Raw genomic sequence first — 57,671 nt, 5'->3', positions numbered from 1 at the left:
GCAGGAAATTATGGCATTGGTCTTCCACAGACTGAAATTATTATTCCAAAGGTATTGAAAAGCAGTCCTCATGGATATCAGACAGGTGCTTTTGGAAAATGGAACATTGGCTTTGCCCCGGGCTCCAGGCCTACAGAAAGAGGTTTCGATGAATTTCTTGGGATTGCATCGGGAAATGTTGACCACTTTTCACATGTATATGCCGGTAGACATGATCTTTATCACAATACCACCTCCATCAATAGACATGGCGAATACAGTACCGACTTGTTTGCCAATGCAGCCATAGATTTCATTAATGAGAAAACTTCAGAGAATAAGCCATGGATGGTTTATTTACCCTTCGACGCACCCCATCATCCGGGAGACAGGAATATTGCACCGGGGGAAGAGAATATTTGGAAAGCGCCGGATTATGCTTTTAAACCTTACGGTTTGAGCCCTGATGAAAGAGATCCCAAAAAGAGATTCAATGCCATTGTTACTGCAATTGATATGGCTGTAGGCAGGTTAATGGATTCATTGGACGAATTGGGTATAGCTGACAATACCTTTGTATTTTTCTACTCCGACAACGGCGCATTTTATCCCTACTTGGATATTCAATCCAACGCGCCTTTAAACGGTGCAGGGGTAACCCTTTGGGAAGGCGGAATCCGTGTTCCTGCCTTGGTGAGATGGCCCGGTAAGGTGAAAGCAAATGAAACCATTGATACCAGACTTTGGTCCTTGGACCTGATGCAGGCTGCCGCTAATTTGGCTGAGGCAGAGTTGCCACAAGACAGGTATTACGATGGAAGAAATCCACTGCCAGTATTAACAGGAGCAACTAAACATTCTCCCCATGCCTCCATGTTTTTTAAATACAAGGGGCAGGAAGCATTGATTTGGGGAGATTATAAGATCTTCAGAGAAAGTAATGAAGAGCCTTGGAAGCTTTTTAACCTTCAGGAAGATATTGGAGAAACCAATGATCTTGCTGAGAAAAGGCCCGATTTGGTGAAAAAATTAGAAGAACCATTTAAATTAACAGAAGCGGAGATTAAGAGTGATTTGGAACGTGAGCGATTGACACCCTATTCCTCCAATAAAAATTAAATTAAATTCATGAATACCCAGCTAAGACGAATAGCATTATTTGCGACCTACCTTTTGTGTTTGTCGCTATCAGTGGAAACGATGGCTCAAAAGTCAAAGAAGCCGAATATTCTTTTTATAATTTCAGATGACCTTACAACTACAGCCGTTTCTTCCTATGAAAATTCGGCCGGTTGTACCCCAAATATCGATCAGTTAGCTAGGGAAGGAACAAGGTTTACAAGGGCGTATTGTCAGTATCCCGTATGTGGTCCTTCAAGGGCATCTATGATGTCAGGATATTATCCTCATGCTACAGGGACTTTCGGATATGTGAGTGGAAGAGAGAATATTGGTCCGGATAAAAAAATGTGGCCACAATTGTTCAAAGAGAATGGTTGGTTTACAGCCAGGGTAAGCAAGATTTATCACATGGGCGTTCCTATAGATATTGAGAAAGGGTCTAATGGGACTGATGATGAAGCCTCATGGAATGAAAGGTACAATAGCCAGGGTCCGGAGTGGACAGCTGATGGTGAAGCGGAATTGGTACAAAACAATCCCTATGGCCTTTTGCCAAGAAAAGGAGGAAATGTGATGACGATCGTCAAAGCTGAAGGTGATGACTTGGTACACTCGGATGGTAAAACAGCTGAAAAAGCTTCAGAATTGATTCGTTCTCACAAAAACGAGCCTTTCTTTTTAGCCGTAGGTCTGGTAAGGCCCCATGTGCCCTTTGTTGCCCCCAAGCCTTACTTTGAGAGGTTTCCCTATGAGCAGGTAGTCCTTCCTCCCAAAGTAGATGGTGATTGGGATGATATTCCTGTCCGAGGGATAAATTATGTTACCACAAAAAATGCTAAAATGACTGAGGAGCAGCAAAAGAAAGCCATTGCTGCTTATTATGCTTCTGTAAGCTATATGGATGCTCAGGTAGGTAAAATTCTTACCACATTAAAAGAAGAAGGCCTTGAAGACAATACCATAGTAATCTTTACTTCTGACCATGGTTTTCATTTGGGAGAACATGATTTTTGGATGAAAGTAAGCTTGAAAGAGGAATCTGTAAGGGTGCCTTTGATCGTGAAAATCCCCGGTCAAAAAGCCCAGGTTTCCAATAGTTTTGTGGAGTTAATTGACTTGTATCCAACCATAGCTGAGTTGGCAGGAGTGGATGTGAAAGATCAAATTCAAGGAATAAGTTTTGTGCCTACCTTAGATGACCCAGATTTTAAAACCAGAGACATGGCATTTTCTGTCAATAGGTGGGGAGGGAAGCATGCCTTTTTACTAAGGAATGACAAGTGGGCCTTTACCCTTTACAATGAAGATGGAAGCGATGGCATTGAATTATTTGACATGGAACATGATCCCAAACAATTTAATAATCTGGCAAGCTTTCCAGCCTACCAAGATATTGTTACTCAGTTAAAGGAGGAAGTTAATAGGAAGTTAGTGGCCATTAGAAACAATGATTTGCCGGCAAAACCGGCTAAATAAAAATGATAATTAATGACAAACCCAATGAATGACCTGACTTCTAAATACTTGAAACATTATCTTCTTTTGGTTCTTACATTAGGGCTTTTAGCCTCATGTAATGAAAAGGCTGAAACTCAAGAAAGCCTACCCAATGTAGTACTTCTGCTTGGCGATGACCATGGCTGGGATGAAACCGGATACAATGGACATCCATTTCTCCACACGCCTGTATTGGATGAAATGGCTAAATCCGGTGTGCGAATGGATCGATTTTATTCGGCATCTCCGGTTTGCTCCCCTACCAGGGGTAGTATCATTACCGGGAGACATCCCAATAGGTATGGCACTTTTACCCCGGGGTATTCCATACGTCCGGAAGAAATTAGTATAGCAGAACTCATGAAAAATGCAGGTTATGTTACTTCTCACTTGGGGAAATGGCACCTGGGCCCTGTCAAAGAGGCTTCACCTACCAATCCAAAGCATTTTGGGTTTGATGAATATCTTTCTCACGATAATTTCTTTGAAATGAATCCTCATTTGTCAAGAAATGGAGCCGAACCGGTTGTTTTTGAAGGGAGAGTTCTGAAATTTTGATTGCAGAGGCCATCGATTTTATCGAACGTTCCAAAGAAAAAAATCAACCCTTTTTTATTATGGTCTGGTATGGCTCTCCTCATGAGCCCTATAGTGCAAAACCCGAAGACTTGGCCTTGTATGACAATTTACCGGAGGATTTCGGAAATCGGATGGTTAGGTTGACTTCCAACGAAACTGGTGGACCGGTAGAACGGCTGCAACGTGAAGTCTTAAGGGAACGATTCGCTGAAATCACAGCCATGGATAGGTCTATAGGGCAATTAAGAACCTATCTTGACGGGGAGGGAATTCGAGACAATACCTTGCTATGGTACTTTGGCGACAATGGAACACCTCAGGAGGGAAATGCAACAGTTCCTTTCAGAGGTCAAAAAGGACGGGTATATGAAGGGGGTGCGAGTTCCTTCAGTTTTGGAATGGCCTGAAAAAATAAAGAATCCTTTTATTACCGAGGTTCATGGTGTTTCCAGTGATGTATTTCCTACCCTTTGTGAAATTACAGGTCAAGCACTTCCTGACCGACCCATTGATGGCATCAGTCTCTTGCCTATGCTGGAAGGAAAAATGGATAAAAGACCAGAGCCTATCGCCTTCTGGAATGGTAGACCAAGAAACAATGGCGAAGGTTTGGCCGATTATATAGACCCGGAATTACAAAAAGGTACCTCACCTCTAGTAAAGTTGATGAATGGGATACCCACCAGAAACTTTAAAAATTTCAAGCAAACCGATATCCAAGAAGAGGATTTTTCCGGTCCTCGGACTTTATTGGGTAATCAATACAAGTTGGTGATCCATGGAAGTACTGGTGATGCAGCCGAAAAAGAACTCTTTGATATCAATGCAGATCCGGCAGAGGAAAATAACATACTATCAGATCACCCGGAAATTGCTGAGAAAATGGAAAATACTTTACATGATTGGCAACAATCCGTCTTAGAGAGTTTGATCGGAAAGGATTATCAATAAATAAATGGATCAAGGAGTGGAGCAATCAATGGTGGTTGCTCCATTCTTTTTTATGGGAAATTATTCTCGTTTGCCCATCAATGGTTATTTGGTATTCCCCATAAAATGCATCGGCTGAAAATTGACCTTCAGCATCTGCTGTACCGGTCCTCTCCGTCCACCAAGTGTCAAAAATCAATTTTTGGTAAGCTTTAGCTGTAGGTTTGGGTTGCCAGTCTCTGGTATATAAGGAGGAGGCCGGAATCCAATTGGCACCTTCCCAAAAACCCCACATTAAGATACCTTCCACTGCCGGGTGGGCAAAGCAAATGCTATAATAATCCACCAATTCCATGGCATTTTGTTTTTCTTCTTCAGGACTCATGACCAATTGCGTGTCTTTATGGAATTTGGATCGTTGGCCGGGCATATTGAATTCGGTGATACGAATGGGTAAACCAAATTGAGCCAGGGAGTCAAGGCTACGTTTCAGTTCCTTTCTGTCAAAGGTACTGCCATGCAAGTGACCTTGCACGCCTATTCCGGCAATCGGAACATTATGGGCCATTAGATCCCTAATTTGGGCCAAATAGTCTGCCAATCTGTTTCCTGTTAGGATATCGTAATCGTTGAGATAAAGTTGAGCGTCAGGATCCCCTTCAAGCACCCATTTGGCCATTTTCGCGGTTATGTCCGGCCCCAGCCGATCTTCATAATAATTGCCATGGATCATTTCATTGTTCAGATCGTATTCTACAAAGCGCCCTTTGTACTTTCGAGCAATGCTAATGGCACGATCTTTTATGGTTGCCTCCAGTTCTTCATCACTCAATTCCATGATCCAAGGCTGCACAAATTTTTCTATACCCCAGAATAAATTATGTCCCCTGAGAGGGATGTCGTTTTCATCTGTCCAATTCAAAATGCCTTCTACGGTTAAGTGATTGACTTTACCTTTTTCCCTTTCCATATTGGCCCACTTGAGCGCATTTTCGGTGACGGCACTGTTGAAGTTTTTAAGAAAATGAGCCTTGTATTGGTTGAGGTCCTCCGGAGACATATTCCCGGATCCCAGTCCATTGGCAATGGCTGCCCCAAACCAGAATTCATGAGAAAGCTGCTCGATGGAGACCTTGGTTCCGGGTTTTGCCTTGACAATCAGCTTGCCTTTTCTATGCTTTGCAATAGCTTGATCAGTAGGGTTGGTTTGGGCAATGGTCTGCGCACTCGTACAAATCAGGACAACTAGACTAAATAGGATAGAGGATATTTGACGAAGGTGATGGGGTGATTTGGTGATAGGGTGATGTGGTGATTGGGTGATCGAGTGAGTTTGGGATGTGTTTTTCATTGGGTTTAACATTTTGGGTTTCATTGATGTAGAACGAAATTAACAATTAACCATTAATATTTAACCATTTTACGAGAAGGATGGGGTGATGTGGTGAGCTCGTGATGTAGTGATCGGGAGATGTAGTGATCGGGTGAGCAGGTGATTTGGTGATGGGGTGGTGTAGTGATTTGTTTTTTCTCGTTCTATTATTTGGATTTTGCTGATATAGAATGAAATTAACAGTTAACATTTACCCATTAACAATTAATAACTAGCAATTAACCATTAATAATTAACAAATATTGCATATTGCTGTTATTTTTGAATTCGGTAAATTGTTATCGGAATTGCTTTAAACCAATAAATACCTTTTGCATGAAAAAGTTCTTGCTTTCTTCCTCACTTTTATTTTGCTTTTTGGGCCTTGGCCTGGCACAAACAAGTGAATCACCAAATATAATATATATTCTTGCAGATGATATGGGGATTGGTGATGCCTCCTGCTACAATCCTGATGGTAAAATTAAAACCATTCATCTCGATAAAATGGCCGAAAATGGGATGAAGTTTACAGATGCACATACCAGCTCTTCAGTGTGCACACCTACTCGATATGGAATCCTAACAGGTAGATACAATTGGCGGTCTACACTTAAGAATGGCGTTTTAGGAGGGTATTCAGCACCATTGATCAGCAACGATCGATTTACTGTTGGAAAGCTTTTGCAAAAGGCCGGATACCATACCGGATTTATTGGCAAATGGCACCTGGGATGGGACTGGGCATTCAAAGAGAAGTATGAAAATATTGACAATTTAAATACCATTTTAGAGGTTGACTATACTCAGTCAATAAAAAATGGTCCCAATCAAGTAGGTTTTACTTATGCGTATGGTTTCAGCAGTTCCCTGGATATTCCGCCATATGTTTACATTGAAAATGATAAGGTTACAGCGCTTCCTGAAAAGATGACAGTTAATGTGGACGATAAGGGATTTTGGAGAAAAGGTCCTACAGGAGCTGATTTTAAACATGTGGAGGTGATGTCCAACTTAACACAAAAAGCAGTTGAGTTTATCGACCAAAATGCCAACCAAAAAGAGCCTTTTTCTTATATTTCCCCCTTCCTGCACCTCATACCCCTATTTTGCCCACTACGGAGTTTATGGGTAAAAGCAATACCAATATGTATGGAGATTTTGTTTTGCAAGTGGATGACCTGGTGGGGCAAATTGTAGCTGAACTTGAAAGAAAGGGAATTATCGACAATACCCTTTTGATTTTTACCTCAGACAATGGCTGCTCCCCAAAAGCCAATTTCTCCGAATTGGCCAAAGTAGGTCATGATCCAAGCATGGGTTTTAGAGGGCACAAAGCAGATATTTATGAAGGAGGCCATCGCGTCCCTTTTATTGTTCAATGGCCGGATAAAATAAAAGGAGGAGAAACAGCTGACCAAGTGATCTGTACCACTGATTTTATGGCCACTGTAGCAGATATTCTGAATGAAAAAATGCCTGAAAATGCCGGAGAAGACAGTTTCAGCTTTCTGAAGGTGCTTAATGGATCCATGGATAGCGAAGTAAGACCTTCCATAATTCACCATTCCATTGAAGGAAGATTTGCCATAAGAAAGGACAATTGGAAACTGGTTGCCTGGCCGGGGTCTGGTGGTTGGACGGCCCCACGGTCTGCAAAGGAACTTGCCGGTTTACCGGCCATGCAACTTTTTGATCTTTCAAAGGATCCGGGAGAACAAATCAATTTGATCAATGATTTTCCACAAGTAGCCTTAAACTTGAAAAAGGAAATGATAAGCTTAATTAAAGAAGGAAGAAGTACTCCCGGTCCAGCACTTGTCAATGATGGGCCTAAAGTTTGGGAGCAAGTCAAATGGGCTTATGAAGCGCAATAAAGTAAATTGGCACATTACCTTTTTGGTGACTTAATTAGTAAGCTAAACAGTTGATTTACAGGTCGGTAAATTAAGGGATTGATTTAGGTGAAATGATTGGTTCTGAAGCGTGTTTTGGCAAACCTATGATTGGTACTTTAAATAGAATTTGTAAAACAAGCTTATTGTTTACCTTACTTGGTCTGGCATCAATTCCTTTGTTTGGTCAAGGGATTAAAGGTTTTGTATCAGGGGAATATGGTAAACCCTTGGCTTTTGCCACTGTTTTTGCCAGAAACCTAAATGATGGTATCCCGACCAATCAAAACGGTTATTTTGAATGGAAACTTCCTAAAGGTAATTATAATTTGCTTTTTCAGCATTTGGGGTATACTACACAGCTAAAGGCGGTAGAAGTTAAAGAGGATTGGGTAGAAGTCAACATTTCCTTGGAAATGCAAACCTATGGATTGACTGAAGTAGAGGTAAAAGAAGGTGCTGAGGATCCCGCATTAACAGTTATCAGGAAAGCCATCGCTAAAGCCAAATACCATAAACTTCAAGTAGAAGCTTATACCATGATGGTATACATCAAGGGTACCGGAGAGCTAAGCGATGCTCCTTTTTCCTTAAGAAGAAGTTAGCGAAAGAAGGTGTTAGCTTAAATGAAGCCTATACTTCAGAATCGGTTTCTAGGGTTAGTTTTACACAACCGAATCAAATCAAAGAAGAGGTCATAAGCATACGGACAAGTGGAGACAATAACCAAACTTCTCCTGCTCCATATATTGGGGCGAGTTTTTATGATGACAAGGTAAATGAAATCATAAGCCCCTTATCAAGGTCAGCTTTTGCCTATTATAGGTTTCGCTTGGAGGGTACCTTTCTGGAAGATGAGGTACTTGTGAACAAAATAAGGGTCATTCCTCGGTCTAAAGGGGAAAAGGTCTTTGATGGTTATATTTACATTGTAGAAGATTTATGGTCTATTCATAGTTTGGATCTTAATACTTCTCTTTTAGGTTTTGAGATTAGTGTTCGCCAACAATATGCTCCCATAGAAAAAAGTATGGATGCCCATCACCCATACCTATATTTTTGGAGGGAAATTTTTCGGTTTTGAAGGGCAGTTTCAGTATTTGGCTTCCACGAGAGATTACGAGCTAACCCTCAACCCGGAGCTACAGTTTGATACTGAAATTCTAAATGAAAAAGTCACAGATATTCCTGAAGAAGTGAAAAGTTTAACCAATAAGGAAGCCCCACTTTTGCAATTGGAGGAAGCTGAACAGTTGAGTAGAAAACAATTCCGGAAACTAATCACTGCCTATGAAAAAGAGCAAGTTAAAGCACGAGAAGAGCAAGAAATAGTGTCAGTAAGAAGTCAAGTGATTGATTCGCTGGCGACCCAAAGAAGCATGGCTTACTGGGACAGTATCCGACCGACACCTCTAACTAAAAAAGAGATTTTAGGTTATGCTAGAGACGATAGTTTGGCGCTTGTAGCCAAAGCTAAAAACAGTGAGGTTGATAGTATCGCTCAAAAAGCAAAAAGAAAGTTTAATCCTTTTGATCTACTTACCTGAGGGAGGTACAATTTTGGAAAAGGTAAGTCTGCTGGGTTTTATACCAATTGGACAAAAATGTCCTTTAATACTGTAGAAGGCTTTAAATTGGGTTTTTCCGGATTTTATAGGAAGGAGAAAATCACCAAAATGGCTGATAGTGTGACCAATGAGGTAAGATCATGGAACTTTAAGCCGGAGTTTAGGTATGGATTTGCGAGCAAAAAGGCCTACATGACTTTAAATTTCCGTAGGTCTGTAACCAAAGGAAGGGAAGGGTATTCTTGGGGAATGGATGGTGGAAAATTTATTTACCAATACAATGAGGAAGCTCCTATAAGTGAACAAGTAAATGCCTTGTATTCCCTATTTTTTAGAGAAAATTATATGAAGCTTTATGAAAAGTACTTTGCCAAACTTTATTGGGCTCAAAGGTTGGGAGATCAATTTACTTATAGGGCAAGCTTTAGTTTGGAAGATAGAAGTCCATTATCCAACCAAAGTTATTATAGCTTGTTTTATAAAGATAGCAAAGAATACACTTCAAATAAGCCATTTCAAAAAGGCTTTAACGAAAGTTATTTTGATTCAAATCAAGCAGCCATAATTGATTTAAGCCTTGATTGGAGGCCGGGGTTAAAATACCATATGAGGAATAATCGAAAAATTCCACTAATGACTACTGCTCCTCTAATAATGTTCAGGTACAAGCAAGCAGCTCCAATTGTTTTTAAAGGGGCTGAAGTGAGTGAATATCAACATGCGGAATTGGGATTGAAACATTCTGTTCCCTTTGGCGTGAGTGGAAGGTTGGCATTTAATTTATTTGCGGGTGATTTTTTTGATGGAGCGAATGCCTATTTTATGGATTTTAAACATTTGGGAGGCAATAGAACGGTCTTTAGCAATATGGGGGCAGCCAGTAACTATAGGTTTTTGGATTATTATTCCTTTAGTACCTTGGATCGCTATTTTGGAGGTTTGATTCATTACCAATTCAGAAAATTTATTTTCACTCAGTTACCGGGATTGAGATTTTCAGGAATTAGGGAAAATCTTTTCTTTAATTATTTGAAAACAGAAAACTCCCTCACTATTGGGAGCTGGGTTATTCTTTGGATAACCTGTTTAGGTTGTTTAGGCTGGAGATGGGGGCAGGATTTGAAAATGAGAAATACAGCTCAGGTGGCTTTAGGTTTGGGATTGCAACCTTTATTTCAATAAATATAGCCGAGTAAAGGGTTTTAGTTTACTTTTGTATCATCCTAAATGCATACTCTTTGAAAGATTTACTTTTAATTACTCCTCCATTTACCCAGTTGAATACGCCTTATCCCGGCACAGCCTATTTAAAAGGCTTTTTGAACACCAAAGGGATCAGTAGTTTTCAAATGGATTTGGGCATGGATGTTATTCTGGCCATGTTTTCTAAAAAAGGATTGGAAGAGATTTTTTTATTTGCGGAGCATAACCAGACCATTAAAAGTGAAAACGCAGGTAGAATATATGCGCTAAAAGAGGTATACCTCCTTTCAATTGAACCTGTAATCCTTTTCCTGAAAGGGAGCAACGCGACCCTGGCCAGAAAGATTTGTGCAGATAATTTTTTGCCAAAGGCTGCTAGATTCGAACATTTGGATGACTTGGATTATGCTTTTGGAAATATGGGAATGCAGGATAGGGCCAAACATTTGGCTACCCTCTATTTGGAAGACTTGTCTGACTTTATTATTGAATGTGTAGATTCAAATTTTGGCTTCAGTAGGTATGCAGAGTCGCTAGGAAAAAGTGCCAACAGTTTTGACGAACTTTATGGTAAGTTAAACAGAGAACTTACTTATATCGATCGAATAAGTATTAAGTTGCTGGATATTCAAATGAAAACCATCCAACCTAAAATGGTTGGTTTATCTGTTCCTTTTCCCGGGAATTTGTACAGTGCCTTTCGCTGTGGGCAGTTTATTAAACACAATTACCCAGAGGTTAAAATTGTAATGGGAGGAGGGTTCCCAAATACTGAATTGAGAAGTGTTTCTGACCAAAGGGTATTTGATTTTGTTGATTTTATTTGCCTGGATGATGGCGAAAAACCCATAGAGATTCTATTGAGACTAATAGAAAAAAGCAATTTCCATTTGATTCAAATACGAAATTGAAGCGTACTTTTTTTCGGTATGGTGAGAATGTTATTTATAAGAATGATTCCGAAGAGAAGGATTATAAACAAAATGAATTAGGCACTCCCGATTATTCGGATTTGGATCTGAATAAATACATTTCTGTCATAGAAATTGCCAACCCCATGCATAGTTTATGGAGTGATGGAAGGTGGAATAAATTAACCATGGCCCATGGCTGTTATTGGGGAAAATGTACATTTTGTGACATATCTCTGGATTATATAAAAATCTACGAACCTCTAACTGCAGGGATTTTGGTTGATAGGATGGAGCAATTGATAAAAGAAACCGGTGAGGGCGGTTTTCATTTTGTCGATGAAGCTGCACCACCATCCCTTATGCGTGCTGTTGCTCTGGAAATTATTAAACGAAAACTTAGCCTCACTTGGTGGACAAATATTCGTTTTGAAAAAGTTTTTCACTTGACTTATGCTTATTATTGGCAGCTTCCGGTTGTATCGCAGTATCCGGTGGGTTAGAAGTAGCTTCGGATAGATTGCTTAAGCTTATTGATAAAGGTGTGACTGTGGAGCAAGTGGCTCAAGTTACCAGAAACTTTACAGAGGCAGGTATTATGGTTCATGCCTACCTTATGTATGGTTATCCTACCCAAACAATTCAAGAGACCATTGATAGCCTTGAAATGGTTCGTCAGTTGTTTGAGCAAGGTGTGTTACGTTCGGGTTTTTGGCATCAATTTGCCCTTACAGCTCATAGCCCTATTGGTTTGGCACCAGAAGAATTTCATATTATTTCCAAGCAGAATACAGTCACTTTTGCAAACAATGACATTGCATTCTCAGATCCAACCGGGGTAGATCATTCCCAATTTAGCTTTGGTTTAAAGAAGTCACTTTTTAATTTTATGCATGGCATAGGTTTCGACTTTCCCTTGCAAGAATGGTTTGAATTTAAAATTCCAAGGCCTACCATAGGTCCGGATTACATTGCTTCCTGTCTTGAAAATGCAGACCATAAAACGCCAAAGGATACCGCCAAGGTGGTTTGGATAGGAAACGCCCCAATTGTGGAAGAAAAAATCGTTCGCAAAAAAAGAAATCTTTCCCAAGGGTATTATTGACCTTTCACACTCCTTCAGCCATAGTGGACCTAAGCCTAACAAAAAATCAGACGGATTGGTTGTTGGATATACTGGAGGAGATGAAAACATCATCAAGACCTCTTTCCTATATTGCTTTTAAGGATAGCTTTGAAGAGTCTTGTGGGAATTTTGATGCTTTTTTTACACCCTCAATGAAAGAAGAATTAAATGCTTGTGGATTATTAATCCTATAAAAGGTTAATGTAACTTATTGATTAAGTTATACCATGGCTTTTTCAGTCTTAAAAAAATTGTATATTTAGCTTTTAATAAGTCCCAAAATAAACTAAATCCGATACAATTTATGAAGCGTAGAGCTTTCATCAAAAAAATGGAACATTAACCCTCCTTGCTCCATTTTCTAGTTTGCCAATTGCCTCTTTCGAACCTTCAAATAATAAAATAGAAATCAACAAACCAGAATGGTTAAAACAAATGATTTCTAATAATGATTTGTCCCTTCATAATATCCTTCTCAGGTTTGTGGGAGACAAGAGTGCGATCACTTATGGGGCTGTTTTAGATGGAAACGAAATGGCAACGGCACATTCTATCACTTCTTTTTTGAAGACGGGCATTTGTGCCTTGGTAAGTCCAGAATCAGAGTTTTATAATGACGAAAAGTTAAGAGAGAAATTAGCGTTATCCTGTCATTTTTTTCTAGGCCTTCAAAATGAGGATGGCACCATAGATTTGGTGTCTACCAATTTTCATTCCACTCCTGATACTGGTTTTATTGTAAAATGGTTGGCTCCGGTTTGGAGGCTTTTAGCTCACTCAGAGGTGTCTCAAAAACAACTGATTTTGGATCCTCTCAAAAATTCCTTATCCATGCAGGAGAAGCCTTAAAAATTGGAGGTATTCATACACCCAACCACCGATGGGTGGTAAGCTCGGCCCTTGCTGAACTCTATAAAATTAAGCCGGATGAAGCTTATCGATTAAGAGCTGAAGAATGGTTATCAGAACAAATTGATTTGGATGAAGATGGGCAATTTGAAGAAAAAGTAGCTATATCTACTCTTCTTTAAGTGATAGGGTGCTGATTAGTATTGCAAGAGGATTCAATAAGCCGGAATTGCTGGATTATGTAGCAAAAAATCTTAAAATGAACCTTTATTACCTGCATCCCAATGGGGAAATTGTAACGGAAGCCTCCGGAAGACAGGATAACTCCAGAATAGGGACCTTAGAAAACTATTATTATCCATTCCGCTACATGGCCCTAAAAACTGGAGATGGGCAATTTGCTACTGCTTGTAAGTTAATTGAAGAAACTTGTTTCAGGAAGACAACTGGTTTTCTATATTATTTCCTAGAGGATCCCTCACTTTGGGAGGAATTGCCTGCTTCAAAAGCATTGCCGGTCAATTATGCCAAAGAGTTTCGGAACTCAAATTTAATTAGGGTGAGAAGAGGGGATTATGATGCTTCAATACTTTCCGGAAGTACTGTTTTTTTTACTTTTCATAAAAAAGAATTGGCCCTACAAGGAATGAGGTTTGCCAGTGCTTTTTTTGGGAAAGGTCAATTCTCCGCTGATTCCTATAAGGTAGAAAATGGCAAATACATTCTCTTTAGAGAGTTGACAGGCCCTTATTACCAGCCCTTTCCAAAAGAAAACATTCCCGGTGATGGGGTATGGTCTAAAATGCCAAGAAGCCAGCGAAACCAATCAGAAGTTCAAAAGCTTTACAGTACTGTTACCATTCAGGAGGTGGCGGAAGGATTTTCGATTGATATTGCTATCACAGGGACAGACAATGTTCCGGTTGCGCTTGAGTTAATATTTAGGCCCGGAGGATCTTTTTCCGGTACTGTTCCCCATGAAGGAATGAAAGAGACCGTATTTTTAAAAGATGGAATGGGAAAGTATTTAGGGAATGGGGCTTCTATAATGTTTGGGCCGGGTTTGTACCAACACAAATGGGTAAACATAAGGGGGCTTTGCCTAAAATGGATGCACCTACGGCCTTTTTGACAGGTACAACCCCTTTTCACCATTCCATAAAAATCTCTTAATACGAACATGATGATTATATTGAATTGTTTAAAGAAGAACACTGTAAGTATAGGCCGCTTTGTGATTTGTTGTTCTATTGTTATGTTTAGTGTTGCTGGGGAAGTCTTAGGCCAGGTGAAAGCAAAGAGGGACAAACCTAACATTGTCTTCCTTATTTCCGAAGACAATTCCAAGCACTTTATGAAGCTATTTGATCCCAATGGTGTGGAAACGCCAAATATTGAAAATATGCTTCAATCAGGGCTGCTTTATCCCAATGCATTTTCTAATGCCCCGGTTTGTTCAGTAGCACGAAGCACACTTATTTCGGGGACGCTTACCACTAGGACAGGAATGTACCTACACCGGAAAATTAAACTGGCCCCAATGCCTGAAGGCTTGGAAATGTTCCCGGCATATCTTAGGAAGGCGGGTTATTATACCACCAATAATTATAAGAAAGATTACAATGCAGTAGAAAATGAGAATGTTTGGGACAATTCCTCAAACAAAGCCACATGGCAAAATAGACCGGACAAAAATCAACCATTTTTTCATCAGGAAACATTCCATGAAAGCCATGAAAGTAGGCTGCATTTTTCTAATGATGTAATGGCAAATCATAAAGTTACGGATGATCCTGCGCAAGTATTTCTTTTTCCCCAGTTTCCGAATACCCCTTTGTTCAGGTATACAGTTGCTTATCATCGAGATAAAATCAGAGAAATTGATGCTTGGATAGGAAAGAAAATTGATGAATTGGCAGTTTCAGGAGAGCTTGAAAATACTTTTATTTTCTATTTTGGTGATCATGGAGGCGTTTTACCAGGAAGTAAAGGGTACCTCTTTGAAACAGGTTTAAACGTTCCTTTGGTGGTGAGAATTCCTGAAAATTATAAACATTTGTCTCCTTATAAACCAAAGGAAAAGCCACAGGCATTTGTAAGTTTCATAGATTTTGCGCCCACAGTATTGCATTTAGCAGGGCTAGAAGTTCCAGAACAAATGGATGGTAGTCCCTTTCTGGGTCAGGGGCTAAAGAAAGCTAACCTAGAAAGCAGAGACGAGACCTATGGGCATGCAGATCGCTTTGATGAAAAATATGAGATGCTACGATCGATTAGAAAAGGGAAATGGAAGTATATTCGTAGTTACCAGCCTTATTATCCTGACGGTTTGCAAAACAATTATCGCTATAAAATGATGGCTTTTGCCTCTTGGAAAGATCTTTATAAAGAAGGACAATTGAATACTGAACAAGCTGCATTTTTTAGAGAAAAGCCTGTAGAGAGGTTATACAATTTGGAAGACGATCCTTATGAAATCAATAATTTGGCCGGTGAAGAGAAGGAGGTTTTAAAAGAACTCCGAGATCGACTCAACACATGGATGATGGAAAAAATGATCTTGGATTTTTTCCGGAAAATATTTTGGTGAATCGCGCCTTGGGTGATCCGGTTGCCTTTGGAATAAAGCATCATGATAAAATTAAGCAGCTTATTGAAATAGCCGATTGGGCCACAGAGGATTGGATGAAAGTAAAGGATAATGTTCTTGAAATGGTTCAGGATGGGGACGAATTGGAAAGGTATTGGGCATATTCCGTGGCATGTACATTTGGCGAAGAAGTAGAGCCGGATTACCATAAGTTTCCGGATTTTAAAAACGAAGCTGTTCCCATCGTCCAATTGAGTGCCATTACACTTTCGGGCAGGGTAGGGGCAACTAACCCCATGCCTGCGTTGATCGAATGGCTAAATCAATCGAAAGATCCTGTAGCAAATTTGATTGCCTTGAATACCTTGGTGTACTTTAAGGATCACACCCTTTATGGAACCAACTTTAATTCAGATAACTTACAGCTTTTGGCGGAAAATGAAGAGGTCATTCGTAGGTTAAAGTACCTTGATGGAACCTGGTGAACACTTCCTAAATGATAAATAGTGCATTCATCAAATTTTATGACCAAGAATAGGTGTTTGTACCTAACTTCTTTAAATTGTAAGTTGATTTAATTTAATTACCAAAAAATGTTCAATCGATTAAAATTTATGTCCTTAATAGGACTAGTGATCTTAAGTCAATACGCATGTACTTCCTCCAACAACAAAGAAGTAGTGGAGGATAAAGTTGATGAAATTGCTTCATGTCATGAAAATATTCCGGATAGATTTAGCACCTCAGGAGCGAATACAGCGGAGAGTAGTATAGAAGAGCGAGATGCACCTGTTTCTCATGAAGGCATGGTTTGGATTGAGGGAGGAGAATTTACCCGAGGTTCCACGGACGACCGAGGTAGAAGAGATGAATTACCGGCTCATAAGGCTAAAGTAGATGGTTTTTGGATAGATGAGACTGAAGTGACCAATGCCCAGTTTGCAGCTTTTGTAGCGGCTACCGGATATGTTACCATTGCTGAAAAGAAACCAGACTGGGAAGAAATTAAAAAACAATTGCCTCCGGGAACTCCCAAACCGCCGGATGAAGTCCTTGTGGCGGCCTCTTTGACTTTTCGATCACCCAATCAACCGGTTCCACTAAATAATGCCGCCCAATGGTGGGAGTGGACCCCCGGTGCCAATTGGAGAATGCCTCAAGGACCTGGAAGTAGTATAGAAGGAAAAGAAAATTACCCGGTGGTACATGTTGCTTGGGATGATGCAGTGGCTTATGCAAAATGGGCCGGAAAAAGATTGCCAACTGAGGCAGAATGGGAGTATGCTGCCAAAGGTGGATTAGAAGACAAATCTTTCCCTTGGGGAAATGATCCTGTAGAAAAGAATGGCTTTATGGCCAATATATGGCAAGGGGATTTTCCTGTGACGGATAAAGCAGAAGATGGTTTCCAAGGATTGGCTCCAGTTAAATCTTTTGAACCAAATGGTTATGGATTGTATGACATGGCGGGTAACGTATGGGAGTGGACCAATGACTGGTACAGGGAGGATTATTATGAAAGAATTACTGATGAAGTAGCTATTAACCCTCAAGGTCCAAAGGATAGTTATGACCCACAAGAACCAACTGTTCCTAAAAAGGTAGTGAAAGGTGGCTCCTTTTTATGTAATGTGTCCTATTGCGAGGGCTATAGGGTAAGTGGTAAAATGAAATCTTCAGCAGATACAGGCTTAGAACATACCGGTTTTAGGTGCGTTAGCTCAAAATAAACAAAAAAATATGTCTATACACATAAGTATTAGGTTTTTGGTAGTAGTGTTTATTTGTACTTGTTTTTTTCTTGTAAACAGCAAGAAGAGGAAAAACCAGTTCCCAATATCTTATTTGTAATAGCAGATGATTTGTCTTATCCACATACAGGGGCTTACGGTACAGATTGGATTAAAACGCCCGGATTTGACAGGGTGGCAAAGGAAGGCTTATTGTTTACGAGGGCATATACTCCCAATGCCAAATGCTCTCCTTCCCGCTCCATCATCATTACAGGAAGAAATTCCTGGCAATTGGAAGAGGCTGCCAACCATGTGCCTTTTTTTCCCGAAAAATTCTTATCCCATGTAGAAGTTTTGGGAAACAATGGTTATTTCACCGGGTATACTGGAAAAGGATGGGCTCCCGGAGATGCCGGTGAAAGAGAGCTTACGGGTAAAAGGTTTAGTGATCTTAAAATGGAGGCACCAACTCCTTCTATTAGTCCGATAGATTATGCGGCTAATTTTGAGATGTTTCTGGATGAGAAACCGGAAGAAGAGCCATTTTATTTTTGGTATGGATCATTTGAGCCCCATAGGGCTTATACTTATGGAACAGGAGCTTCCCTTGGAGGAAAAACCATAGATATGATTGATCAAGTACCACCTTTTTGGCCGGATACTGATTCTATCAGAAATGACCTTTTAGATTATGCTTATGAAACTGAATATTTTGACCAACATTTGGTGAAAATGCTGGCAACACTTGAAAAGAGAGGGATGCTTGAAAACACCTTGATTGTGGTTACAGCAGACAATGGAATGCCTTTTCCAAGGGTGAAGGGTCAAGGATATGAGTATTCAAACCACCTTCCCCTGGCCATTAGGTGGGGCGAGGGTATTAAAAACCCAGGTAGGGTGATTGATGACTTTGTAAGCTTTCTAGATTTTTCACCTACGTTTCTTGAAGTGGGCCGGGTTAATTTTGACAGTTCGGGCATGGCTGCATTTGCGGGAGAAAGCCTTTTACCCATATTTGAAACTGAAAAAGGAGGTAAAACTGACCCAAGTAGGAATGCAGTTTTAATAGGAAAGGAAAGGCATGATATCGGCAGACCGGATGATCAAGGTTACCCGATTCGCGGAATTGTCAATGAAGAATATACCTATATCCATAATTTTGAAACTGAGCGGTGGCCGGCAGGAAACCCTGAAACGGGATACCTTAATACGGATGGAAGCCCTACCAAAACAGTGATTCTTAATCAAAGAAGAATTGAAGGAGAGTACAAGTATTGGAACCTATCTTTTGGAAAAAGGCCCTCAGAAGAACTCTATGATAGAAAGAAAGACCCTTATGGTTTGAATAATCTGGCTTTGCATCCTGAATATCAAAATATTAAGGAAGGACTTAAGGATGAATTGTTTCGACAATTAAAAGCCCAAAAGGACCCTAGGATGTCTGGCAATGGCGCCATTTTCGATAATTATCAATATGCCCAAGATAGTCAAAGAGACTTTTACAATCGTTATATGAAAGGAGAGCCCTTTAAAACAGGTTGGGTAAATGATAGTGATTATGAGAAAGATTTTAAAGAGGAATAATGAAATCAGTTAGCTTTACCCTAGTATTAATGGCTTTATTAGCCACTAATACTTCAATTTATGCCCAAGATAATCGTCCCAACATTATCATGATAATTGCCGATGATATTGGTTATGAGGATTTAGGCAGCTATGGCAATGAAATTGCTGTAACCCCGATAACCGATAGAATCGCCACGGAAGGAGTGAGATTTTCCAATTTTTTCTAACTACTAGTTCATGCAGTCCAAGTAGAAGTAGCATTATTTCAGGAAGGTACCCACACAATACCGGAGCAGCGGAACTCCATACAGCCATGCCTGAGCAAATACTTACCTTCCCTGAATTATTAAAGGAAGCAGGATATTTTACGGGACAGTCAGGGAAATGGCACATGGGTCCCGTGCCACGTAAAGGTTTTGACGTTATTTATGATAAAAAACCTCAAATAGGTCTGGGTGGAGAAGATTACTGGGTCCCCCTTTTAAAAGAAAGACCCAAAGGCAAGCCTTTTTCTTATGGTTAGCGGCCTTGGATGCCCATAGACCTTGGGCTGAAAATGATTTTTCAGGAGCACATAATCCGGAAGAGGTCATCGTTCCACCGTATTTAGCAAATGGTAAGGCCACCAAGCAAGACTTGGCCAATTATTATGATGAAATTACAAGGTTTGATCATTTTATTGGATTGGTAGAGGAAGAACTAGAACGGCAGGGACAATTAGAAAATACCATACTATTTATTTTGTCTGATAATGGAAGGCCTTTTCCAAGAAGCAAAACCAGATTAATTGACTCAGGAATAAAATCTCCTTTATTGGTTAAATGGCCTAAAGGATTGAAGGCGGGATTAACTACCGATGCATTGGTTAGTAGTATAGATCTTGCCCCAACTTTCTTGCAATTAGCAGGTGTAGATATTCCGGATAATTTTCAAGGAAAAAGCTTTTTAACAGTACTGAAAAATCCTCACTTACCTTTTAGAAATTACGTTTTTGCTGAGCACAACTGGCATGATCAGGAAGCCCATGAAAGAATGGTGCGGACCAAAGATTATCTTTATATTAAAAACAACCGGGCTCAATATGCCAATCCCGGGCCTGCAGACTCTAATTCCAGCAATTCCTATGCAGACCTCAAAAAGCTTAGAGATCAAGGGAAATTAAATCCCGCACAGGCAGATATTTTTATCTCTCCCCGTCCATACGAAGAGTTTTATGCCATAGTTGATGATGAATTTCAATTATTGAATAGGGCTACCCCAATAGGTGAAAACAAAGCATTGGATCAATTGAGGAAAGCATTGGAAGTATGGTCCATTGAAACAGATGATTCTGTACCCCAAAACTTAACTCAAGATTGGTACGATACGGAAACAGGCAAAGCACTTGACATAAAAAGAGAAAGAGGAGAAATGCCGGGGGGAGTAATGCACTAATTACTACAGAAAAAGGTCCGTTTTAGGAAAAAACAATGAACACTAAACCCTCCATATCAAAAAGTAAGAATGCTTGGTTGCTTTATGTACTTTTACTTTTTTCTTTGATAAGCACTTCTTGCAAAGATACCAGTTCCAAAGCTAAAATGCGTTCCATGGATCCTTGGGCTTTTCGTTCTGTATTGGATAAAAAACCTCGAATGCTTACTCTCGCCTTTGATACTGCGAACTTTGCTGCATACGATCTGGGTAAAGGGGAGTTATATAAGGTTTGGAATGGTGGGGTGATCAAGGAAGGTACAGTATTTACCAATAAGAAAAATATTCAGCCAACAAGTTGGGGATTGCCTTATTTTGAAGAAGGTAAGCTTTTCAATCAATGGCAAGTGAAAAAATAAAGCTCCGGTTTCCATGAAAGTTAAGTATAAGGGTTATGTAATTTTAAATGAACAAATTACATTAAACTTCGATTTGGTATTGCCAAGCGGTGAGACAATTCATGTTGAAGAACAGCCTGAGTTCAATCTGGCTGAAGACGGTTCCATTGAATTTATGCGGAAATTTACCGTCAATAATAAATCAAAGGATTTAGAGGTTATTTTACATCAAGAATCTAATGCTGAAAATTTTATTTCAATCGCTGACCAAGAGGTTATTATAGATCATTTCCAGCCTGTTTCCAAACAAGAGAAACCCGCTATAGCCGAGGGTTACGATCATTTGGGCATTTTATGGATGGAAAACAGCGATTGTTATACTTGCCATGAGGAGGAGCATGCAATGGTAGGGCCATCTTTCAAGCAAATCGCGACTCGATATGAGAAAAATGCCGCTAATATCAGCCTTCTTACAAGAAAAATAATAAATGGCGGATCAGGTGTATGGGGAAATACCCCTATGAATCCACATCCGGATTTAAAGGAAAAAGAAATAACAACCATTCTAGATTACGTTTTTACATTTAGACCTAAGGGAGAAGAAAAATCTATTACCAATAATAAGCCAAAATCAATTAGAAAAATTAAAGCGGATCCCTTGCCCTTAAAACCCGGTTTTGGCGCCCCACTAGAAGGTGTACATCCAAGTTATGACTTAACAGTTTTACATAATGATGATTTCCAGCCCCGTGTAGGAGGTTTGGCTTTTTTACCGGACGGCAGACTTCTTGTAAGTACTTGGGACTCTATCGGAGGAATTTATGCCATGGAAGGGGTAACGGGACCTGACCCAAAAAAGATTAAAATCCAACGGATTGCTTCTGGCTTAGCCGAACCCCTAGGAATGGAAGTGGTAGATGGAGAAATCTATGTGCTTCAAAAACATGAGCTCACCAAGCTGATTGACCATGATGGAGATGGGGTAATGGATGAATACAAGGTTATCTGTGATGGGTGGGGAGTGAGGGACGATTTCCACGAATTTGCTTTCGGCCTGGTTTATCAAAAGGAACATTTTTATATTACTTTATCAATGGCCATGCGACTACTGTCCACCGAAAGGCAGCTTCCGGATCGAGGGAGAACACTGAAAATCAGTAAGGATGGGAGCATTGAAAGACTTGATTATGGTTTAAGAACCCCCAATGGAATAGGCGTGGGACCGAATGATCAATTGTTTCTTACTGATAATCAAGGACAATGGTTGCCTGCGAATAAATTAATACATGTTCAAAAGGGCAACTATAACGGAATGGCTTGGGGTTTATCCGAGGAAGAAGAAGAAAATCCGCCTAAGGCCAGCCCCCAGCTATTTGGTTACCAGATAATGAGATAGGAAATTCACCTTCTGAACCCATACTTATGAAAGACGGTCCTTATAAAGGCCAATTGTTACATGGAGATGTTAGCAATGGAGGTATCAAACGTGATTTCCTAGAGATGGTGGATGGACAATACCAAGGAGCTGTGTTTAGATTTTCACAAGGATTCAGTGCCGGGGTTAATCGACTAGTTTGGGGACCCGATGGCGCTTTGTATGTAGGTGAAGTGGGAATGGTAGGTGGCTGGAGTTGGAAAGAAAATCAATATGGTTTGGAGAAAATTAGCTACAATGGTAAAAGTACTTTTGAAATGTTGTCCATTAAAGCCAAACCGGAGGGATTTGAAATAGAGTTTACAGAAGCTTTGGATCAGAAAAATTTTGATACTGTAATAGATAAAATGGTTCTACAACAATATAGGTATGAAGCGACGGCTGCCTATGGAGGGCCTAAATTGGATTTGGTAACATTAAAACCCCAAGAAGTGTTGTTGGCCGATGATGGGATGAAGATAGACCTGAAAATTGATGGGTTAAAAGAAAACCATGTGGTCTATTTTAATTTACCAGTTGACCTAAAAAGTACAAATGGTAATGCATTGTGGTCTTCAGAGGCCTGGTATACCCTTAATAAAATTCCTAATTAACAAATTCCCATGGAGAAGAAAGACAATAATGGATTTAGTAGAAGAGCATTTTTAAGCAGGTCAACGGTTGCTTTGGCAGCCGGTGGATTAGGCATGAGCCCTTCCTTTGGTTTTGGTAAGTCTGAGAAAATAAGCAGAAAGATGAAAAAAATAAAAATTACTCATACAGATTCAAATTTCGAGAGAGAACCACTATACCCTTACCGTTTTAAAGGCAGCGCCATCACACAGGCTTGGCAAGCTGTTGCCCTGATGCAATCCGAAAGTGGGAGGCATAAAATTGGAATAGGGACACAGGGAACGCTTTGGTCGGATAAGACGGTGTTCCAAAATCATTCAACTACGGGAGGGAATGCATTGATGTATGCCATGACGGAGCGGGCTTTGCAAATTATTAAAGGTAATAGCTTTGTCGATCCAATTACTTTGCTTGATGAGGTTTTACCTGAGGTGTATGCCTATGGACAAAAGATTACCGGAAATCCTGACCTTAAAACTACTTTTGCTCTAAACTCATTGGTTCCGGTAGACAATGCGATCTGGCTCTTGTATGGAGAAGAAAATGGGATGAAAAACTTTGATGAGATGATACCCGAAGCTTATCGTCCGGGCTTATCTCAAAAACATGACAAGGTAGCAAGTATTCCTTCTTTTAGTGTGGGGGCTTCAATAAAAGACATAAAAGCTGCAGCAGACGAGGGACATTTTATCATGAAATTGAAAACTGGCGCAGCAGGTACACAAAAGGAAATGCTGGCCAAGGATATAGAATTTTTGACAGCGGTTCATAAAACTTTGGGTGATCGAGAAACCCCTTACACTAAAAATGGTAAAATACCTTATTATTTTGATGTCAATGAAAGGTATGAAAAGAAAGAAACCTTAGAGCGTTTTCTTGACCATGCAAAAAAAATTGGGGCCTTTGACCAAATTGCAGTCATTGAAGAACCCTTTGGAGAAAAAATTAAGGTTTTTGTTGGTGACCTTGGTGTAAGGATAGCCGCGGATGAAAGTGCCCATACAGTGGAAGATGCCTTAGAAAGAATTGAACAGGGCTATTCAGCCATTGCACTTAAAGCCATTGCCAAGACAATGAGTATGACAATGAAGATTGCTCAGGCAGCCTACGAAAAAAACGTACCGTGTTTTTGTGCAGATCTTACAGTAAACCCAATTTTGGTGGATTGGAATAAAAATGTGGCTGCAAGATTGCACTCATTTCCGGATATGCCACTTGGCCTTCAAGAAACAAATGGCCATCAGTATTATAAGAATTGGGACAAAATGGTAAGTTATCACCCTATGGCCAACGAAGAATGGGTAAAAACTAAAAATGGTGTTTACCCCACCGGAAAGGATTTTTATGAGAAAAGTGGGGGGATTCTTGCCACAATCCCTCATTACGAACAAATGTTTGACCATTAATTTATTAAGGAAAATTATTCTAGTTTAAAAGACCTATTTCCTAATATGATTAGGATTGATATGGTATTGCCACAACATAAGTAAGGCAATATCGTATTGGTCAAATTTAAAATCAAACCTATTGTCTATTTCCTAAAATACAAGTACCTATTGATGGTTTATAATTGTTGGGTAAATGTTAATTTGTTTTCCCTAATTTAAGTTTGCATAGGACTGGGTAAGTGATTCAATATTAATGCTTAAGAAATAAATTTTTTTATTAACTTAGAAGGAAAGATTATAAATATTTGCTACTAAGTTGCAAAAGTTAACCGGATAAGTAAAATAATAGCTACTATTAAGTGTTTGGTAAGGCCATAAAATATTTTTTATAAAGCTTATTTTAACTTTAACCATTTTTAAACTGTTCTCTTTTTATTTTTCAAGTGGCTAAATTTTATAACTGATTAGATATTTTTTATTACATAACTAGGAATAAGAATGATTTTAAGAAAAAAATACTGGATTATTTTTTTAATTCATCATTCTTGGTTTACATTTGAAAAAATGTATTTTAAATATATAAAAGTGCATATTAAAATATTGATCTGATTTAGTTTAAGATATGGTTCTTTAATGTAGATTAATCTTGGGTGAAAATTTGAGTTGTTTCAAGTAAATAAGTAGAATGTGGAAATAGTTTTGGTAGACGATGACCCAATCGTCATATTGTTACAAAAAAATTGATGCAGAAAGCTGGGATTTCGCATCAAATAATTTCATTTAACAATGGTGAGGATGCTTTGTCATTTTTGACCGTTAATGCAAATGAAAGTAAATATCTAATGTTTTTAGATATTAATATGCCCGGATTGTCCGGTTGGGAAGTATTGGATGAATTGGAAAAAATAAGCATAGACTTTGAATTAGAGGTTATTATCATCACATCATCCATTGAAGATGCTGATCGTTTAAAGGCCAAAACCTATGAAAGGATTGTTGACTTTTGGATTAAACCTTTCAGTTTACAGGATTTCACTAATTTGAAAGTTAAATTCGGGTTGAAATAGTTAATATATAGTAATACTCCAAAAAATATGGTTTGGGTAGCTATTGATTCAAATGTGCATTTTCTCAACAATTATATTTTGACATCATAAGCCTTATTTACCAAACCATACTTTAATTTTTTATATAATTTAAGAAGAATAATTTTTTATCCTCTCACTTTCTAAAAGCCACAGAAAGACTCCTGAAAAATAAGGTGACAGGGAAATTTAAATTTCATATGAAGCTGTGGACTTATCATTTTGCTTTTTTTCTTTCCTTATAATGCATATGTTTGGGTCGTCAAAAACCGATCCCTATGAAGATTTCACGTAACTGTTTTGCTTTAAGTTTATTGGTGTTTTTTTACTTTTCCTGCACTAGTGTATTTGCCCAAGAAAATTACCCTACCGTAGATGGATACAAAGGGATTTGGTTTACACTGGGCCAAAAGTCTGAATTTGGAGACAAGTATTCGGGAGGCCTTGGAACCTATACCGCCAAACATATACCTCTTGCCATTTATTCACCGGAAGTCAACCGTACTTTTTTCGTATATGGTGGTACTAGAAGTGAAGATGAAAAGTATTTGTTATGCATGATAGGTGAATTTGATCATAACACCGGCATGGTTTCAAAACCTGTAATTGTCTATGATAAATTAGGCGTAGATGATCCTCATGACAATCCAAGTTTAGCGATTGATAAACAAGGTTATATATGGGTTTTTGTTAGTGGAAGAGGAAGTAAAAGAATGGGCTTTAAATACAAAAGTACATTGCCCTACAGTACCGCGTCATTTGAGCAAGTTTCAGAAGAAGAAATGACTTACCCTCAACCAAAATACCTAGCCGGAAAAGGCTTCCTAAATTTATTTACCAAGTATACAGGAGTTCGCCAATTGTATTTTGAAACAAGTAGTGATGGTGAAGATTGGACTTCAGACCAGCACCTTGTGGGGATAAAAAGACCTGGAGATAAAAACAGTGGTCACTACCAAATCTCCGGGCAGAACGGTGAAAAAATCGCATTTTTTTGTAACTGGCATCCCAATGGAAATGTGGATTTAAGAACCAATTTGTATTATTACCAAACCGTAGATTTTGGAAAGACTTGGACCGATATTTATGGAAATGTGGTCAGCCTTCCTGTGGAGGATATTGCATCTTCCGGTTTGGTCAAAGAGTATTTCAGTCAAAAGCGAAACGTTTATTTGAAAGATATAAATTTTGACTCCAATGGAAATCCTATAGCACTTTATGTAGAAGGTCAAGGGCATCAACCCGGCCCAAAATATGGCCCTAGAAATTGGCACGTAGTCCATTGGGATGGAAGTGAATGGCAAGACCATATAATTACTCAATCTGATCAAAATTATGATATGGGTAGCTTGTGGATAGATGGTGATGAGTGGATGGTCATAGGACCCACCAAGGATTCACCTCAGCTTTATGGTGCAGGGGGTGAAGTAGAAATGTGGAAAAGTGCTGACAAAGGAAAGACATGGAGCAAAACCAAAAAGCTAACCAAAGGAAGTAAACGAAACCATAATTATATCCGTAGGGTGGAAAATGGTGCCGATCCATTTTTATACTTTTGGGCAGATGGTGACCCCAATGATTTTAGCAAAAGCCAAATGTATTTTGGTGACAGCAAAGGTAAGGTCTGGCAACTTCCTTATGAGATGGAAGCTGACCATATAAAACCTAAAAGATTAAGGTCTGGTATTTTTAGCAGGTGGTTTTAGCCACCATTTTACAGAGTTTGGAAAAATGAGGTCCGGCAAGTTTAAACTTGTCGGACTTTTGAATTTTATCAGTCCAAATATTAAGAATATTTATAACATGAATACTTGAAATTCAGGCCATATTATGTCCAAGGCTGAATGCTTATGTTGCATTGCCTCCTTAAAATTCAGATGATGTAATAGCCTGTCCCGTGTTTAGGTGAATCGATTTCCGCACGTAATAGATTGCCTATTGCCTATTTCTGGTTTAACATGTGGCAAGGTTTTAGTTGTGTAAATGCTAAATCTAAGATATACATTATGCCTCCTATTTCTTTGAGAATGGATTGTTATCGGTGATTCGGATTTAAAATGGTAACCAAACGATTTTACTGCGGCTTTATAATAAGTAGATCATCGAAAAGTTTAATTCTTCTTGAAACATGGCATTTTATTTAATGTTTTGATATTGAGTTTTTTCTGCATAGGACATAAAAAGAATGATGATGGATAAATCATTGAATAAGCATGTATGGCTAATTGGAATGTTATTTTTGCTTCCTATTTCATTGAGCTGGGCGCAGAGGATTTCAGGTGAGGCTACCTTTAGAATTGACGATAGTTGGAATGAAAGGATATATGCCATCGATCAGCTTGAGTTTTATGAAGACAGTACCAATACTTTGACATTTGGGCATATAAGTCAAGAAGAATTCCAACAGTTTATAAAAATTAGGCCGGATTTCAGCAAAAATAAGTTCAATACCAATTATACCTATTGGGTTAAGCTTTCCATTGACAATAACCCCGAAAGTCAAAAAAGGTGGTTATTGGAATTTTATGATCAAAGTATAGATCATATCGAGGCCTATATCCCCACATCAGATGGGAGCTATGAAATGATGATCTTGGGAGACAATTATCCTTTTTCGCAGCGCCTTTTCAACCATAAAAACTTTCAGTTGCAACTGGAAAATGATACAGCAGGTATTTCAAATTTTTACTTTAAAATTAATTCTACCCAAAAAGCAGATATTCGAATAGCCCTGAGGTCTATGAACCGCTTTGTGCATTATGCTTTAAGTGAGTATTTCCTTTATGGTTTATTTTATGGAATGATATTGATAATTGCCTTTTATAATTTTTTAATCTTCTTGGCTGTAAAGGAAATGAAATACGTTTATTATATCCTTTATCTCTTGAGTGTAGGCTTGTATGCCATGAGCCTTGATGGGATAGGTTTTCAATATTTCTGGCCAAATTTCCTCAATGGAATACCATCGTCAATGGTGTCTTTAGTTTTTCAATCGTCTTTTGGGCCATTCTGTTTACCGTTCGATTTTTAAACACAAGGAGAAAAGCCCGAATCTTTCATTATGCTTTGTGGTTGTCATTAACAGGTAAATTCATGCTATTTTGTATGGGGCTTTTTGTTGATCACAATTATTTTGAACTAACTTATTTTGACAGTTTACCTTTTTTATTGATTCTTACTACTGCCGTTTATTTGTTGATAAAACAATACAAAGCCGCTCGATTTTTTGTCATGGCTTATGGTGTTTTGTTTTTCGGCATTAGCATTAAAGTCTTGGCAAATTATGCCATACTTCCACATACCACACTAGTTTATTACAGCCTGCACATTGCCTTTCTTTTGGAGATGGTGCTACTGTCCTTCGCACTTGGTGATAGGATAAGGTTGATGAAAGAGATTCGTGACAAGGCTTTAAAAAGATCTCTTGCCCAATACAAAGAAAATATTTCTTTGAAGGAAAAGGTGAACAAAGAACTGGAATCCAAAGTAAGCATTAGAACTGCCGAACTTCAGGCTAAAAATAAATTACTGGAAAATTACAATAGTCAGCTTCAAGAAAAGGATGAGGAGATTAAACGGATCAATGCCTTATTGGACAAAGACAATTGGAAATTAAAAAGCTCCATTAGAGCCTCTTTTAAAGCCAGATTGACCCAGAAATCTTTAACACTTCCTGAGTTTAGAGAGATTTTTCCCGATCCATCCGCTTGCTACAGGTATCTAGAAGAATTGAAGTGGGCGGATACATTTCAATGTAGTCAATGTGGCAATAACAAATATGGAAAGGCGAATAAAGTTTTTAGCCGAAGGTGTACCAAATGTGGGCACATTAATTCTGTAACTGCAGGTACAATTTTTCATGGGATAAAATTCCCATTGGACAAGGCCTTTTACATCATTTACGCTTCCTACCTCACCGATGAAAAATTAACTCTGGATCAACTTGCAACTATTCTTGATCTAAGAAGAAATACAATTTGGGCATTCCGGAAAAAAATTCAAACAAGGATCGACAGTGAACCGGATTTTGATGGAGGTTGGGAGGAAATTGTACTTTCAGAAATGGTAGATTATTAACCCAAATAAATTCAAAGTTTCCTTAAAAAGTAGGCTTAGCCGGAAAAAAATTAAAGGGCTAACATTTGGAATTTTCACTCCTTGAAAGTCTTGCTTAACCTCCCTGGAAAAGGTAATATGGTTGAGTGTTTTTTAATGCTAGGTTTACACCCAATAGAAATGCCCTACCTGAAATAGACGGAAAATATGGGATTAATTACTTTTTGATGGGGACAATACAGCTGATTTAGTAGCTTGTTATTCATCCGATACAAAATTTCTAAAAAGCCTCTCATTTTGATTAAATGATGTTTTTAACTGATATCCATGCGGTATTTTTTGGTAAAAATAAGGAGGTGTTGAAGGTAATTGATTGTGTTTACTCCCTGTTTTTTATAGTCAGACCTTTCATTGTTTCTATTTTTATACTCGAATCAAATTGGATTTGATTTTAACCATAAACTATTAAAATTACCTAATCCCAAAAACCTATGAATTTTCCCTTTACTATTGAAAAAGGAAATTTTAAACCCAAAATCCCTTTTTCATTACTAATTTCAGCAATTCTTTTTACCGGACTTTTCTTCTCCAAATCCGAGGCATTGTATGCACAGGAGGTAACGGTAAGTGGTACCGTCAAGGACCCCTCAGGGAGTCCATTCCGGGGGTTAATATCCTTGAGAAAAATACAGGAAATGGAACTGTCACAGATATTGATGGCAATTATGAATTGCAGGTCAGCTCCTCAGAATCGGTTCTGGTTTTTTCATTTATAGGATTTGAAACCCAGGAGATCACTGTTGGTGACCAAAGTACAATCAATGTTAATTTTGAAGAAGATGCACAAGGACTTGAAGAAGTGGTTGTCATTGGCTATGGTACTCAAAGAGAAAGAGACCTAACGTCGGCCATTAGCACGGTAAAATCAGAGGACATTGTTAAAACTCCAAATTCCCAACCATGCAAGCCCTTCAAGGAAGGGTTGCAGGTGTACAAATTGTAAGTAATGGCGCTCCAGGAGCATCTCCCACCGTGAGGGTTCGTGGAGTAGGGTCGTTTGAAGGAGGAGGAGCTCCTTTATATGTTGTAGACGGGATGTTTTTTGAGAATATTGATTTTCTCAATCCCAATGACATCGAATCCATTTCTGTATTAAAGGATGCCTCTGCGTCTGCCATATACGGGGTTCGTGCTGCCAATGGGGTGGTAGTTATTGAAACCAAAGGAGGTAACTACAACCAAGAACCTGAAATCGTATACGATGGCTATTACGGCATTCAAAATCCTCAAAACGTTTTGAAAATGGCCAATTCCCAGCAGTTTGTTCAATATGTAAATGAAACCGGATCGGCTGCTGATATGGCATTTGTACAAAATGCCATTCAGAGGTATGGAAGAAGTTATGTAGACCCCTCCTTACCGGCAGTAAATACGGATTGGTATTCGGAAATGATGGCCCCGGCAGCGATTCAAAACCACAATCTTTCTTTCAACGGAGGAGGAACCAAGACAAGGTATTCCATAGGTGCTAGTTATTTTGACCAAGAAGGTTTAATGAAAGAGACCCGCAATAGTTATCAGCGAATGAACTTTAGAGTTAAGCTAGATACAGATGTAAAAGAATGGATGACAGTAGGTGGTAATTTAAATTTAAGTACGGCTGAACAATTCAATGGAGACAATGGGGCTTGGTTCCGTTCCTATTTTGCAGTACCTATCTTGCCTGTTTACGATGAGAGCAATACAGATGCTACACCCTATCGTTTGTCCAATGCTCAACAATTAGGATACAGAAGCAACCAAAATCCTTTTTACAATTTACTTTATTCAGACAACAGAAATAAAGTGGCCAAATTATTGGGTAATTTTTATTCTGAAATAGAGATTATTCCCAATAACTTAACTTTTAAAACCTCTTACAATTTCAGTATGGAAAATGTTAATTCCAGAAATGTAGGGTTTGCTTATAGTGACGGTAGGGAGGAGAGACAATCCTCCCTGCGAAGAAATTCATTTAGCAGGTTTGACCAGATTTGGGACAACTTTTTAACCTACCAAAATAATTTTGATCTACATAACCTAACCGTGGTTTTAGGTCAATCATTTAGGAGTGAAACGAATGAAGTGTTATTTGCTCGTGGAGAAAACCTCAATCCTGATCCTATAAGAGGTGAAGAGGAGTTTTGGTATCTAAATAATGCTACAGATTATGACCTAAATGGCATAGGTGATGGTGGAAACCGACTTTTCTACCATTCTTATTTTTCAAGAGTGGCTTATAATTATGCAGACCGATACCTTTTGTATGGAACATTTAGAAGAGATGGTAACAATAAATTCCAGCAAAAGTGGGGAAACTTTGCCACATTTGGAGCAGGATGGGTGCTTTCAGAAGAATCATTTTTTAATGTTTCGGCAATAGATTTCTTAAAAATCAGAGGCTCTTGGGGACAACTTGGAAACGATGGAATCAATTCTTCAGTTGGTGCCCCCGAATTGGTAGAAAACAGGGGCGCCTATGATGGTGTTTTGGTAATTGGCCGGAGGTTGGATCCGACTTTTGACCTCATCGACCGTTGGGAAACCACAGTAGAGTTAAATGTTGGCTTAAATGCCAGGTTTTTTGGTGAACGATTGGCTCTCGATGCTGATTATTTTGTCAGAGACACCAGAAATTTGGCAGTTAGCATTATTCCGCCGGTGATTAGAGCAAGTGAAAGAAGGAGTGTGGGAGAGATTAGAAATGAAGGCCTAGAACTTTCACTAAATTGGGAAGACATCGTTAGTCCTGAATTTTCTTATTATTTCGGAGGGAACATTGGTACTCTGAAAAACACAGTTTTAAGTTTAGGTGGACCGGAAAGTCTGGATGCAGGGTCAGCTGAATTCAGGCAACGATCTATCGTAGGTCAACCTTATCTTGCATTTTATGGGTATGAGACGGACGGTGTTTTTCAAACGGAAGAACAAATCAACAATTATGGTTATACCTCTCAGTTTATTTCAGAAAATAATTTACAGCCGGGAGACCTAATATTCAGAGACCAAAATGAGGATGGGCTAATTAATGATGAAGACAGGGTAGTACTTGGTTCATTTCTGCCCAAATATACCTATGGATTCAATGCCGGTTTTACTTATAAGGATTTTGAATTCTCTGCTTTGATCCAAGGCCAGGTTGGCAATAGTATTCTTAACCGGAAGAGGGGAGAAATAATTTTCACTAACGATACCAACATTGATGCTGAATTGGCAGAAAACTTATGGAGGGGAGAGGGAACTTCCAACCAATACCCTTCTGCAGCCGGTCTTAGAAAGAGCTGGAACCAAAACCTAAGCAATTATTTTGTGGAAGATGGTAGCTATTTCAGGGTTCAAAATGTTCGATTGACCTATGCTTTAAAAGACAAGCAACTATTTGGTTTGAACTTTCCGGAAAGTAGAATCACACTTACTGCGGATAGGCCACTTACCCTTTTTAACTACAATGGCTTTAATCCTGAAGTCGCCGATGGTATAGATCGCCAAGTGTATCCTATACCGGGCACTTATACGCTTGGATTAAATATCAAACTTTAAACTCGAAACAAAGATGAGAAATAAAAAATATAAAATCGTTTTGTTTTTGGCTTTGATTTTAGGATTGGGAGGTCAATCCTGTACAGATTTGTTGGATGAACCTCTGGAAAATAAATTTATTGCCGAAAATACTGATTACACGCAGTTTGAAAATATGGATTTGCTGCTTTATGGGGCATACAATGAATTTTATTCCCTTCAGTGGGAAAGTTTCCCTATCATAAGTGTTAGAGGAGATGATGTAAATGCAGGAGGGGATCAAGTTCCTTTGACAGAAACTGATAATTTTCAGTACAATAGGAGTTTTTGGATGTACAACTCTACTTGGCTTAACCTTTACTCAGACCTCCTTTTTTGGCATGGCGCCATGGAGGAAATTGAAAAATACAGAGAGGCCGGAGCTAATGAAGCTGATGCTCGCCAATATATTGCTGAAATCAAGGTGCTGAGGGCTTACGAACTGATGTATTTGGCTAAACTTTGGGGTTCAGTATTGATCCCAAATTCATCAGAGCCAAGCCATCTTTTTAATGTTGAGCTTTCAGATTTTGACGCAGTAATGGATCATATATCTTTACAAATGGATGAAGCCATTCCCGACCTTCCCAGTGTTCATCCCAATCAACGGTCAAAAGTACGTGGTGGAGTAACCCGCTATACAGCTTTGGCAGTGAAAGCTTTGGCCAATTTAGAAATGAAAAATTACCCGGAAGTAGTAAATGCCACAGATGAAATCATTGGAAGTGGATTGTTTACCCTAGAGCCTGATTATTACCAGCTATTTAAACTTCCCGGAAAACTTAATGATGAGAATTTATTGGAGTTGCAATATTCGGATTTTGGTCAGGCAAGCGGAACCAATACCAGGTATTTATGGGATTTTTCGGCCCTGCCAATTGGACTCCGACTGTTGCCGGTGCCGGAGGAGGATGGGGCTTTTGGGAGCCATCTCTTAAGTATGTAAAATTCATGCTAGACCGAAATGAGCAAGAAAGATTATCTACAACTGTGCTATTTACCCCGGATGGTATCGCCGAAATTCAAGCGGATCCTGCCTATTCCACCCTGCCCAATTGGGTAAGCAACAGCAGTGAAGATGGAGATGTTTTTAACAATCATCCCAGGTATAATTTCCTCAGTGGAAAACATTACCTGCCTTCTACCCAACTTACACCCGGACGATTCTCTTATGGAGAAAATAAAAATTTCACCTGCATTAGATATGCTGAGATCCTACTCATTCATGCTGAAGCGTTGGTAAGTGGGGCCTCAGGTGGGGTGATTTCTGCAGATGAAGCCGTAAATCTGGTACGAAACAGATCAGGCCTAGGAAACCTTTCTGGTGTTGATCTTGATTCAGTTTTGGATGAAAAATTTGCTGAATTTGGCATGGAATGGGGTATACGTTATTATGATTTGGTTCGCCATGACAAAACCGATGCCCTTAATTATGGGGGAAGAACCTATGATGCCGGCTCAGATAGATTCTTACCATATCCCCTTGAGCAGCAGGATATTTTACCTCAAATCAAAGAGGCGGCAAACAATAATTAATGAGAAAAATAAAATGTAATCCAATGATAAAGTATAGGTTAAGTTTTATTGTTTTGATGTCTATAATCATCGGTTCATGTACAGATGGATACATTGATGATATCGACTATGTGGCACCGGGCTCGGATAATGAGGCCCCTGAAATCACTGTCAATTTCCCAAGTGAAGGAACTCAAATTCGTGTTGTTGAGGATGTGACCGACATAAATATAGACTTGGAGGTAATTGATGATATTGAAATCGAGAGGGTCTCATTGGTTATGGATGGAAGTGAAATTGCCAGTTTCAATGATTTTCCCGATTATAGGAGGTTTTTATCTGTATACAATTTCGAAGGCCTAACCAATGGGCAACATTTGCTTGAAGTAACGGCCACAGACATGTCCGGTAAATCTGCTACTGAGTCCATCACTTTTGAAAAATCGGAGCCCTATCAACCCATTTATGACAATGAGGTGTTTTACTTGCCATTTGATGGTGATTATGTGGAATTGATTCAGCTTTTATCTCCTGATATTGCTGGTGCGCCGGCCTTTGCCGATGGCATTGTGTCCAAAGCTTATGCCGGAAATACCGACTCCTATCTGAAATTCCCTACTGAAGGCTTGAAGAGCAACTCATTTAGTGCCGTCTTCTGGTACAAGGTTAACGCCGATCCGGACAGGGCAGGCCTTCTGGTGATGGGACCTCCGGATGAAGCCAATCCATCAGCAATGAACAATAGAACCTCAGGCTTTAGGCTGTTTAGAGAAAACGCCGGAGGCATGCAACGGATAAAATTAAATATAGGAACAGGCACAGGTGAAAGTTGGTTTGATGGCGGTGCTGCTGCCGATATTGATCCAAGCACCGGCGAATGGAGTCATATTGCCTTTACGATCGGTCCGGATCAAGCTACTGTTTATATCGATGGTGAAGTAGTTAGTCAAAACGGTTTTCCGGGTATAGACTGGACGGGGTGTGACTTATTGTCTGTTGGCTCCGGAGCTCCCAGGTTTGCAGGCTGGGGTCATTTATCTACTTCAGGCTTGATTGATGAGCTGAGGATTTTTGATTCCGTATTGAGCCAAGAAGAAATAAAAGGGATTATTTCTACTGAAAGTAATTAAGCCGTACACTGAATGGTAGCCTGAATTATCGGGCGGGCTACCATTTTTTATTTTCTACCCCATGCCTAGAATAACTTATTGCTTTTTTTCCTTATTATATTCTTTTCCTGTCAGGAGGAAACAGTCGAACAGCCTATTTTGCAAGTAACAAAGGTAATGGCAGGATCTCTGGTCTTAAGTCAGGATTACGATCAAAATTCTGGAATAGAGACCAATGAAAGCATTACCATATATTTTTCTTCTGCAGTTGATCAGGTCAATTTGGAGGAATCTATTCAGCTAAAGGAAAAAGAATCCGGCCAATCAGTAAATTTTAATCTTAACTTCTTCAGTGAAAATAAGGAGGTAAGCATTCAGATTATTGGTTTGATGAAACCCGGTACCACCTATGTGCTAGAAATAGAGCAGGGGCTCAATGGGACCATGGAAGGTCTTTTCTTGGGCTATAATGTAAACTATACCACCAAATCAGCAGCTTCAAGCCTAGTGGATTTTGAGATCCAAGGCGCCGAATGGATTGGAAATCGCCGGTGGGCAAATGCGGCCGTCTCCTTTTCCCTAAAACTCACTTTCTCTAAGCCTACCGCCCTTACATTGGAGCACCTTGAATTAACACAGGATGGAGTGGCCAGGGAACTGCTATTAGAGGCAGGAGATGATGATGTCTTCTGGTTCGTAAAAAGTGCCAATAAATTAAGGGATTTTAAGAAGCATACCTTTACAATCAGAGACCTTGCTCAAGCCGGTGAATCTAAAGTTCTGGAAGCGTTTACCTTGGAATTTTATACCGGGAAATCGGAAGAAAATAAGTTTCCGGCTTTGGATAATTCGGCCTTATTAACACTTATTCAGGAACAAACCTTTAAATATTTCTGGGATTTTGCCCATCCGCACAGTGGCATGATCAGGGAAAGAAATACATCAGGAGATCTTGTGACCACAGGGGGAACGGGCTTTGGAATGATGGCTCTTATTGTTGGAGTAGAAAGAGGCTTTATCAGTAGAAGTGAAGGTGTGGAAAGGTGGAGAAAAGTGGTAGATTTTTTGTCTAAAGCTGACCGGTTTCATGGAGTTTGGCCTCATTGGTTGAATGGAAATACAGGGCAAGTGATTCCTTTCAGTCCCAAAGACGATGGGGGAGACCTTGTAGAAACGGCATTGTTAATCCAAGGATTGTTGACGGTAAAAGAATACTTGGATCCCAACAATACAAAGGAAAATGAAATCATAGGAAAGATCAATGAGCTGTGGGAGGAAGTTGAATGGGACTGGTATACCAGAGGAGGTCAGAACAAATTGTTCTGGCATTGGTCCCCCAATCATGTCTGGGACATGAACTTGCCTGTGACAGGCTACAATGAGGCTTTGATTGTATATGTTTTGGCAGCAGCTTCTCCAACCCATGCTATTGACGCAGAGGTGTACCACCAGGGTTGGGCCAGGTCCGGGGCTATAGTCAATGGCAAAACCTATTTCGATCAGACCTTACCTTTAGGGCCTGAGATGGGAGGCCCTCTGTTTTATTCGCATTACTCATTTTTGGGTTTAGACCCCAGATCTCTTCAAGATCAATATGCAAACTATTGGGATCAGAATGTGAGTCACAGTAAGATCCATAGGGCCTATTCAGTACAAAATAGTTTGGGATTTGTAGGGTACAGTGCGGAAATGTGGGGACTCACAGCCAGCGATAACCAAGAAGGGTATAGTGCCCATTCTCCAACAAATGATTTAGGAGTTGTGACACCAACAGCAGCCCTTTCGGCCATGCCCTATACCTCGGAAGCTTCTATGGAAGCACTCAAATTCTATTATTATAGTTTGGGTGACAGGTTATGGGGAGAATATGGCTTTTATGATGCCTTTAACCTTACAGAGAATTGGATTGCAGATAGTTATCTGGCCATAGATCAGGGGCCAATAATTATTATGATTGAAAACCACAGAAGCGGATTATTATGGAATCAATTTATGAAAAATGAACAGGTGAAAGAAGGCCTGGATAAGTTAGGATTTACTTATTAAAATTGATACATGGTCTGGCCATTAAAATACAAATAAAATGAAGAAGATATTCAACGCATATTTTATTATTCTCGGGATTGGACTGCTTGTTTTAGGCTGCACCGAAAAAGAGGTCTCATCTAATAGGATCCTAGCCAAAGGCTATGCCAGGCATGTAGAATTGCAATGGGAGCCTGTCCTAGGAGCTGAATCTTATACCGTTTTCGTTAAAAAGGAAGACAGCGATTATACGGAAAGAGCAAGTATAAAAGATACAATTTACCTTGATTTTGTCAATGATTTGGGAACTGAGCTTACACTTTCTTATAAGGTGGAAGCACAGTTGAAGGATGACTCAGAGAGTTTGGGAGAAGCTACCGTTGCTACCCGATCCATGACGGATGAAGAACTATTGGACATGGTGCAGTATTACACATTTCGGTATTTTTGGGAAGGTGCAGAACCCAATTCCGGAATGGCTAGGGAGCGTATTCATATGGATGGAAACTATCCCCAAAATGACCAAAATGTAGTGACCACAGGAGGGACAGGATTTGGACTATTTGGTCTGATTGCCGGAATTGAGAGAGCTTGGGTGAGCAGAGAAGAAGGTTTCAAGCGTTTTGAGCGCATTGTTGATTTTTTGTCTAAAGCAGACAGGTTTCATGGAGTCTGGTCCCATTGGATCCATGGGGAAAACGGTAAAGTGAAGCCTTTTGGTAGCGATGATGATGGGGGAGACTTGGTTGAATCTGCCTTCTTGATGCAGGGCCTTTTGGCAGTAAGGGAATATTATAACAACGGCAATGAGCAAGAGAAAGCATTGGCCCTAAAGATAGACGAACTTTGGAAGGCAATGGATTGGACCTGGTATACTCAGGGCGGGCAAGATATACTGTATTGGCACTGGTCTCCTAATTTTGGTTGGCAGAAGAATTTTGGCATAAAGGGCTACGATGAATGTATGATTACCTATGTGTTGGCAACATCCTCTCCAACCCATGCTGTGCCGGCTTCGGTCTACCATAAAGGCTGGGCAAGGGATGGTGACATTGTAGGGAACACTGAGGCCTATGGATACCAACTGCCCCTCAAACACAACGGATCCCCTGAGTATGGTGGCCCATTGTTCTGGTCCCATTATTCTTATTTGGGTTTGGATCCAAGAGGATTGTCCGACCAATATGCTAACTATTGGGAAAACAACCGCAATCATACATTGATCAACCGACAATGGTGTGTGGAAAATGATGGAGGATTTAAGGGCTATGGGGAAGACCTTTGGGGCTTAACGGCAAGTTATACGGTAACAGGTTATGCTGCCCATAAGCCGGGATCGGATTTGGGGGTAATTTCGCCGACTGCAGCCTTGTCCTCCATACCTTATACCCCGGAGGAAAGCATGGCAGTGATCCGGAATTTGTATTACAATTATGGTGAAAAGGTTTTTGGCCGTTATGGGTTTTATGATGCCTTAAGTCCGGAAAAGGATTGGTATCCACAGCGGTATTTGGCCATCGATCAGGGGCCTATAGTGGCCATGATAGAGAATTATCGCACAGGTTTGGGATGGGATTTATTTATGGCTGCCCCTGAGGTGCAAGAAGGTTTGGACAAGCTAGGGTTTAGTGTTTCTGAGTAATCGCTATTCCAAACGCTTTCAAATCCCTCCGCCACGGCGGAGGGTAAGGGGGTTATTACGGTAGGATATTATTTTCACAAGCTCGTATTTTAGCATGTTCACGAAAAAATCCCCCAAAATCTCCCTTTGAAAGAAAGGGGGATTTTGGTTTTTCAGGACTTATGAATACATTCCTGATTTAATAATTTAACTGACCACTTTAATTGTATCATTCAAGCTTTGGTCTTATAAGTGACTGTTTTAATTAACTTCGATACCATTTAATGATAAATTAAGGGAATATAGCCCCTATGGGTCATTTTTTATATAAAATCATTAAAAGCACAAGATTGAAAGTATAGATTTAATAGAAATCTTAGGAATCATACTTATATTGGTAGTTTATATGCTAAGCCCAACATTGAAGGCTTTAGACCTTGTTAAACTTTAAGCCCACTTGTAACTTTTAATGGCGCTATTTCAAAATTCCGTACGCAAAAAACACATCGCAGCACAGGATCATCCCGCTATGCAGGAGGCCTTTGAGCGGTATCGAAAGTATTTTCACAATCCTCTTATCCATTCCAATATCCGGGCGGCCAAAGAGGAACAGTTTCAGGAAGGTTTTCTTCGAGAACTCTTTGTCAATATTCTCGGGTATACCATCAATCCCAACCCTGATTATAACCTGACCACAGAACTGAAAAACATCAAGGATGCAAAAAAAACAGATGGTGCCATTCTCAAAGAAGGCAATGCCATAGCTGTAATTGAACTCAAAGGTACCGACACCAAAGACCTCGAAAAGATCCGAGATCAGGCCTTTAATTATAAGAACAACCAACCGAATTGCCATTACGTCATTACCAGCAACTTTGAGAAGCTTCGATTCTATATAGACAATGCCATTGACTTTTTGGAATTCAATGTTTTCTCTTTGCAGTGGGAAGACTTTACCCTTTTCTGGCTTCTCCTCCAAAAGGATAACCTCCTAAGCCATCTACCCAAAAAGTAAAAGAGGAGTCTTTACTTGTCGAGGAACAAATCACCAAAAAACTCTACGCTGATTATTCCTCCTTTAAGCAGGAACTCTGGCAAGACACAGTGGCCCGGAATCCAGAGCAGGATGAATTGGAGCTTTACAAAAAAGCCAAAAACTACTCGATCGATTCCTTTTTATCTTCTTTGCTGAGGACAAGGGGCTGTTACCTCCCAACTCCATCATGGAAATCGTCCGGCAGTGGAACCATCTCAAAGAATTGGATGCTTATGCGCCACTCTATGAGCGGTTCTTAAAATACTTTGGCTACCTCAATACGGGGAGAGTGCAGCCCGGAAAAGCCGAAATCCATGCCTACAATGGTGGGCTTTTTGCACCTGATCCAATTCTGGATTCTTTAAAAATTTCTGATGAGGTGCTCGAAAGGCACGTTAAAAAACTTACCGAATACGATTTCGAGTCAGAAGTAGACACCAATATCCTTGGGCATATCTTCGAACACAGTCTAAACGACATCGAGAATGTCCGCGCTTCACTCGAAGGCACTGCCATAGACAAAAGCAAAACCAAGCGTAAGAAAGACGGTGTTTTCTATACCCCGAAATACATTACCAAATACATCGTAGACAATACGCTTGGAAAGTTATGCGAGGAAAAAAGAAAGCCTATGAAATCGTAGACGAGGATTTTGCTGAAGGTAAGCGGGGCAGGCAGAAGAAAACCATCCAAAAACTAAAAGAGAAATTAGACCAATACAGGGGATGGCTACTGCAATTGACCATCTGTGATCCGGCCTGTGGTTCAGGAGCATTTCTTAACCAAGTACTGGAATTCCTAATCGCTGAGCATCGCTACCTGGACGAACTCGAATCCCAACTCTTCGGCACGCCTATGGTTTTGCCCAATGTGGAAAACCAAATCCTCGAAAACAACATTTTCGGTGTGGATATCAATGAGGAATCGGTGGAGATTGCCCGCCTTTCCCTCTGGCTTCGTACCGCTAAAAAAGGCCGCAAACTCAGCAGTCTCAATTCAAATATTAAAGTCGGCAACTCCCTAATCGACGATCCCGAAGTGGCCGGAGACCTGGCTTTTAATTGGGAGAAGGAATTTCCAAAGGTGTTCGATCCGTCATTGCGAGGAACGAAGCAATCTGGTTTTGATGTGGTGGTGGGTAATCCACCTTATGTTAGGGCAGAACTTTTAGGGGGAATTATAGAATTGCTTTCAAAGGAATATGAAGTTTATCATCCTGCCAGTGACTTATTTGCTTATTTCTATGAATTGGGAACGAGGTTGATCAAATCTGAAATCGGAATAATGGGTTTTATCTCAAATACTTTTGATAAGACAAAAGCTGGACAAGTCTTAAGAGCCTATCTGAAAGATAAAACCAGATTTTGGGAGTACATAGATTTTACAGAAGTTCAGATCTTTGAAGGAGCTACGACTTATCCTGTAATTATTATCCTTAATAAGAATCGTAAAGAGAATAGTACCTTTTCATATGTTAAAATACTGAAATCAGCACAAAACATAACCATAGATATACCACAACATGAAACGGTTAATGTTGTCCAATCTTCTCTCAAGGATGCTTCTTGGTCTTTTAATTCGGTAGAGGTTTGGAAAATTTTAAATAAAATTTCTGAGTTCAAAACTGTAAAAGAAAATTTTGGAAAATGTTATTACGGTGTTAAGACTGCGTTAAATGAAGCTTTTATTATTAAAAGTGAAGAGCCTTCTAGTGCCAACTTGAAGCCCATTTATGAAGGTAAAGACATAGAAAAATGGAATACACCAAGATCGAATCAACAGCTTATATTTTTTCCAAGTGGATGGACAAAAAAGAAATATGGCTTAGAAATAACCGAATTTGAAGCTATTCAAAAATTACAAATTGATTATCCACATCTTGTAAATAGTTTACTCCCTTTTGAGGTATCTGCCAAGAAAAGATATGATCAAGGTGAATTTTGGTGGGAATTAAGGAACTGTGCTTATTATAATTTATTTGAAGAGCCAAAAATTATATTTCCAAATCTTCAAAATTCAAATAAGTTTTCATTTGATGATAAAAGTATATATGTAAATGCTCCTGCCGTATTTTTACCGAACGATAGAAAGACCCTTCTTTGCATTTTAAATTCCAAAGTAGTTTGGATGTTTCTAAAATCAATCTGTGTTGTCAGAAGTGGGGGATACATAGAAGTAAAGCCACAATATTTTGAGCAGATTCCTATTCCTGAGATTAAGAATGAAGATCAATTTGAAAAATTGGCTGATCTAATTATTGAAGCAACGGATTCCAATCAAAAGGTAATTGCTTCATTTTTAAACCACGTCCAATCCAAATTCTCCATCTCCAAACCCTCCACGAAACTAAAAAACTGGCCAACTTTAGATTTTAAAGTATTTTTGGCAGAGTTAAAAAAGCCAAGGTCAAATTAAGTCTGCCGGAAGAAGCCGAATGGATGGCTTATTTCAACGAACAAAAAGCCAAAGCCCAAGAACTACAAACAGAAATCAACCGCATAGACCAAGAAATTGATCAGTTGGTGTATCAATTGTATGGATTGACGGAGGATGAGATTAAGATTGTGGAAGGGGTGATGGGTGAACCATCTAAAGGAAATAATTATTAGCGAAAACGCTTGGAAAATTCTTTTTGAGTTTGCCAAAATTCTTGTAGTATTCCTCTTAGGTCTTTTTTCTAGTTTTCTGATTAATCGAAGAATCAAAAAAAGAAATTGCGTAGAATCCGGGAATTCTATATTTCATGGATTAATTTTTCCCTTGAGTCAGTAGACCGGCAAGTAGTTTTATTGACAAATCAAATTAAAGAACTGTCTGACTCTAAATCTCCAAAGCTTATTTTTAACCAAAATCAATTACATAAGTTAGCCTCAATCAATAATGAAGAATTATTCGATGCATTTGTTTTAAGTAATAAAGGAAATAGTAAGGTTAATTCAATTAATTTACATCGTTTAGAAAGTCACATAGATTTTTTGATACTTTCTATTCGGGAGGTAAAAGAAAAATTCTTTGATACTCGTGACAAAAAAGAGGTTTGGAATCAAAAATGGAGTCAAAAAGTTGCAGAGTTTCATAGTATTGTTTACCAGTTTTTCCTTATAAATCCTGAATCAATTTATGTGGATCAAATTTTAGAATTGAAAACAAATATCGATAAATCCTATAATGTAAATAATGAGTCCAATAAATTTTTCATGAAAAATTATGTTTATCCGATCAAATCTATTTTTCAGAAACAGATTAAGGATGATACTTCAGGTATATGTTATGAAGGATTTGAAATAAGTGAATCCCTTAACATGTTATGTATGGAAAAGGAAGAATTTTTTTAAGCTATGAAAGATATTTGATACATTATGAAAAAGAATTGAAAGATACAATTAAAAAAATTGAAGAGATAATAAACTATTTCGAAAGAGACTGTAATCTTAACTCTGTCTAAGCTTGGAATTTAGTTTTAAATTTTATAAGTATAAGACATGAGTACACAAGAAAAAAGAAAGCCTAAAAGAAAGCATTAAGACAATTTAAAAAAACGGAGAGCCCCTATTTGGTAAAGATGGAGCGTTTGCTCCCATGCTGAAAGAGTTTCTCGAAGAAGCTCTTGAAGCGGAGATGGAAGGTCATCTGAGAAGCGATGAATCTGGCCGTGAGGCTGGAAATAAGCGTAATGGCAAGGGGCGGAAGACTGTCAAGAGCAGTCATGGGGAAGTTGATATCGAGACACCTCAAGATCGCCATAGTATTTCCAGCCCCAGATTATTGAAAAGCGACAACGTATCCTGGCAGACAACCTGAGAAGCAAATCATTGCTATGTACGGTTTAGGTAACAGCCTACGGGATATTCAGGATCATATTTCTGAGATGTACGATACGGAGATATCCACCCATGTCTACAGCGAGATCACTGACCGGGTTGTACCAAAGGTAAAGCAGTGGCAGAGCCGTCCTCTTGATCTGGTATATTGTATTGTTTGGCTTGATGCGATGCATTTTAAGGTCCGGGAAGAGGGAAAGGTCCAACACAAGGCGCTGTACAATGTGTTGGGTATCAACAAGGAAGGCAGGAAGGAGATCTTAGGAATGTATATTTCTGAAAAGCGAAGGAGCCAATTTCTGGCTACAGGTACTTACAGACCTAAATAATCGTGGTGTCGAAGACATCTTAATAGCCTGTACCGACAACTTGACCGGCTTTACTCAGGCCATTCATTCAATTTTCCCAAAAGCCGACATCCAACTCTGTGTGGTTCACCAGATCCGTAATAGCCTCAAGTATGGCCAGTAAAGAGCAAAAGGTCTTTATGAAGGATCTAAAATTGGTCTACCAGGCTGATACTAAAGATCAGGCAGAAACAGCTCTATTGGATTTGGAGGAAAAATGGGGAAAGAAATATCCAGTGGTGATTCGTTCCTGGAATGATAACTGGACCGATTGAGTACCTACTTTGAGTATAGCCAGCCCATAAGACGACTGATCTATACCACAAACACCGTAGAAGGCTTTCACAGACAAGTACGGAAGGTAACCAAGACCAAAGGAGCCTTCACCTCTGATATGGCCTTAATGAAGCTTGTATATCTGGTCACTAGGCGGATTGAGAAAAAGTGGACATCACCTTTGCAGAATTGGGGCTTGACAGTCCAGCAATTAGCTATTAGATTTGAGGGAATTAGAACTGATCTGAACACAGAGACCTAAAAAAATAGTGAATTCTCCTTCGGGGGGCTAGCCCCCCGAAGGGAAGCCAGACAGAGTTGAGCTAACACTCCCTTTCGAAAACGAGAATTAAGATTAATTTTTTTTGATTTTCTTTTATTTTTTGGAAGAAAATAGAATTAAATTTCGCCCCTGCAGGGCTTAGGTTGCAATACTGATTTTCCACACAGGGCTTCACCCTGTGCTATTATATCTGACCCTTTCAGGGCCGGGTTGTTTTGAAGGAGTTGCTGTTTAACCTTATTGAATTTTTAATTAAGAATGCTCTTATATTCCTGGTATTTTTCATTTTAGCCTTGATAGGGCATAGTAACCTAGCATAGGGTGTCAGCCCTGTGGAAATAGGTGAAAATTTAAATCCTGAGGAAAGGGTGGCAATCTCAGTTTGTCCCTTTCAGGATCCGGATAATTTCGGTTAAAATTCAAATTATTGAAAGATAAATAAATAAATCCATCTTTTCATATTAACTATTTAGTAAATTTCATATTAACTTATTTGCATTTTAAAACCTAAAAAAGTAATTTGAATAGAATTAATTATGTTTTATCCTAAATAACCATCTTATGATTACGAAAAATGCAGTTTCTATTCAATTTCCGGAAGCCGATCTTCAGGCGGTAAAAGAAGCTTTGGCCACCTTAAAAACCATCCTTGGTCCACAGCTGATTGCACTTAGCCCATCCGAGCGTCAGACAGTACCCAAAATGAGTGATGGCACCCTTCCCTTTGTGGAAAAGGTAATGGATTATGCCCAATCAGACAATCAGTTTTTACCTCCTTACGTTGATTTGAAAGAATTGGAGAAAGACTGGATGGCTGTAAAAGAGCTGATGCCGCTGCTAAGAGATTTGCAGCAGTTGGAAAGCAATCTAAACGATACCCTGATGATGGCAGGCTCAGAGGCCTATGTGGGAGCGCTCAGTTATTACAATTCAGTGAAGTATGGTGCCAAAGTAAATGCTGCCGATGCCAAGGTGATTTTTGAAGACCTGAAACAAAGATTTGATAAATCAGCAAATAGGGCATCCAATTGAACTGAAACCTAAAAAAGAAAAGTTGCTTATGTCACCTACAACAAGTTGATAGGTACAGTCGGGATGTTTCAGGCTGTACCTATTTTTTTTGTCTTCTTTTTCTTGAAAAATACTATATCTCTTGTCAACGTTCTACTTAAAAGACAGTTTCTAGCATGTTTTTACTTCGCTCTTGCGTTTATTTCCTTCATTCTTGTCAGTTTTTACTGCAAAGCTGAACCTAAAAACACGAATATTTAACCAAAAAGCCGAACATTTCCACTTTTTAACTTCAACTCCCCACTTCCTAACTGCTCGCTTCCATATAAAAACCTGACAGGAGGAGTTCCGAAGTCCCCTTACCCACTTCCGAAGTACCCCAAATCGTTTTTGAGAGCAGCATTTTCCGGTAAAAATGTCAGTCTTTTTAGATATTAATCAAAATGCTGTCATTTTTTAGTGGAAATTTTCAGTTTTGAGGTGAAAAGCCCCACTTCTGAACTCCAACGTTTGAGTTTATAACCTCAAGCTTGTCAGTTTTAAGTCCACCTACCTATTTGCGAAGTGGGGGAGGTGACTTTTTAAGTGGATAGGGGGACTTATGAAGTACCCCTATTTGGGATAAAGCCCATTGTTTTCCTAACAGATAGGTGTCAAAATTTTCTTAAAAGCCCTTAGCTTTTAGATTGGTCTGAGAAAGTGAAATGTAAAAATGTATTCGCTAATACAAACGATACAAATCCCTCCGCCACGGCGGAGGGTAAAGGGGATTTTTTTACGTGAACTGTAAACCCAAAGTAGTATTTGAATAATAATCGGTAAACATAATTTAGGACAAGTATTCATTACTTATAAATCCCGAATTGCTCAAATATTTCGCCCCTGCAGGGCTTAGGTTGCAATACTGATTTTCCACACAGGGCTTCACCCTGTGCTATTATATTTGGCCCTTTCAGGGCCGGGATTGATTTGTAGGAATTGATGTTTAAATTCATTAATATTTTAGTTGTAAATGAACTTATAAACGGATATTTTTTCATTTTAGCGCTGAAAGGGCATAGTAACTTAGCACAGGATAAATGAGATTTACTATCCTATCTCGGTCTCCTTAAAATCTAGCTTTTTAGCGTTGAATAATTTTTGATGGAGATATATTTTTTTCTTCATTAAATTATTTCTAAACTAATTACCTTTAATTTGGATGCAAATAACGGAATAACATTACATGGAGAGTCCTTGATTTTTTGGCAGATTTCAGGGGTCTTCTTGTGATTTTAATCATTTATATAATTTATAAGCTGGTTAAAAAATTATAATCTTCTCTATTTCCCTATTCGCCGTAAGTCTTTTCGCTCAGCCGCTAGTGTTGCTCCGATCATTTATCTTTATTTAACAGGAACAAGCGGAGGATTTCAAGGATTCAGGTGGTTATAATTTCACGTAATTTTTTTGGTTAACTAGCTGATTTATGTTTAAATTGAAAGAAATATAAACCTTCTATTGTGAATTTTTACCGCCAACCAACTTTTGTAGTAGCCATTTCTTTGTGCCTGTTTTTTTGGTTTTGGCTTTTACTTTTCCTTTGGGAATTAGGGAGAACCTGGTAGTTGCCGCTGCATCCACATTAGCTGTGTTTGGCAATTATTACCTGGTATTGGGCTTATTGATGGTTTTATTGCTTTTAGGCATAGCCATTTCACCATGGGGGAAATTAAAAATTGGGGAAGGGCCGGTGGCTTATGGCTGGTTTTCGTGGATTGCCATGTTGTACAGTACAGGGATGGGGGCAGGATTGATGTTGCGGGCCGTGCAAGAACCGGTTTATTATTTTACCAAACCTCCCCGAGCCACAGATTTGTCTTCAGAGGTATTTGCATTGGAGTATACTTTTTTTCATTGGGGTTTTACCCCTTGGGCTTTTATGGGCTTTTTGGATTGATGGTGGGTTATTTGGTTTACGGAAAGGGGAGGCTGATGCTCAGCTCTTCACTTTTGGTGGGGAGATACCGTAAGCCTGTTTTGATCGTCATTGTGGATGTGATTACCATAATTAGTACTTTATTTGGCGTGGTAGGAGCTGTAGGGCTGGGCAGTAGGCAACTTTTGGTAGGATTTCAGCAATTGTTCGTGGATGTTGAAATAAGCTACGGCAACAATGCTTTTGTGGTTTTGTTTTTGGGTAGTCTTGCGACCTTATCCGCCTTTTCTGGGCTAAGTAAGGGAATTAGAAATGTTTCAAGATTTAATATTTCCGTTTCCTTATTCTTGTTGTTGGCCACCTTATTTTCAGGGGATATCCTAGGCATTATCAATAATTTCGGCTTATCGATCGCTGCCTATATTTATGATTTTATACCCATGAGTCTGAATTATGGAGACAAAAGTGTCTCTCAGGAGTTTTTGATGGATTGGACCTTTTTTTATTGGGCATTTTGGTTGTCCTGGGCACCGTTTACAGGTGTATTTATAGCAAGGATTTCTAAAGGAAGGACTTTCCGCGCATTTATTTTTGGGGTGATTCTTGTACCTTCCTTAGGCACCTTTCTTTGGTTTTCAGTTTTTGGCTCCTCTGCTTTTGAGCTGATCGGAAAGCCGGAAAATTACCAAGGTCAATTTGATTCTTTATACGGATCTATTTTCGTATTTCTTGATAGTTTTTCTTTTGGTGGTATAATGAAAATATTGGCCTTCCTATTGGTCTTTACTTTTCTTATCACTTCCCTGGACTCTGCCATCTATGTATTGGGAATGTTTGCTGACAACGGAAATAGAGAACCAAACAATAAACATTTGTTAGGGTGGGGGCTGATCCTATCTGTTTTTACCATTGCCACCTTATTTATAGGCAAAGAGCAGTTGCTACAGGCTGTTAGTCAGTTATTAATTCTTATCGCGCTACCTTTTAGTTGGGTTTACCTATTGATGATCATAAGTTTCCTTTATATATTAGTCAAAAAGAAAAATCATGATGCATTATAACTTAAGTAAAGGTTTGCTATCCTTGTTCTTTATCATTTGTGCATCAATTAACTTTTCTTGTGAAAGCAATAAAAAACTGGCCTCCTATGAAGGAGAAAAGCACAAAGGCGTATGCTGGGTAGGTACCAGAAATCCATTTACAGGAGGGGAATTACAATCCCTAAAGGAATTGGGTGTGAGCCATCTCTCTCAAACACCATTTGGTTGGCAGAAGTCTGTTTCGGAGCCTGACTTGAATTGGGAAAAACACCGCAACAAAACCTGGTGGGGAGAAAGTAGCAATGGACTCTTGTCTACTTCCGACACGGCCAAGGCTTTGGGGATTACCGATATTTTGAAACCACATATATGGGTACGTGGGTCTTGGCCCGGAGAAATAGCCATGAGCAATGAGCAAGACTGGAACTTGTGGTTTGACAATTATAAAGACTTTATTCTTTATTACGCTCGAATAGCCGAAAAGCAAGGTATCCCTATTTTATGCATTGGTACTGAGTTGGAAAAGGCCAGTCACAAAGAGAAAAAGTGGCGGGAGATTATTCATGACATACGTGAGGTGTACACCGGAAAGCTAACTTATGCAGCGAATTTTACCGAATACCAAAAGGTGAATTTTTGGGATGCTTTGGATTATATAGGTATTCAGGCATATTTCCCTTTGGTCGACCATCAAAATGCTCCTGATTTGACCCAATTAATTAAAGGCTGGGAAAAAGTAATCCCGGAAATAGAGCAAACAAATATCACCTTCCAAAAGCCGGTGATATTTACTGAAATTGGTTATTGTAATACAGAAGATGCTGCACATTCTCCATGGGTTTGGCCCAATGAAAGACAAGATGCAGCCCTCTCAGAGGAGGTCCAAGCCTTATGTTATGAGGCATTTTTGAAGCTGTCTGGGATAAACCATGGATGCAAGGGGTGTATTTTTGGAAATGGTATCCTGTACCCAAAGTACGCGAACCTGATTTTACTCCCCAAAATAAATTGGCAGAGAAAATAATGAAGAAGTATTTTCTTGATGCTAAAATATAAACCTAAAGATCTTCATATATTGGCTAAAATACTCAGTCAGCCATTTTTGCAGGAATGGATGTCTTGCGATTGATATAGCCGTGTATACCTGCAATTACAATTAAGACCCCTGTCAATACCAGAGCCACAGTACTTAGGGTGGCATTCAATTCCCATTGCTTGACAGCAATTGCTGTTATTCCCCAAGCACCTACCAATGCCGCTTCCCTCATGTTTCTATAATAGGTTAACAAGCCATAGATAGTAGTGGCCACGATAAGTACCATAGCAGCCCAGCCTGTTTCTGTCCAAATACCCTCCAATATTCCTGTATTTTTGATTCCTACAGAAAGGGTCAAAACTGTAGCCAGAATCACCCAGCCAATATAGAGGCATATGGGCCACCATACGAAAAAGATGGTTTTCAAAGGTGCATCATAGGTTTCTAGTCGTAGTCTTATCACCAATTGAATCAATGAGAAGAGCAATACTAGGATTACCAACACAGAAAGGAGGATTTGTTCATTCACCCACACGTATATCCAAAGGGCATTACTCAAATTGGCTACGATAAACCAAATACCTGATGGCAATAAAGAGGTTTGGTTTTGCTTTTTAAAATAACCCATCCATTGATAGATAAGGTAGGCAATTAAGGCCAAATAAATTAAGCCCCAAATGGAAAATGCATAGCCTGCCGGGGTAATTAAGGTGGTGAAATCATCGCTGATGTCACCTACTGAATTACCAAAATAATCTCCGGAGCCTCCCAAGTAATTGATAAATAAGGTGAAAATAAAAGTGATCGTATTGGTTAACAATAGTGGTAATGCTTTCATTTTGAATTTGGGTTTTGTTGTAAGGTTAGCTGAAATTCAGATTTTTTTATGGCTCGATAAGTCCTTTTTCTAAGCAGGGGAAGGCTTTTTGCGTAATAGGCCGCCAAAAGGAGAACGCCTAAACTCCCCAATGCAAGCGTAGCCGGAGCCCCAATCCAATCCGAGACGAACCCTATAACAAAACTGCCCAAGGAAAGGGATCCCATAAACAGCATAATATAAAAACTCAATACCCTACCTCTTTTTTCTTCAGGAGCAATGGATTGAATTAAAGTATTTGATCCGGTAAAGATGATTACTCTGCCCAGTCCTGTAGCCAATAGAGCCAGTAGGGATAACCATAAAATTGAGCTAAAGGAAAATATACTCAAACCTATGCCAAAGAGAATTGTTCCTATCAATATTAACTTATCTAAACCTAAAACGTTATTTTTAGTACCTACAAAAAATGCACCAATCAAGGACCCCAGTCCAACAGCACTGGTCATGTATCCGAAAATAACTGCATCTCCATTAAATATCTCTGCTGCAAATACAGGTAAGATGACCATATAAGACATACCAATAAGGGTAATGGCAGCCACAAACAACATGATAAAGCGAAGGTGCTTGGTTTTAAAAGCATAACCGGCTCCTTCTGAGAATGCATTTTTGAAGTTTTGTTTTAAGGAATTGTTGGCCAAAGGCTTGTATTGAATGAAAGTGAAGAGCCCTACCACGCAAAAGCTTGCAAGGGCATAAAGTAGTAAACAATAACCCTCACCGATTATTGGGATAAGAATTCCCGCGAGGGCAGGGCCTACAATTCTGGCAGTATTAAAGAGGGAAGAATTTAAGGCGATGGCATTGGTCAGGTAGGCCTTATCCTCTACCAGGTCATTGACAAAAGCATGCCGGGATGGCATTTCCAGTCCACTGACCAAGCCAAAAACTATTTCTAATGCCAATAAAATATTAAAAGTTATATTTTCAGAAATTGTAAAAACCGCTAGGGTCAAAGCATTGATAGCAATTACCGTCTGACAAACCATCAAGAGTTTGTGTTTGTTGTACTTGTCAGCAAATACTCCGGCAAAAATTGATATTAGGAAGGCCGAGATTTCTCTCGAAAAGGAAATCACTCCCAAGAGTAAGGCAGAGCCTGTAAGACTATAAACCAACCAGCCTACTACCACTTGCTTCATCATATTCCCTAGATTTGAGAAGGCCTGACCTGCAAAGAAATACCTGTAGTTGGAAGAAGAAAGGGATTTAAAAATCAGCATGATGTATTAGAAAAACTCTTTACCAATAGGAGCCCAAAGACTTCGAATACCTACTTGCCTCTTGCAATGAAATCAGGATTATTTTAATGGGCACTTATCCATTGATCTATACATTGTCGAAAAAGGGAAGTCGGTATTAATTCATTTCGCCTTTCAGCCCTTGATGTCTAATAATCAATTATTCTGTCAATTGGTTTCAAATGCACAAATAAGTTTAAATGCTTTGGACAAAAGTCTCCCATTCTTTAAAAGGTTTGGCTTTCATTACCCGTGGGAATTTTACTTGCCCTCCTTTTTTCTTTTGTTTTTCATTGTAAGCAATGAAGGTAGATAGGGGGACAATTTTCACATCAATACTTTTTAAGGCCTTATTTCTAGCCACATTGTAGTTTTTATTATTTTCACGAAGAAAAGCATCTAAAAAGTCTTTAACATCTTCTTCCTCTGCAGTACCTGAATCTCTGCCCAGATACCAGCGGTGGAGGTAATCTCCATTTTCTTCTATTGCCGCAACGGTGTATTCCGGAATGGTCAGATTAAATTTTTCTTGGATGGCCTCCAAGGCTTTGTCCATTTGGTGCACCCCCAATTGGCTACCTACCACATTTAAGAAAAACTTTGTTCGCCCTGTGATCTTAATTTCCCCTTTTTCTTTATCTGTAAAGGCAATGGTATCTCCAATCATATAGCGCCAAGCACCGGAAACGGTGGAAATCAAAAGTATGTAGTCTTTGTTCTCTTCCACCTCATCAATGGTCAAGGCTTTTGCCTCAGGTTTGACAGCACCATTTTCATCCATATTTCCCGATTCAAAAGGAACAAATTCAAAATAAATTCCATTGTCTAGGACCAAGGCCATTGCATCAGTATCTGGTCTGTTTTGAAAGGCTAAAAAGCCCTCTGAAGCCAAATAGGTGTCTATATAGGTTAATGGGTGAGCCAGGTTTTTCTCGAAACTTTTTCTATGAGGTTCAAATGCCACCCCTCCGGGAGTATATACAGCCAAATTTGGCCAAATCTCATGTATAGAGGACACTCCATGGTAAGCAATAACCCGCTTCATCATTAATTCAATCCATGAAGGAATACCTGAAATACTTCCAATATCCCAATCTTTTGCATTTTTTGCTATTTCTTCAATTCTTTGGTCCCAGTCTTCTATAGCTGATATTTCAGGGCCGGGTTTATAAAAACTTTGAAACCAAAATGGGATTTGGCTGGCACTTATCCCACTTATTTCTCCTTCCAGAAAGCCATTGTTTTTTTCAGGGCAGTGGAACTACCCAACATCATAATTTGTCGCTCAAAAAATCAGGTGGTAAATCATATTTGGATAAACTCACCACCTGCTGTATACCTGTATTTCTGATCGAGTCTATCATTTCATCGGTTACGGGAATATACTTACTATTGCTAGTGGTTCCAGAGCTAACCGCAAAATATTGATTGATTCCGGGCCAGGTGATGTCTTCATGTCCCTCTCTAATCTTATTCCACCATTCTTTATAAATTTTGTCGTAATCATGATAAGGGACCTTTTCCTGAAATGCCTGAGAGGTGTCCTTTGCCTCAAGGATTTTCTTAAACCCATAGTACTTACCAAAGGAGGTGTCTTTAGCAGTATCTAATAATTGATTTAAAACTTTTGCTTGTGCTTTTTCAGGACTGTCCTCAGTACTTAGTTTACCCCCGAGTTCGATTGCTTTTTTTATTAATTCACCAATTACCGGCATATGTTCTTCTAATTTTTTTAAAGTCTAATAGTTTTATTGATAAACAAGCAATTATTAGACCACTAAAAATTTATTTTCTTTAAGTAGTTGTTATTTAGTCATTTAAAAAAATGATTATGTTTGTTACTTGCAAGTTATATTTTTGACTTAATACTAGATTTTTAGGCTATCTAATATTCTTACTTTGTTTTATTTAAAAAGCTGCATCCTGTAAGGTAGGTGATGGTAATAAAGAATAAGTTTAGATCAGTTAACAGATTATGGGTGGTGCCGATTTTTTAATGGTTCAATTTGAAAAATATTCCATAAATTTATTATGAACAATCCTTTAGAAATCACATTTGAGGCAATAAGTGATGCTTTATACAGTTTTGACTTCCCGGAAATAGATTTGGTATTGGGTCTATCAGAAAAAGGAAAAGCACCTGCTTTAATGATTGCTCATCAATTAGGTGTTGCCCTAAAAATCATGGATTTTTCGGAATCTTCTGAATCCAATGACTTGGCTGTACCCAAAGCTGAGGAGCAAGAGCAGGGTATGGACTTTTATGGGCACCACCGTATACTGATTGTTGATGATATGGCACTTGAAAGCAGGGAGCTTAGTAAAATTAAAGCAAAAATCGGGGTAGAAGAGGTTTATTCTTTTGTGCTTTTTGGAGAAGCTGATTTTGTATTGTTTCCCAAGGTGAAATCCAAAGTGAAAATGCCTTGGGCAATTGTTTGATGAAAATACCCTTACCATTTAATTGTCTCAGGGGATTTTTCCTTGGTGTTTAAACCATAATCGCTTAATTTGATACGCACAGGTATCTTAATTAAGATCCTAAATCATAAATATTTCTTACTTCTTTCAATATCTTATTGACATCGATATTAAGATCTATCAAGTTTCCTGTTTTGATATCAAAAACTACCCCATGAATAATGGGGCCTCCGTTGTCTAAAAAACTTTTTTGCCAAACAGCCATTTTAACAACATTGATGCACTGTTCTTCAACATTCAATTCCACCAAACGATTGTATCTTAGGGTTTCATCGGTAATGGCATTTAATTCCTCAAAATGTAAACGGTAAACATCCCTTATGTTTCTTAGCCAAGGGTTTAGTATACCCAAGTCCTTTGACTCCAAAGCTGCAGCAATGCCCCCACACAAGTAATGTCCACATACAATAATATGCTTTACCTTTAAATGACCTACGGCATATTCAATAACTGAAGCGGAATTATTGTCGTTATTGGGAACCAAATTGGCAATGTTTCTATGTACGAACACTTCTCCGGCATCCGCACCCAAAAGTTCTTCTGCTGTCACCCTACTGTCGCTGCATCCAATGAATAAATGTAAAGGCTTCTGCTCCTTGGTTAGTTTTCTGAAAAAATCAGGGTCATTTCCCAGTTTTTTTTGAACCCAATCTTTATTGTTTTTTAATAACCGCTTATATTCCATGTGGTCGTTTGTAAGTCTGCTAGAATCCTTAGTTGTTAAAAAATATATACAGCAGCATTCAAATATACCTCTATTCTTTTTGTGAACAAGCAACTATTTATCAAGTGCCTCTGTAGTAAGGAGATAGAATTTAACTCGGATTATGTAAAAGGATTTCTCCGCCCTGACAAGGTCAGGGGTGAAGCCTGTCTCGTGTTTACAGGAAGTGTTGCAATTGCAAGAAAATCAGGCTGTTTGTAGATTTTAGCATAGCACCGCTATGGCGAAATTGAAAACAGTAACGATTGGGTATTTTAAAGCGATTTCAGCACGTAATAGATTGTCTATTGCATATTTCGGGTATAAATGAGTCTCAGAATAATCATCTTCGCAGGGAACGGAAAACCAATTTGCTAGGTGAAGTTATAAGTGTATCGATTTGTTACAAGAAGTCACTTTTCCTTTCTTAAGTAAGAGGAATAGTTTCTACTGTAAATAAGCAATAATTTTATTTTCAAAGTTAGTGGGAAAAAGAGCTTAGGTATAGGGTTTGAAAAATCGCTATTTGATCAATTTCTCTTCATCAATATTGTAATGATTGCTATTCATTTTTAGAACCAGTAGCAATAGTAGAATGCAAATCAAAGCTATGGCTGGTGAAAAAGCTTAGCAATTAAGATCAATAGGGCAAGGTAATAAAGTGGAATGCCTACCAATCCTATGCAAAATTTAATGGTTCCATAAAATACGGGGTCTTCTACTTTGAGCGCAATCCATTTCCATACCAGCCAAAGGGGAAAATGAAAGACTTTAAAAAGCCGGTTTTTCCAATTTTGGGTAGGCTTTAATTTTTTATTGGGTTCCATTACCGTTTTTTCTCTACATCTGGTGATGTCAGCACCTGACAGAAGCATTTGTTTTAAAGAATTGTCATAATTTTCTTCAGGTAAATGTAAGGTTAGTGATTCCAGAGCCTTTCTTGATTGTTTGACCAAATCTTTTTCCTTTCCATAATATGCCTTAGCAGCTATTGGTGTTCCAATTTCTAATAAGGCCTTAGTGCCGGATTTTTGGTGGGCTTGATAGCTTATTCCTATGGGTAGGATAATTAAATCGAAGAAAGGGTCATCTTCCAAAGTAGCAGTAACAATTCTTGTAAAACCTTTACTAAGGGGCCTAAGCCTGCGTTTTAGGGAATGATTTCCTTCAGGGAAAATCAATATTGAACCGTTATTTTTTAAGATAGACTTACAAAACGCAAAGCTATTGTTGTTTCCGGAAATTGTTCCAAACCCATCTCTGATTCTATAAACAGGAATCATTCTTATAAAAGCCAATATTTTGGCAACCAAGGGGTTTTTAAAAACAGATGCCCTTGCGAGAAAATAAGGCTTTAGGTCGATAAATGTTGCGATCAATAAAGCATCCAATAAGGCATTTTGGTGATTGGCAATTATTAAGATGGGCCTGTCCTTATAGGTCTTCCAATTTCCAAGGACTTCAATATCTGAATAGTAAAACCATAAGGCGGTTTTCACTAAGCGTTTGAGTAGGGTATTAAACAACCTTTGCCACATAATTGTACTTTTTCCAAAGGCTAGCGATGGTAAGGCCTGAAATGATATGCCAAATGCCCCACCAGCCTGCGATAATAGACATTCCTCCCAAGCCATCAAAATAGTTAAAAATCAAAACCAAGGCCAGTCCTGAGTTTTGAATTCCGGTCTCAATGGTAAGTGTTTTGGTGTCTCCAAGGGTTAAACCGAAGATTTTCGACAGGCTAAAACCAGAGCCCAGGGCCACAAGATTATGCATCAAAACCAAACCAAAAACCCAACCAATGACTTTAATGAAAAGGTCGAAATTGCTATAAAATGCAATAATGACAATACTGATAAAGATTACCACACTGATAGGTTTGAGAAGGCTTGCCATTTTTTCGGCCAGAAACGGTTTTTTCTTGTTGACATATATTCCTAATAATAGTGGAATGCCAAGAATAAGTGCTACGGTTTCAAAAACATCACTGTAATTTAAGCTGATGCTTTTTAGTAAGTGCGCAGAAGGAGAATAAAGCTCCGACCATATTGCGAAATTAAAAGGAGTGAGAACAATCGAACTTAATGTGGCGAAAGCCGTAAGACTAATCGAGAGGGCGCTGTTACCGCCTGCATAATTGGTTAGAAAATTTGAAATATTTCCTCCGGGGCAGGCTGCTACCAAGAACATTCCCAAGGCTACACTGGGACTGGGTTGGATAAATAAAACCAACACCCAGGTTAGAAAAGGGAGCAAGAGAAATTGGGAGGTAATGCCAAGTAAAAATGATTTGGGCTGCGACCATAAATATTTGAAATCCGAAAGTTTAATTTCAAGGGCGACACCGAACATAATAACGGCTAGAGAAACGTTCATTAAAAATAAGGAATCCTCTCCAAAATTGATCTGCATTTGATCTAATTC

Annotated in this window: 48 protein-coding genes and 6 pseudogenes (2 of these 54 cut by a window edge); 47 read left to right on the top strand and 7 right to left on the bottom strand. The window is 39.1% G+C overall.

Translation table 11 applies throughout. The features are described from left to right. The 5 genes in view from WG932_RS07615 to WG932_RS07595 are tightly spaced (at most 12 nt apart) and all read left to right on the top strand, a layout consistent with a single transcriptional unit that may run on beyond the window. Positions 1 to 1,098, top strand: partial view of a sulfatase-like hydrolase/transferase gene (locus WG932_RS07615; protein ID WP_483087527.1) — the 3' portion only. 336 nt of this gene lie to the left of the window's left edge; the window shows 1,098 of its 1,434 coding nt (coding positions 337-1,434); its start codon lies beyond the left edge, outside the window; the stop codon is at positions 1,096 to 1,098. A 9-nt stretch (positions 1,099 to 1,107) separates the two neighbouring features. Further along, entirely contained in the window at positions 1,108 to 2,577 is a 1,470-nt protein-coding gene (locus WG932_RS07610) for a sulfatase (protein WP_483087526.1), read from the top strand. Between the two features lie 12 nt (positions 2,578 to 2,589). Beyond that, the gene (locus WG932_RS07605) at positions 2,590 to 3,156 is read left to right on the top strand and encodes a sulfatase-like hydrolase/transferase (protein ID WP_483087525.1); all 567 of its coding nucleotides are present in this window, start codon (positions 2,590 to 2,592) and stop codon (positions 3,154 to 3,156) included. Continuing rightward, positions 3,153 to 3,584: a sulfatase-like hydrolase/transferase gene (locus WG932_RS07600; RefSeq protein ID WP_483087524.1), complete on the top strand. Its 432-nt coding sequence runs from the start codon at positions 3,153 to 3,155 to the stop codon at positions 3,582 to 3,584. The genes WG932_RS07605 and WG932_RS07600 overlap by 4 nt, the downstream gene beginning before the upstream one ends. Beyond that, positions 3,544 to 4,128 carry a hypothetical protein gene (locus tag WG932_RS07595; RefSeq protein WP_483087523.1) on the top strand — a complete coding sequence of 195 codons (585 nt, stop codon included), beginning with the start codon at positions 3,544 to 3,546 and terminating at the stop codon, positions 4,126 to 4,128. The genes WG932_RS07600 and WG932_RS07595 overlap by 41 nt, the downstream gene beginning before the upstream one ends. A 25-nt stretch (positions 4,129 to 4,153) precedes the next feature. Here the strand turns inward: WG932_RS07595 and WG932_RS07590 are convergent, their stop codons facing one another. Next, entirely contained in the window at positions 4,154 to 5,458 is a 1,305-nt protein-coding gene (locus WG932_RS07590; RefSeq protein ID WP_483087522.1) for an endo-1,4-beta-xylanase, read from the bottom strand. A 357-nt stretch (positions 5,459 to 5,815) separates the two neighbouring features. Here WG932_RS07590 and WG932_RS07585 point away from each other — a divergent pair, with 357 nt between their 5' ends. The 41 genes and pseudogenes from WG932_RS07585 to WG932_RS07385 all read left to right on the top strand — a co-directional run bounded on the left by WG932_RS07585 (position 5,816) and on the right by WG932_RS07385 (position 49,930). Next, the gene (locus WG932_RS07585; protein WP_483087521.1) at positions 5,816 to 6,679 is read left to right on the top strand and encodes a sulfatase-like hydrolase/transferase; all 864 of its coding nucleotides are present in this window, start codon (positions 5,816 to 5,818) and stop codon (positions 6,677 to 6,679) included. Beyond that, entirely contained in the window at positions 6,607 to 7,356 is a 750-nt protein-coding gene (locus WG932_RS07580; RefSeq protein WP_483087520.1) for a sulfatase-like hydrolase/transferase, read from the top strand. The genes WG932_RS07585 and WG932_RS07580 overlap by 73 nt, the downstream gene beginning before the upstream one ends. A gap of 164 nt (positions 7,357 to 7,520) precedes the next feature. Further along, positions 7,521 to 7,979 carry a carboxypeptidase-like regulatory domain-containing protein gene (locus WG932_RS07575; protein ID WP_483087519.1) on the top strand — a complete coding sequence of 153 codons (459 nt, stop codon included), beginning with the start codon at positions 7,521 to 7,523 and terminating at the stop codon, positions 7,977 to 7,979. Next, positions 7,922 to 10,124, top strand: a pseudogene (locus WG932_RS07570) (DUF5686 family protein). Before WG932_RS07575 ends, WG932_RS07570 begins: the two are co-directional and overlap by 58 nt. Before the next feature lie 56 nt (positions 10,125 to 10,180). Beyond that, positions 10,181 to 11,056 carry a hypothetical protein gene (locus tag WG932_RS07565; RefSeq protein WP_483087518.1) on the top strand — a complete coding sequence of 292 codons (876 nt, stop codon included), beginning with the start codon at positions 10,181 to 10,183 and terminating at the stop codon, positions 11,054 to 11,056. Then, on the top strand, positions 11,053 to 11,559 hold the full coding sequence (locus tag WG932_RS07560; protein WP_483087517.1) for a hypothetical protein: 507 nt from the start codon (positions 11,053 to 11,055) through the stop codon (positions 11,557 to 11,559). The genes WG932_RS07565 and WG932_RS07560 overlap by 4 nt, the downstream gene beginning before the upstream one ends. After that, positions 11,520 to 12,161 carry a radical SAM protein gene (locus WG932_RS07555; protein ID WP_483087516.1) on the top strand — a complete coding sequence of 214 codons (642 nt, stop codon included), beginning with the start codon at positions 11,520 to 11,522 and terminating at the stop codon, positions 12,159 to 12,161. Before WG932_RS07560 ends, WG932_RS07555 begins: the two co-directional genes overlap by 40 nt. After that, entirely contained in the window at positions 12,158 to 12,376 is a 219-nt protein-coding gene (locus tag WG932_RS07550; protein WP_483087515.1) for a hypothetical protein, read from the top strand. The genes WG932_RS07555 and WG932_RS07550 overlap by 4 nt, the downstream gene beginning before the upstream one ends. A 241-nt stretch (positions 12,377 to 12,617) precedes the next feature. Next, positions 12,618 to 13,031 (top strand): hypothetical protein, encoded by a 414-nt coding sequence (locus WG932_RS07545; protein ID WP_483087514.1) that lies wholly within the window; start codon positions 12,618 to 12,620, stop codon positions 13,029 to 13,031. 35 nt (positions 13,032 to 13,066) lie between these two features. Further along, on the top strand, positions 13,067 to 13,213 hold the full coding sequence (locus WG932_RS07540; protein WP_483087513.1) for a hypothetical protein: 147 nt from the start codon (positions 13,067 to 13,069) through the stop codon (positions 13,211 to 13,213). Between the two features lie 8 nt (positions 13,214 to 13,221). Continuing rightward, positions 13,222 to 14,163: a hypothetical protein gene (locus WG932_RS07535; RefSeq protein ID WP_483087512.1), complete on the top strand. Its 942-nt coding sequence runs from the start codon at positions 13,222 to 13,224 to the stop codon at positions 14,161 to 14,163. Positions 14,164 to 14,319: 156 nt separating this feature from the next. Next, complete coding sequence (locus WG932_RS07530; RefSeq protein WP_483087511.1) at positions 14,320 to 15,621, top strand: sulfatase family protein; 1,302 nt, start codon at positions 14,320 to 14,322, stop codon at positions 15,619 to 15,621. Beyond that, complete coding sequence (locus WG932_RS07525; RefSeq protein WP_483087510.1) at positions 15,570 to 16,106, top strand: hypothetical protein; 537 nt, start codon at positions 15,570 to 15,572, stop codon at positions 16,104 to 16,106. Before WG932_RS07530 ends, WG932_RS07525 begins: the two co-directional genes overlap by 52 nt. Before the next feature lie 129 nt (positions 16,107 to 16,235). After that, complete coding sequence (locus WG932_RS07520; RefSeq protein ID WP_014022646.1) at positions 16,236 to 17,351, top strand: formylglycine-generating enzyme family protein; 1,116 nt, start codon at positions 16,236 to 16,238, stop codon at positions 17,349 to 17,351. Positions 17,352 to 17,405: 54 nt separating this feature from the next. Continuing rightward, complete coding sequence (locus tag WG932_RS07515; protein WP_483087509.1) at positions 17,406 to 18,938, top strand: sulfatase family protein; 1,533 nt, start codon at positions 17,406 to 17,408, stop codon at positions 18,936 to 18,938. After that, a pseudogene (locus WG932_RS07510) lies at positions 18,938 to 19,443 on the top strand (sulfatase-like hydrolase/transferase). The gene WG932_RS07515 and the pseudogene WG932_RS07510 overlap by 1 nt, the downstream one beginning before the upstream one ends. Positions 19,444 to 19,448: 5 nt before the next feature. Further along, positions 19,449 to 20,354 carry a sulfatase-like hydrolase/transferase gene (locus WG932_RS07505; protein WP_483087508.1) on the top strand — a complete coding sequence of 302 codons (906 nt, stop codon included), beginning with the start codon at positions 19,449 to 19,451 and terminating at the stop codon, positions 20,352 to 20,354. A 35-nt stretch (positions 20,355 to 20,389) separates the two neighbouring features. After that, positions 20,390 to 20,752, top strand: a complete 363-nt coding sequence (locus WG932_RS07500; RefSeq protein ID WP_483087507.1) for a hypothetical protein — start codon at positions 20,390 to 20,392, stop codon at positions 20,750 to 20,752. A gap of 13 nt (positions 20,753 to 20,765) precedes the next feature. Next, the gene (locus WG932_RS07495; RefSeq protein ID WP_483087506.1) at positions 20,766 to 22,127 is read left to right on the top strand and encodes a c-type cytochrome; all 1,362 of its coding nucleotides are present in this window, start codon (positions 20,766 to 20,768) and stop codon (positions 22,125 to 22,127) included. Positions 22,128 to 22,153: 26 nt separating this feature from the next. Continuing rightward, on the top strand, positions 22,154 to 22,759 hold the full coding sequence (locus WG932_RS07490; RefSeq protein WP_483087505.1) for a hypothetical protein: 606 nt from the start codon (positions 22,154 to 22,156) through the stop codon (positions 22,757 to 22,759). Positions 22,760 to 22,768: 9 nt separating this feature from the next. Then, entirely contained in the window at positions 22,769 to 24,184 is a 1,416-nt protein-coding gene (locus WG932_RS07485; RefSeq protein ID WP_483087504.1) for an enolase C-terminal domain-like protein, read from the top strand. A gap of 725 nt (positions 24,185 to 24,909) precedes the next feature. Continuing rightward, on the top strand, positions 24,910 to 25,233 hold the full coding sequence (locus WG932_RS07480; RefSeq protein ID WP_242067792.1) for a response regulator: 324 nt from the start codon (positions 24,910 to 24,912) through the stop codon (positions 25,231 to 25,233). A 296-nt stretch (positions 25,234 to 25,529) separates the two neighbouring features. Next, positions 25,530 to 26,957: a BNR-4 repeat-containing protein gene (locus tag WG932_RS07475; protein WP_483087503.1), complete on the top strand. Its 1,428-nt coding sequence runs from the start codon at positions 25,530 to 25,532 to the stop codon at positions 26,955 to 26,957. A gap of 479 nt (positions 26,958 to 27,436) precedes the next feature. Next, positions 27,437 to 28,569 (top strand): annotated as a pseudogene (locus WG932_RS07470) (7TMR-DISM family protein); the annotation flags it as partial. Positions 28,570 to 28,596: 27 nt separating this feature from the next. After that, on the top strand, positions 28,597 to 29,328 hold the full coding sequence (locus WG932_RS07465) for a transposase (RefSeq protein ID WP_483088593.1): 732 nt from the start codon (positions 28,597 to 28,599) through the stop codon (positions 29,326 to 29,328). Between the two features lie 526 nt (positions 29,329 to 29,854). After that, complete coding sequence (locus WG932_RS07460) at positions 29,855 to 30,310, top strand: carboxypeptidase-like regulatory domain-containing protein (protein WP_483088592.1); 456 nt, start codon at positions 29,855 to 29,857, stop codon at positions 30,308 to 30,310. Next, entirely contained in the window at positions 30,268 to 32,886 is a 2,619-nt protein-coding gene (locus WG932_RS07455) for a SusC/RagA family TonB-linked outer membrane protein (RefSeq protein ID WP_483087502.1), read from the top strand. The genes WG932_RS07460 and WG932_RS07455 overlap by 43 nt, the downstream gene beginning before the upstream one ends. 13 nt (positions 32,887 to 32,899) lie before the next feature. Next, positions 32,900 to 33,850, top strand: a complete 951-nt coding sequence (locus tag WG932_RS07450) for a RagB/SusD family nutrient uptake outer membrane protein (RefSeq protein ID WP_483087501.1) — start codon at positions 32,900 to 32,902, stop codon at positions 33,848 to 33,850. Next, positions 33,760 to 34,440, top strand: a complete 681-nt coding sequence (locus WG932_RS07445; protein ID WP_483087500.1) for a RagB/SusD family nutrient uptake outer membrane protein — start codon at positions 33,760 to 33,762, stop codon at positions 34,438 to 34,440. Before WG932_RS07450 ends, WG932_RS07445 begins: the two co-directional genes overlap by 91 nt. Positions 34,441 to 34,463: 23 nt before the next feature. Next, complete coding sequence (locus WG932_RS07440; protein WP_483087499.1) at positions 34,464 to 35,549, top strand: LamG domain-containing protein; 1,086 nt, start codon at positions 34,464 to 34,466, stop codon at positions 35,547 to 35,549. Positions 35,550 to 35,687: 138 nt separating this feature from the next. Then, entirely contained in the window at positions 35,688 to 37,574 is a 1,887-nt protein-coding gene (locus tag WG932_RS07435; RefSeq protein WP_483087498.1) for a glucoamylase family protein, read from the top strand. 37 nt (positions 37,575 to 37,611) lie between these two features. After that, a complete protein-coding gene (locus tag WG932_RS07430) occupies positions 37,612 to 39,195 on the top strand; it encodes a glucoamylase family protein (RefSeq protein WP_483087497.1) in 1,584 nt (527 codons plus the stop codon). Positions 39,196 to 39,643: 448 nt separating this feature from the next. After that, positions 39,644 to 40,189 (top strand): hypothetical protein, encoded by a 546-nt coding sequence (locus tag WG932_RS07425; protein ID WP_483087496.1) that lies wholly within the window; start codon positions 39,644 to 39,646, stop codon positions 40,187 to 40,189. A 208-nt stretch (positions 40,190 to 40,397) separates the two neighbouring features. Further along, the gene (locus tag WG932_RS07420; protein WP_483087495.1) at positions 40,398 to 40,853 is read left to right on the top strand and encodes a hypothetical protein; all 456 of its coding nucleotides are present in this window, start codon (positions 40,398 to 40,400) and stop codon (positions 40,851 to 40,853) included. Continuing rightward, positions 40,820 to 42,625 (top strand): Eco57I restriction-modification methylase domain-containing protein, encoded by a 1,806-nt coding sequence (locus tag WG932_RS07415; RefSeq protein ID WP_483087494.1) that lies wholly within the window; start codon positions 40,820 to 40,822, stop codon positions 42,623 to 42,625. The genes WG932_RS07420 and WG932_RS07415 overlap by 34 nt, the downstream gene beginning before the upstream one ends. Positions 42,626 to 42,648: 23 nt before the next feature. Beyond that, a complete protein-coding gene (locus WG932_RS07410) occupies positions 42,649 to 42,819 on the top strand; it encodes a hypothetical protein (RefSeq protein WP_483087493.1) in 171 nt (56 codons plus the stop codon). A 180-nt stretch (positions 42,820 to 42,999) separates the two neighbouring features. Continuing rightward, positions 43,000 to 43,545, top strand: coding sequence for a hypothetical protein (locus WG932_RS07405; RefSeq protein ID WP_483087492.1), 546 nt, complete (start codon positions 43,000 to 43,002; stop codon positions 43,543 to 43,545). Positions 43,546 to 43,744: 199 nt separating this feature from the next. Beyond that, positions 43,745 to 44,916 (top strand): annotated as a pseudogene (locus WG932_RS07400) (IS256 family transposase); the annotation flags it as partial. Between the two features lie 582 nt (positions 44,917 to 45,498). Beyond that, positions 45,499 to 45,969 carry a hypothetical protein gene (locus WG932_RS07395; protein ID WP_483087491.1) on the top strand — a complete coding sequence of 157 codons (471 nt, stop codon included), beginning with the start codon at positions 45,499 to 45,501 and terminating at the stop codon, positions 45,967 to 45,969. Positions 45,970 to 47,494: 1,525 nt separating this feature from the next. Further along, positions 47,495 to 48,927: pseudogene (locus tag WG932_RS07390) on the top strand (BCCT family transporter). After that, a complete protein-coding gene (locus WG932_RS07385; RefSeq protein ID WP_483087490.1) occupies positions 48,914 to 49,930 on the top strand; it encodes a glycoside hydrolase family 113 in 1,017 nt (338 codons plus the stop codon). The pseudogene WG932_RS07390 and the gene WG932_RS07385 overlap by 14 nt, the downstream one beginning before the upstream one ends. A gap of 64 nt (positions 49,931 to 49,994) precedes the next feature. On the opposite strand, the gene WG932_RS07380 is transcribed toward WG932_RS07385, so the two are convergent. From WG932_RS07380 to WG932_RS07370, 3 genes and pseudogenes are all read right to left on the bottom strand, one after another. After that, the gene (locus WG932_RS07380) at positions 49,995 to 50,780 is read right to left on the bottom strand and encodes a hypothetical protein (RefSeq protein ID WP_483087489.1); all 786 of its coding nucleotides are present in this window, start codon (positions 50,778 to 50,780) and stop codon (positions 49,995 to 49,997) included. After that, positions 50,777 to 52,045, bottom strand: a complete 1,269-nt coding sequence (locus tag WG932_RS07375) for an MFS transporter (protein WP_483087488.1) — start codon at positions 52,043 to 52,045, stop codon at positions 50,777 to 50,779. Before WG932_RS07375 ends, WG932_RS07380 begins: the two co-directional genes overlap by 4 nt. A 214-nt stretch (positions 52,046 to 52,259) precedes the next feature. Further along, positions 52,260 to 53,778 (bottom strand): annotated as a pseudogene (locus WG932_RS07370) (GH3 family acyl-acid amido synthetase). Between the two features lie 316 nt (positions 53,779 to 54,094). Here WG932_RS07370 and WG932_RS07365 point away from each other — a divergent pair. Next, positions 54,095 to 54,505: a hypothetical protein gene (locus WG932_RS07365; protein ID WP_483087487.1), complete on the top strand. Its 411-nt coding sequence runs from the start codon at positions 54,095 to 54,097 to the stop codon at positions 54,503 to 54,505. A 91-nt stretch (positions 54,506 to 54,596) separates the two neighbouring features. On the opposite strand, the gene WG932_RS07360 is transcribed toward WG932_RS07365, so the two are convergent. From WG932_RS07360 to WG932_RS07350, 3 genes are all read right to left on the bottom strand, one after another. Beyond that, positions 54,597 to 55,229, bottom strand: a complete 633-nt coding sequence (locus WG932_RS07360; protein WP_483087486.1) for a carbonic anhydrase — start codon at positions 55,227 to 55,229, stop codon at positions 54,597 to 54,599. Between the two features lie 626 nt (positions 55,230 to 55,855). Further along, positions 55,856 to 56,785 carry a 1-acyl-sn-glycerol-3-phosphate acyltransferase gene (locus WG932_RS07355; protein ID WP_483087485.1) on the bottom strand — a complete coding sequence of 310 codons (930 nt, stop codon included), beginning with the start codon at positions 56,783 to 56,785 and terminating at the stop codon, positions 55,856 to 55,858. Then, positions 56,766 to 57,671: the 3' portion of a bile acid:sodium symporter family protein gene (locus WG932_RS07350; RefSeq protein WP_483087484.1), read on the bottom strand. It continues 6 nt past the right edge of the window; only the last 906 of its 912 coding nucleotides appear in the window; the start codon falls outside the window, past its right edge; it ends in the stop codon at positions 56,766 to 56,768. Before WG932_RS07350 ends, WG932_RS07355 begins: the two co-directional genes overlap by 20 nt.

The organism is Cyclobacterium sp. SOCE241 (assembly GCF_056867545.1).
The sequence above is the reverse complement of the archived record's forward strand: the minus strand, read 5'-3'. Positions and strand labels throughout refer to the sequence as shown.

What these genes read in the sequence shown, in the direction of transcription:
- WG932_RS07610 (WP_483087526.1), top strand. Translation starts at nt 1,108, where the DNA reads ATGAATACCCAGCTAAGACGAATAGCATTATTTGCGACCTACCTTTTG.
- WG932_RS07605 (WP_483087525.1), top strand. Translation starts at nt 2,590, where the DNA reads ATGACAAACCCAATGAATGACCTGACTTCTAAATACTTGAAACATTAT.
- WG932_RS07595 (WP_483087523.1), top strand. Translation starts at nt 3,544, where the DNA reads ATGAAGGGGGTGCGAGTTCCTTCAGTTTTGGAATGGCCTGAAAAAATA.
- WG932_RS07590 (WP_483087522.1), bottom strand. Translation starts at nt 5,458, where the DNA reads ATGAAAAACACATCCCAAACTCACTCGATCACCCAATCACCACATCAC.
- WG932_RS07585 (WP_483087521.1), top strand. Translation starts at nt 5,816, where the DNA reads ATGAAAAAGTTCTTGCTTTCTTCCTCACTTTTATTTTGCTTTTTGGGC.
- WG932_RS07580 (WP_483087520.1), top strand. Translation starts at nt 6,607, where the DNA reads ATGGGTAAAAGCAATACCAATATGTATGGAGATTTTGTTTTGCAAGTG.
- WG932_RS07545 (WP_483087514.1), top strand. Translation starts at nt 12,618, where the DNA reads ATGATTTCTAATAATGATTTGTCCCTTCATAATATCCTTCTCAGGTTT.
- WG932_RS07525 (WP_483087510.1), top strand. Translation starts at nt 15,570, where the DNA reads ATGGATGATGGAAAAAATGATCTTGGATTTTTTCCGGAAAATATTTTG.
- WG932_RS07520 (WP_014022646.1), top strand. Translation starts at nt 16,236, where the DNA reads ATGTCCTTAATAGGACTAGTGATCTTAAGTCAATACGCATGTACTTCC.
- WG932_RS07500 (WP_483087507.1), top strand. Translation starts at nt 20,390, where the DNA reads ATGAACACTAAACCCTCCATATCAAAAAGTAAGAATGCTTGGTTGCTT.
- WG932_RS07495 (WP_483087506.1), top strand. Translation starts at nt 20,766, where the DNA reads ATGAAAGTTAAGTATAAGGGTTATGTAATTTTAAATGAACAAATTACA.
- WG932_RS07490 (WP_483087505.1), top strand. Translation starts at nt 22,154, where the DNA reads ATGAAAGACGGTCCTTATAAAGGCCAATTGTTACATGGAGATGTTAGC.
- WG932_RS07485 (WP_483087504.1), top strand. Translation starts at nt 22,769, where the DNA reads ATGGAGAAGAAAGACAATAATGGATTTAGTAGAAGAGCATTTTTAAGC.
- WG932_RS07480 (WP_242067792.1), top strand. Translation starts at nt 24,910, where the DNA reads ATGCAGAAAGCTGGGATTTCGCATCAAATAATTTCATTTAACAATGGT.
- WG932_RS07475 (WP_483087503.1), top strand. Translation starts at nt 25,530, where the DNA reads ATGAAGATTTCACGTAACTGTTTTGCTTTAAGTTTATTGGTGTTTTTT.
- WG932_RS07465 (WP_483088593.1), top strand. Translation starts at nt 28,597, where the DNA reads ATGGTGCTACTGTCCTTCGCACTTGGTGATAGGATAAGGTTGATGAAA.
- WG932_RS07455 (WP_483087502.1), top strand. Translation starts at nt 30,268, where the DNA reads ATGCAAGCCCTTCAAGGAAGGGTTGCAGGTGTACAAATTGTAAGTAAT.
- WG932_RS07450 (WP_483087501.1), top strand. Translation starts at nt 32,900, where the DNA reads ATGAGAAATAAAAAATATAAAATCGTTTTGTTTTTGGCTTTGATTTTA.
- WG932_RS07445 (WP_483087500.1), top strand. Translation starts at nt 33,760, where the DNA reads ATGGGATTTTTCGGCCCTGCCAATTGGACTCCGACTGTTGCCGGTGCC.
- WG932_RS07440 (WP_483087499.1), top strand. Translation starts at nt 34,464, where the DNA reads ATGATAAAGTATAGGTTAAGTTTTATTGTTTTGATGTCTATAATCATC.
- WG932_RS07430 (WP_483087497.1), top strand. Translation starts at nt 37,612, where the DNA reads ATGAAGAAGATATTCAACGCATATTTTATTATTCTCGGGATTGGACTG.
- WG932_RS07425 (WP_483087496.1), top strand. Translation starts at nt 39,644, where the DNA reads ATGGCGCTATTTCAAAATTCCGTACGCAAAAAACACATCGCAGCACAG.
- WG932_RS07420 (WP_483087495.1), top strand. Translation starts at nt 40,398, where the DNA reads ATGGAAATCGTCCGGCAGTGGAACCATCTCAAAGAATTGGATGCTTAT.
- WG932_RS07415 (WP_483087494.1), top strand. Translation starts at nt 40,820, where the DNA reads ATGCGAGGAAAAAAGAAAGCCTATGAAATCGTAGACGAGGATTTTGCT.
- WG932_RS07410 (WP_483087493.1), top strand. Translation starts at nt 42,649, where the DNA reads ATGGCTTATTTCAACGAACAAAAAGCCAAAGCCCAAGAACTACAAACA.
- WG932_RS07395 (WP_483087491.1), top strand. Translation starts at nt 45,499, where the DNA reads ATGATTACGAAAAATGCAGTTTCTATTCAATTTCCGGAAGCCGATCTT.
- WG932_RS07385 (WP_483087490.1), top strand. Translation starts at nt 48,914, where the DNA reads ATGATGCATTATAACTTAAGTAAAGGTTTGCTATCCTTGTTCTTTATC.
- WG932_RS07380 (WP_483087489.1), bottom strand. Translation starts at nt 50,780, where the DNA reads ATGAAAGCATTACCACTATTGTTAACCAATACGATCACTTTTATTTTC.
- WG932_RS07375 (WP_483087488.1), bottom strand. Translation starts at nt 52,045, where the DNA reads ATGCTGATTTTTAAATCCCTTTCTTCTTCCAACTACAGGTATTTCTTT.
- WG932_RS07365 (WP_483087487.1), top strand. Translation starts at nt 54,095, where the DNA reads ATGAACAATCCTTTAGAAATCACATTTGAGGCAATAAGTGATGCTTTA.
- WG932_RS07360 (WP_483087486.1), bottom strand. Translation starts at nt 55,229, where the DNA reads ATGGAATATAAGCGGTTATTAAAAAACAATAAAGATTGGGTTCAAAAA.
- WG932_RS07355 (WP_483087485.1), bottom strand. Translation starts at nt 56,785, where the DNA reads ATGTGGCAAAGGTTGTTTAATACCCTACTCAAACGCTTAGTGAAAACC.